Raw genomic sequence first — 56474 nt, forward strand, 5'->3', positions numbered from 1 at the left:
GCCCTGACAGCCGGGACCATCCTGGCCGGCATCGTTGGTGCCGTGCTCTCCGTGCCGCTGGCCGCCGTCGCCTGGGCCATCATCCAGGTATGGACGGCGGAGGACCCGAATCTCGAGGACATGAACCCGAACCTGCCGCCCGCAGGCAGCAAACCCATCTAACCCGTGGAGTTTTCGTCCGGATATCCGGACTTCCGGGGCCGGGAGCCCTGCATATCCGGACAGGAACTCCAAGGGGATGGGGACGCAGGACTCAGCCGAGGGGATGCACGACGACGGTTCGGCACCCAGGTGCCGGACCGTCGTCGTGCGTTGCCGCCTTACCCGCGGGCAGGCATCCCGCCTGCTAGGACCGCAGGCCGGCGAAGACGTTCTTGGGGCGCTGCATCTCGCCGTGCTTCGCGCCCAAAATGACCACCAGTCCGGCAAACGCGGGGATGATCCACTGGAGCACCTTCAGCTGCTGCTGGGCAGCCTTCAGCTCGTCAGAGGCATCCGGCCGGGGCTCCGTGGCACCTTCGGAGCCCTCACCCGCGAGCTTTTCCACCTTCTTGCCAAGGATGCCGGAATACAGGGTCACAGCGGCGCCCGCCACCGTCACCGCCGTCTTGATCACGGTGTCCCGGGCCACGCCCTCCTGCTTGGCGATGCGCTCCTTGTTCTCCCAGGCGATGGCCAGGTCCGCCACCAGGTGCGAGGCGAAGGCCGCCGTCTGGAACGGCGCCCACTTCATCCAGCCGGCGCTGGAGAGCCGGGTGCGCTCGGACGGATCCTTTGCCGCAGCCGCTGCACCGTTGAGGCCGATGGCGCCCATGAGCGACCCGCCAAACCAGGCCGCTGCCGTCAGATCGTGAACTGACCGGGCAATGAGATTTCCTGCCATGATGTGGATTCCTAACGTCGAAATGGTTCCGGGATGCCGCTCGTGCGGACTTCGCTTGCCGCGTCCCGCCAGGGTCTTGGCCCGCCCATGGTAAGCACACTTACTAATGTTACGAAAGCCCGTCTTTCCAGAGCGGAACGCGTAATATCGTCGCCATGGGAAACACAGGGACATTGTTCGGCTGGGCATTTGGGGACCCGGCCCGTGAAGACGAGAACGCATACGTAAAAGGCCTGCAGAACGAGGCACTGGGCAACGCCCGGGAGACGGCCAAGGCCAAGGGTGTGTCCGTGGTGCCGGACTCGCAGGTGTTCACGGTCCTGAGTGCGGACGACTCCCTGGTGGAACTGGACAACGCCCCCGGGAAGCTCGTGGTCCGCTGCACCGTCCACGTCGAGGGGCCGGGCGCCGAAAAGCTGCGGGCCGAAGGACCTATGAACGGCTGAGCCATGTCTGACGGGGAATCCACCATCAGCCAGGCCGCGGACGCCGTCGAGGAGGCCTCAAACCACAAAGTCCTGGACGTCCTGGCGCGCACGGGCTTCGCCGTGATGGCCCTGCTGCATGTGATCATCGGCGCCATTGCCATCGCCGTGGCCTTCGGCCAGCCTGGCGAGGCGGAACCTACCGGCGCCATCGAGCAGCTCGCCGCCAACGCCTGGGGCCCGGCCGTCATGTGGGCATGCGTGCTGGCCTGCTTCGGCCTGGGGCTGTGGCAGGCCAGCGAGGCAACCCTGCGGGCCCGCCGGCTTCCCCGCAAGGAACGGGTGTCCAAGCTCATTTCGTCCGGCTTCCTTGCCATCGCGTACAGCAGCGTGGGGTTCAGCTTCGCCGGGTTCGCGGTGGGCTTGCGCGGTGATTCCAGTGACAGCACCCGGGACTTCAGCGCTTCGCTGATGGCTACGCCGCTGGGGCTATGGACGCTGGTGGCCCTCGGCCTGACGATTGTCGGGATCGGCATCTACTTTGTGGTGAAAGGCGTGCGCCGGGGGTTCAAGGAAGAGCTGTACTACTTCGACGGCAGGCGGCGCGGCAGGTTGATCGACGGCCTGGGCATCGGCGGCCACATCGCCAAAGGCGTAGCCCTGGTCCTCACCGGACTGCTCTTCGTCATCGCCGCCGCCAAGCACGATCCGGACGAATCCACCGGCCTGGACGGCAGCCTCAAGGCCCTCCAGGACCATCCGTTCGGGCCCTACCTGCTGGTGGCCATCGGCGCCGGATTCATTGCCTATGGGATTTTCGCCCTTGTCCGCTCGCGGTTCGGACGCATGTAGTTCCGCCTTTTCGGGGTAGGAAGGAAGCATGACGGACCACCTGTTGAAGGACCAGCCAGCCACCGGCGGCGCGTTAAGCACGACGGCGGGCGGCGCGTTCGCCGGCCTGTTCCGCCTCCTCAAACTTGCCCGGCCGGACCGGCCAATCCATCCGGACGGGGTGGGCCTGGCCGGATTCCTGGTCCGGCCCGGAAGCCCGGGCAGCCCCGGCGAGTCGAGCGGGCTGGACTGGCTGGACGCGCCCGGCACGGACACCGTCGAGGCACGGTTTTCCCGTTCGGCCGGCCTGCCACAGGGACTTCCGGACATCCTGGGGCTAGCGCTGCGTGTGACCTCCTCGGGCGGTGCTGACGGCGACAATACTCCCGGCGGCCGCCCTGGCGGCGGAGCTACCGGCCCTGCCGACGTCCTCTTCGCGTCCACCGGCTGGCGGCTGCCCGGCAGGTTCCTGCTCCAGCCCAAGCTCGACGCAGCAAGCGCCACCCTGACCACCCTCATGCCGTACCGCGGCCTGAAAGGGCCGGTGCTGCTGGGCCTGCGGACGAAGCAGCTGCCGGACGGGTCCCTGGCGTCCGGGGAATGGGTGCTTGGCCTGTACTGGGCCAAGCCAACGGGGCCGTGGCGGCGGTGCGGCGAGCTGCGACTGCGGGCCGCCCCGGAACCGCGGGACACTCCCCTGCGCTTCGACCCCCTGGCCAACCGGCCGCCCGGAGCACAAACATACGCCTGGACGCGCCGCCTCCGGGAACGCTCCTACCTGGCGGCACAGCGGCCGGCTCCTGCCGCCGTCGTGCCCTCTCCCACCGCGGTCCCCGCTGCGGCGGGAACTCCTGCCCGCTCCGCCACCACAGAAAGGAACACCATGTCCACCGTGTCCCAGCTGTTCAACTCCCCCGCCGCCGATATCTGGAAAGTCATTGCCGACGGCTGGCTGTACTCCGGCTGGGTGGTAGGTGCCTCCCGGATCAGGGCTGTGGATGACACCTGGCCGCAGGCCGGCTCACGCCTGCACCACTCGGTGGGCGCGTGGCCGCTGGTGATCAACGACAGCACCCAGGTGACCGGCGTCGAACCCGGAAAATCCTTGGAACTGGTGGCCCGCGGCTGGCCCATGGGCGAAGCGAAGGTGGCCATAACGCTTGAGGACCGGGGCGATCAGTGCCTCGTGACCATCGCCGAGGACGCCATCCGCGGACCCGGGAAGCGGGTGCCCAAGGCGCTGCGTGACCCCGCGATTTCCGTCCGCAACCGCGAAACCCTCAAGCGGCTGGAACTCATGGCGGCCGGCGGGGCAGGAAGGTAGCACGGCCGGGTTAAAGCAAAAGGGCCACGTGCCCGTCCACCCCTGTTGGGATCGTACGGGCGCGTGGCCCCGCTGTTGAGTGGAGGAAGCCTTAGACCTGCGCGGCCACGCCGTCGCGGGAAATGTCCACCATGTCCTCGCGCGGCACCACCTTGATGCGCTCACGCTTGACCTCGACACCGTGCGAGCCGCCGGCTTCGGTGGCGGCTGCACCGAGGGCGAGTTCGTGGGCGTCCAGCGCCAGCCAGCCTTCCCAGCTGGTGAACTTCACGCCGCGGGCGTCGAGGAGTTCGACGACGGCCTCTTCCTGGGGCGTCTGCGCCACGGGAAGGTTTTCGCGGTCTTCCAGCAGGTAGGTCACGGTCTCCAGGGCGTCGCCCTTAGTGTGGCCGATCAGGCCGACAGGGCCGCGCTTGATCCAGCCGGTGGCGTAGATGCCCGGCACGTGGGCGCCGGATGCGTCCAGGACACGGCCGCCGTCATTCGGGATGACGCCCTTCTTGTGGTCGAACTCGATCTCCGGCAGGGCCGAGCCGAAGTAGCCGATGGCGCGGTACACGGCCTGGACCGGGTAGTCCACGAACTCGCCGGTACCGCGGGCGTTGCCCGTACCGTCCAGCTCGGTGCGCTCGAACCGCATGCCGGCAACCTTGCCCGGCGTCTCGGCGTCGTCATAGATCTCCACCGGGCTGTGCAGGAAGTGCAGGTGCAGGCGGCGGGAAGCCTTGAGCTCGGAGAGGTCCTCGGGCTGCTCGGCGATCCAGTTGGTGAGCGTGCCCACCATGGTCTTGGTCTGGTTGTTGCTCTGGATCTGGCGGTCCGATTCCTCGTCGAACTCGAAGTCCTCCGGGTACAGGATGATGTCCACGTCCTTGGAGTGGGACAGCTCGCGCAGCTCCAGCGGGGTGAACTTGACCTGCGCGGGACCGCGGCGGCCGAAGACGTGGACGTCTGTGACGGGCGAGGCCTTCAGGCCGGCATAGACGTTGTCCGGGATCTCGGAGACCAGCAGGTCGTCGGCGTGCTTGGACAGGACGCGGGCCACGTCCAGGGCCACGTTGCCGTTGCCGATCACGGCGATTTCCTTGGCGTCCAGCGGCCATTCGCGCGGGACGTCCGGGTGGCCGTCGTACCAGGACACGAAGTCCGCGCCGCCGAAGGAGCCTTCCAGCTCGATGCCGGGAATGTTCAGGTCCGCGTCCTTGATGGCGCCGGTGGCGAAGATGACGGCGTCGTAGTGGGTGCGGAGGTCCTCGATGGTGAGGTCGGTGCCGTAGTCCACGTTGCCGAAGAAGCGGATGTCGCCGCGGTCCAGGACCTTGTGCAGGGCGTTGACGATGCCCTTGATACGGGGGTGGTCCGGGGCCACGCCGTAGCGGATCAGGCCGTAGGGTGCCGGGTAGCGGTCAAAGAGGTCGATGCTCACGGTCAGCTCGCCGTTCTTGACGGCTTCGCTCTTGGTGAGGATGTCCGCGGCGTAGACGCCGGCCGGGCCGGAGCCCACGACGGCGACGCGCAGCGGGCGTTCGGCAGAACCTACGGTGGTGCTTGATGACACGGCTGTGTTCCTTTTCTTCGTTCCCTCCCAACCAGGTAGCACAAAGTGTCGTTATGAGGGGTCAAAACGACACTTGGCGCTACCTGGTTGGGTGGGGGCTAGGTTGTGAGGACTCGGGGCTTGCTGGTGCGGGGGCTGTTCGGGGTGGTGGTGCTGTAGTCAGCGGTTTTGAAGTGCGACGGCGCGAAGGGGCTCACGCGCACCACGTCACCGATGACAATCACTGCGGGATTTGCGACGCCGGCAGCTTCCGCCTGGTCGGCAATGGAACCGAGCGTGCCAATCGTCACGCGCTGGTCCGGCAAATAGCCGTTTTCAACGATACCAACTGGAGTGTTTTCAGGCAGGCCGGCTTTGCCCAGGGCGGACGCCGACTCGCGCAACTGTCCCACACCCATAAGCAGGACGATCGTATGGTCGGGGCGGGCCGGGACCTCGGAGAGTTCCTCGTGGCCGGTGACCACGCTGAAGCCCTTGGCCAAACCGCGGTGCGTCACCGGAATGCCGGCGGCGGCGGGAACGGAGATCGCCGACGTGACGCCGGAAACCACTTCCACCTCGACGCCGTGCTGGCGGCAGTACTCGGCTTCCTCGCCGCCGCGGCCCAGGACGTAGGGGTCGCCGCCCTTGAGCCGGACCACGCGGTGGCCGTTTTGAGCTTCCTCTACCAGGATGCGGTTGATCTCCGCCTGCGGCACCGGGTGGTGGCCGGGGGTCTTGCCGACTTCGATGACGCGGACGTCCGGAGCCAGCTCGCTGAGGAGTTCGCGGGGGCCCAGGCGGTCTGCAACCACTACGTCGGCCTGGCCCAGGAGGCGGCGGCCACGGACGGTGATCAGGCCGGTATCGCCAGGGCCGCCGCCGACGAGGGCCACGGAACCGCGGTGGGCGCGGCGGCGGCGCAACGGGAGGTCGCCCGTTTCGAGGGCGGTAGCAACGGCGTCGCGCACTGCCATGGCGCGGCGCGGGTCTCCGCCGGCGTTCACGGCGATCTTGACGTCGTCCACCTCGGCAACTGCGGGGGTCCAGGCTGCGGAGGCTTCATGGTCGGAGGCGTTGACGCACCAGATGCGCTGCGCCTCGGCGTCCTTTGAGACTTGGGCGTCCACGGTTGAGTCGCCGGTGGCGGTCTGGACGAACCAGGCGCCGTCGACGTCGGACGGACGGTAGGGGCGCGGCTCCCAGGTGAGGAGGCCGGCGTCGGCCAGTTCCTTGAGCGCGGCGGAGGCAACGGGAGCCACGACGGTGACCCGTGCACCAGCGTCCAGCAGCCCCTTGGCGCGGCGGGCCGCAACGGGGCCGCCGCCCACCACCAGCACGGGGCGGCCAAGCAGCCGCAGCGCCGTGGGGTAGATATCCTGAATTGCCATGAATCAACGGTAGGGCCGCGTCACAATCGCCCACAAAGGCCGAGCAACACCAGTTCACGCAAGGTAACGCTGCGTCACAAAGGCGGGAAGCCGCCGTCGTCCGCCGTCGTGGGGCACATTGCCGGGCTTCCAGGCCGGACCGGCCTCAGTCCCCGGCGCGTCCGTGTCAAAGTGCCCTGGTTCGGCTGCTGATGCTGGCGAGGAACCGGGCGCGGTTCCGGATGAGCCGCTGCAGGTACGGGCGCAGGACCAGCATCTCTGCGGCGCGGCCAAGGCGCCCGAACGGCGCGCTGAACTCCACCCTGTCCGTCATGATGCTGCCTCCGGGGGCGGGCTCGAACTCATGCACGTGGCGGAAGGACCTGAACGGGCCGCGGACTTGCTCATCCGTGAAACTGCGGGGGAAGTCGAGGGCAGTGACGCGGCTGGTCATGGTCAAGGGCAGGGCGAAGTGGCGCGCCCGCCAGGTGACCTCCTGGCCCTCGCCGATCAGCCCGCTCGTCACACCGGCCACCGCCCGCTCCCGCGAGCCTTTCTGGGAATCCACATGGACGTCGATGCTCCGCGCCAGGTCGAAGAGCCGCTCCGGCGGGAGGGTGCTTTGGGTGCGGCACACGAAGCTGGCGGTCATGGGGCCAGTCTTTCACTCAGTCCCGGCTTCCGGGGCCTGGGTTCCCCGGTGCTGGCGTAACTGCGTAACTTTTGAGCCTGGCACAGGACCTTGCCAGCGGAATCACGCGGCGTGCGTGGCGCCGGGCGGGTATAAGTTACGCCTTTGGGTCGCCGAGGAACAGCAAAACCCGACGGCGGGAGGTCGCCGTCGGGCTTAGCAAGAGTTGTGTGGGCTACCGGGTGCTGCCTGCCAGGAGTCCGCGGCTGCGGAGCAGGCGCTTCTCGATGGGCCCGAACACCAGCAGTTCAATCAGGATGCCGACGGCGAGGATCAGGAGGATTGCGGACATCACCACGGTCATGTCGGACAGGATGCGGCCCTGGTCCAGCAGCGAGCCCAGGCCGAATCCGATGGTGCCTCCCACGGCGATGATTTCTGCCGCCATGAGTGAACGCCAGGAGAAGGCCCAGCCCTGCTTCAGGCCGCCGAGGTATCCGGGAAGGGCGGCGGGAAGGATGATCTGCAGCGCCATCTCCAGGCGGGAGGCGCCCAAAACAGTCCCAACCCGCCGGTACTGCGGCGGAATCTGGTCCACGCCGGAGATCAGCCCGTTGATGATGGAGGGGATGGCGCCCATGAACACCACGAAGTACACGGTGGCGTCGGTGAGGCCGAACCAGATGATGGCTGCGGGAACCCATGCGACGGACGGCAGGACCTGCAGGCCGGAAATCAGCGGGCCGAACGCGCGGCGGAGCGGGGCCACCTGGGCCAGCAGCAGGCCCACCGGTGTGGCGATGGCCACGGAAATCAGGAAGCCCACCAGCCCCCGCTGCAGCGAGGTCCACACCGCTTCCTGGAGCTTGCCTTCGTTCCAGAGGACGCCCACCTGCGCGGCGACGTCCAGAGGGCCCGGCACAAGGTCGCGCCGTTTCAGGCCGAGCGAGACGTAGAACTGCCAGGCCAGCACCAGCACCACCAGGGCGGCGATGGGCAGCAGGATCCGGCTCCAGTCGATCCGGTGCTTGCGTGCGGCGTCGGACTGCAGCGAGTCCAGCCCCGACTCGAGTTCGCGCAGGTCCTCGGTGCCGGTGGAGGTCCTCGTCAGGGCGGCGTGGATGTGGCGCGGCTCGGCCGATTCGGCGGACGCTTCGGCAAGAGGCGTGGGGTTATTTGGCATGGCGGCGAATCTCCTCACGCAGCCGGGCGGTGATGACGCCGGTCAGCTGGCCGGCGAGCCCGGCGTCGGTTCGGTGTTCCTCGGTGACGGCCCATTCCTGGACCACCCGGCCGGGCCGCGAGGACAGCAGCAGCACGCGCTGGCCCAGCCGGACGGCCTCGCGGACGTTGTGGGTCACGAAGACGATGGTGCGCCCGGTTTCCTTCCAGATCCGCTCCAGTTCGTCGTGCAGCAGGTCGCGGGTGATGGCGTCGAGGGCGGCGAAGGGCTCATCCATGAGCAGCAGCTGCCGGTCCTGGGCGAGCGACCTCGCCAGGGAAACGCGCTGCCGCATGCCGCCGGAGAGCTCGTGGGGGCGCTTGTCCCCCGCTGAACCCAGGTGCACCAGTTCCAGGAGTTCCTGGGCCTTGGCCTTGCGCTCGGCCTTGCCCACGCCGCGGAGTTTCAGGGCCAGCTCGATGTTTTCCCGGGCGGTCAGCCAGGGGAACAGGGCGGCGTCCTGGAACATGAAGGCGGCGCCGTCGCTGGGCACTTCCAGGGCGCCCGACGACGGCGGCTCCAGTCCCGCGATGATGTTCAGCAGGGTGGATTTGCCGCAGCCGGACGCACCGAGGAGGGCAACGAACTCGCCCTTCCCGATGGTGGCGTTGACGTCGTCCAGTACCGGGGCGCCGTCGCCAAAGCGCTTGCCCAGGTGTTCCAGTACGACTGGCATGGTGCGTCCTTAGGTTGGTGGGTGGGATCAGTCCTGGCCGAGGCCGGCTGCTGAAATCTTGCTTGCTGAGACCCCGTTGAGCGGACGCAGGTCGAAGAGCCCGTTGATGTCGGCCTGCTTGGTGGTGCCGGCCTCGACGCCGTCCTGCAGCAGCCGCGGGTAGCTTCCGGCCAGCGGGTCAAGCGTGTAGGTGATGTTGGCCAGGGACCGGGCCAGGACGTCCTCGGCCAGGGCTGCGCCCGCGGATTCCTGGAGGGCCGAGTTGATGACGGACGCCTTTTCCGCTGCCGGGGCCTCGTTCAGCCAGGCCACCGACTTCGCGTGGCCGGCCAGGAGTGCTTTGACGGTGTCCGGGTGGTCCGCGGCGAACTTCTGGTTCACGATCAGCACCGTGGTGGGGAACTCGCCCGGCTTCCCGGTGCCCGCCCCGTCCCACAGGTCCTTCTCGTCCACCAGCACCTTGGCTCCGGCCTGGAGCACCAGGCGTGACGCCCACGGCTCAGGCAACCACGCGCCGTCCAGCTTTCCGTCCTGGAAGAGCTTGAGTGTCTGCGCGTTTTCCGTGGGGTTGATGGCGACGTCGCCGCTGCCGTCCACGTTCGTCTTGTAGCCCTGGTCAGCAAGCCAGGCGCGGAGGGCCACGTCCTGGGTGCCGCCCAACTGCGGGGAGGCGAGGGTCTTGCCCTTGAGATCGGTGGAGGAGTTGATCTCCGGCTTGACCACCAGCTGGGCGCCGCCCGCGGCGGCGCCGGCGATGATCCTGACGGACTCGCCCCGGCTCTTGACGAAGGAGTTGATGGCCGGGTTGGGACCGATGTAGGCGGCGTCGATGGCTCCGGCGTTCAACGCCTCGATGGCCGCCGGCCCGGCATTGAAGGTTTCGGTGCTGAGCGAGGTGCTGCCCAGGGCCTCGGCCAGGAACCCCTGCTTAATGCCCACCAGCGCCGGGGCGTGGGTGACATTGCCGAAGTAACCCAGCTTCAGTTCAGCGGCGGGGCTCGGTTCAGCGGCCTGGGCCTCTGTGTTCCGCGAAACGGTGGACGCCACCACCGCCCCGACGGCGATCAGCAGGACCAGTCCGATGGCCAGGGCAGCCTCGACGGCACGCTTGCGCTGGGGTGCCGCGCTTTCGCCTGCCACGATGCGGGTCATCCCGGGCTTGGAACTAGTCATTGTTTCACCATAGGGAGTGGCCCAAACCCGTTCAATGAAGCCTAAACGGGGGGTCACGCAGGTTCATCTAGCGTCATATTCGAAACGCGCGCATGCTGCTGTTAAGCGTCAGCCCGTCTTGGGCCGCTCAGTTGCCCTTGACGTTGATGAGCTGCCGCAGTTTGTGCCGGACGGACACCAGGTCCGCCGCGTCCTGCATGACGACGTCGATCGGTTTGTAGGCTGCCGGAATCTCGTCGATGAAGGCCTCCGAGGCCCGGAACTCAATCCCGCGCATGGCCTTCTTCAGCTCCTCCAGGGAGAAGGCCTTGCGCGCGGCGTTGCGGGAGTACTCGCGGCCGGCACCGTGCGGCGAGGAGTTCAGCGACTCGGGGTTGCCGCGGCCTGCCACAACGTACGACGCCGTCCCCATGGACCCCGGAATGAGTCCAGGATCGCCGGGCTCGGCTTTGATGGCGCCCTTGCGGGACACCCACACCGACTTGCCGTAGTGCGTCTCCCGCTGGGTGAAGTTGTGGTGGCAGTTGATCCGCTCCAGCTCGCGCACGCGTCCGCCCACCCAGTGGCCGAACTGGGTGGCAACGCGGTCCATCATCTCCTCGCGGTTCAGGAGGGCGAAGTGCTGGCCCCAGCGCAGCTCCGCAATGTACCTCTCGAACTGGGGCGTGCCCTCTTCAAGGTAGGCGAGGTCCGGATCAGGGAGGTGGATCCTGCTTTTCGTCACCACGCGCTGGGCGACGCCGATGTGGTGCTGGGCGATCTTGTTGCCGACGCCGCGCGAGCCGGAGTGCAGGAAGAGCCAGACTGCGTCGGATTCGTCGGCGCAGACCTCGATGAAGTGGTTGCCAGAGCCCAGGGAACCCAGCTGCAGCTCCCATTTTTCGACGTACTGGCCGGGGTTGAAGCCGGCCTTCGCGGCCTGCCTCTTCAGCTCGGCGATCCGGGGTTCCGCTGTGGGAACGACGTTCCTGTTGTTGTGGCCGGCGGAGAGCGGGATGGCACGCTCGATGTCCTCACGCAGCTTCTTCCGGTCCTTCGGGAGATCCTTGAGGGCGTACTGGGTCCGGACGGCGATCATGCCGCACCCGATGTCCACCCCCACCGCCGCCGGGATGATGGCATGCAGCGTGGGGATGACCGAGCCCACCGTTGCGCCCTTGCCCAGGTGGGCGTCGGGCATCAGGGCGAGATGCGGATAGATGAAGGGGAGCTGCGAGGTCATCACGGCCTGCTCCCGGGTCTTCTTATCCAGGATGGACGCCCAGTTCAGGAGCTTCGGGCTGATGGCTTCCATGCTTCCCCTCCCGCTGCCGGATCCGGACTAACGTGGATTCAAGGCTACTCCCGCAATCAGACGAACCCGCCGCTGCAAGGAGACGCAACCATGGTGAATGTGCAGACCCAGATCCACATCAACAGGCCGCGGGCCGAGGTGGCGGAGTACGCCGCCAATCCGGACAACGCACCGCAATGGTATGTGAACATCCACAGTTCGCAGCGACTGACCAGCGGCCCGGTAGCCGCCGGGTCCAGGGTGGCTTTCACCGCGAAGTTCCTGGGCCGGGAGCTGAGCTACACCTATGAGTTCGTGGAGTACGTCCCGGGCGAGAAGCTGGTGATGAGGACAGCCCAGGGCCCCTTCCCCATGCAGACCACCTACACGTGGACGGACGACGACGGCGGCACGCGCATGAGCCTCGGCAACACCGGGAGCCCCTCAGGTTTCTCGCGGCTGGCAGGGATCTTTATGGCGCCGATGATCCGGCGGGAAACCCGGAAGGACCTGCGGAAGCTCAAGTCGATCCTCGAGGGCGGGCATTAACGCAGCCGTTAACCACGAAATCGCCGGAACGCTGCGGGAACGCCGTATCTCTACGGCGGCCTCACGCTGTTCCGGCGATTCCGGCGAAAACTAGATGCTGTAGCGCTCGTCCTCGTGGTCGCCCGGGTGGTCCTTGACCAGGCCCGCAGCCAGTGTGTTGCCGTCCAGCGGGTCGATCACCAGGAACGCGCCGGTCCGGCGGTGGTGCAGGTAGTTCTCCAGCGGCAGCGGCGCAGCGAGCCGGAGCTGTGCGTTGCCGATGTCGTTCAGTTCCAGGGTGGACGCCGGCTCCAGCTTGAAGGAGGCAAGGTCCAGCTTGCCGGACACGTTGCGGACCAGTGCCTGGACCGTGCGGGTGCCATGCTTGACCAGCACCTTCTGGCCCTCGCGCAGCGGCTTCGGGGACAGCCAGCACAGCGCCGCGTAGAGGTCGGCCGAGGCTTCGCGGACGGTCCCGGCGGCGGCAATGGTGTCACCGCGGGCGACGTCGAATTCCTCAGCCAGGCGGATGGCCACGGACTGCGGGGCTGCGGCTTCCTCCAGCGAGGCGCCGGCGAAGTCGATGCCCACCACGGTGGTGGTGCGCGGGTCCTGGCCGGGGGTCAGGACGGAGACCTTGTCCCCCACCTTGACCGAGCCCTCGGTGATCTGGCCGGCGTACGCGCGGTAGTCACGGTAGGCCTCCACGTCCAGGCCGGCAGCCACGGCGTCCGGAGCCAGTGCGCCCTGCGGCCGGATAACCAGCTGCACCGGGAAGCGGAAGCTCTCCAGGTGGCTTTCCAGTTCGTCGGCTGCAGGGAGGGTTTCGAGGACCTCGAGGAGCGCAGGTCCGGTGTACCAAGGGGTGCGCTCGGAGCGCTCCACCACGTTGTCGCCGTCGAGCGCGGAAACGGGAACCACCAGCAGATCCGTAATCCCATCAGAACCGAGGCCCAATTCGCGGCCCACCTGCTGCACGTCGGCTTCGATCTCGCGGAACACGGACTCGCTGAAATCAACGAGGTCGATCTTGTTCACGGCCACGATCACGTGCGCCACGCGGAGCAGCTGCAGCACGGACAGGTGGCGGCGGGTCTGCTCCAGCACGCCCTTCCGGGCGTCAATGAGGACGACGACGGCGTCCGCAGTGGACGCGCCGGTCACCGTGTTCTTGGTGTACTGGACGTGCCCGGGGCAGTCGGCCAGGATGAAGCTGCGGCGGTCGGTGGCGAAGTAACGGTAGGCCACGTCGATGGTGATGCCCTGCTCGCGCTCGGCACGCAGGCCGTCGGTCAGCAGGGCGAGGTCGATCCCGCCCTTCTCCCCGCCAAAGCCGCGGTCGGCCGAAGTCCGCGCAACGGCGTCGAGCGTGTCAGCCAGGATGGCCTTGGAATCGTGAAGGAGGCGGCCCACCAAAGTGGACTTGCCGTCGTCGACCGATCCTGCGGTGGCGAACCGGAACAAAGTGGTGGGCAGGGCTGTTTCCAGGTCCGCCGGGAGAACTGCTTCGGTGGTCATTAGAAATACCCGTCCTTCTTGCGGTCTTCCATGGCGGCCTCGGAGATGCGGTCATCCGCACGGGTGGCGCCACGCTCGGTCAGGGTGGAGGCGGCAACTTCAACCACGACGTCGGACACGGTGTATGCGTCCGACTCCACGGCGCCGGTGCAGGACATGTCCCCCACGGTGCGGTAGCGGACGGTCTTGGTGATGACGTCCTCGTGCGGCAGGGGCTGGGAGACTTCACCGACTGCGCGCCACATGCCGTCGCGGGCGAAGACCTCGCGCTCGTGGGCGTAGTACAGGCCGGGCAGCTCGATGTTCTCGCGTTCGATGTAGCGCCAGATGTCCAGCTCGGTCCAGTTGCTGATGGGGAACGCGCGGACGTGCTGGCCCACGGTGTGGCGGCCGTTGTAGAGGTTCCACAGCTCGGGGCGCTGGTTGCGCGGGTCCCACTGGCCGAACTCGTCGCGCAGGCTCAGGATGCGCTCCTTGGCGCGGGCCTTGTCCTCGTCGCGGCGTCCGCCGCCGAAGACGGCGTCGAACTTGTTCTGCTGGATGGCGTCCAGCAGCGGGACGGTCTGGAGCGGGTTGCGGGTGCCGTCGGCGCGCTCGGCGAGCTCACCGCGGTCGATGAACTCCTGCACGGAGCCCACCACAAGCTTCAGGCCCAGGCGCTCCACGGTGCGGTCGCGGAAGTCGATGACCTCGGGGAAGTTGTGGCCGGTGTCCACGTGGAGCACGGGGAACGGAACCTTGCCCGGCCAGAACGCCTTGGTGGCCAGGTGCAGCATCACCACGGAGTCCTTGCCGCCGGAGAACAGCAGCGCAGGCTTCTCAAACTCGGCAACAACCTCGCGGATGATGTGGATGGCCTCGGACTCGAGGGTGTCCAGGCTGGAGAGTCGGGTTGAGACGGCGGACTCAGTCACCTGGGTCTCCTCGGTTAGTGAAGTGCTCATACGTGTAGTCCGCATTCTGTCTTGTCGGTGCCTGCCCAGCGGCCGGCTCGGGGGTCGTCGCCGGGCGCTACCTTGCGGGTGCAGGGCTGGCAGCCGATGGAGGGGTAACCCTGGGAAAGCAGCGGGTTGACGGGCAGGAGGTTGTCGTCGGAGTACTGGACCAGCTGGTCGAACGTCCACGCGGCCATAGGGTTGACCTTGACCAGGCCGTTCTTCTCGTCCCAGCCCACCAGCGGGGTGTTGGTGCGGGTGGGCGCTTCGTCGCGGCGGACGCCGGTGAACCAGAGTTCGTAGCCGGCAAGGGTGCGCTGCAGCGGGGCCACCTTGCGGAGGGCGCAGCACTGGGCTGCGTCGCGGGCAAAGAGGTCCTTGCCCAGCAGCCGGTCCTGCTGCTCCACCGTGTTCTCCGGGAGCACGTCCACCACGTTCACGCGGAGGTTCGCGGCCACCTCGTCACGCGTGGCGTAGGTTTCCGGGAAGTGGTAGCCGGTCTCCAGGAACAAGACGTCGACGCCGGGCATCTGGTCAGCCACCAGCGCCGGCAGGACGGCGTCGGCCATGGAGCAGGCGACGGCGACGGCGGGGAGCTCGAAGTTGCGCTCCACCCAGGCGATCACGTCGCGGGCCGGGGCGTCCCAGCCGAGCTCGGCAGCGCCGGCCTCGGCCAGCGCCTTCAGTTCTTCCTTGGAGCGGAGTTTGGGGGCTGCAGGTTCAGCAACAGCGGTTGCCGCCGTGGCCTCCACCTGTGCAGCGGCTTCCGCCGGCGCAACTACCGGGTCCACTCCGAGTGCATGCTTGCTCATTACTGCAGTGCCTCCTCGTCTGCTGCGTGGGCCCATTCGGCGAAGGTCTGGCCTTCGGCACGCTGGGCCACGAAGGTGCGGACGACGCGCTCAACGTAGTCGGGCAGGTCATCGACGTAGACCTTGAGGCCGCGGACGGTGCGTCCCAGCCCTGCTTCCTCGCGTTCGTTGGAAGCCAGCCCGCCGCCCAGGTGGACCTGGAAGCCCGGGGAGGGGTCGCCGTCGGGCGTTGGAAGCATCATGCCCTTCAGGCCGATGTCCGCCGTCTGGATGCGGGCGCAGGAGTTGGGGCAGCCGTTGATGTGCAGGGACAGCGCGTGCGGCAGTTCGCCGGACTCCGCCAGGTCCGCCAGGCGGCGTTCCAGTTCGGCCACGGCGGTGGCGGCCGTGTGCTTGGTCTCCACGATGGCCAGCTTGCAGTACTCGATGCCGGTGCAGGCGATGGTGCCGCGGCGGAACACGGACGGACGGGCGGACAGGCCCAGCGCGTCCAGTTCGGCCACGAGCGGCTCAACCTGGTCCTTCTCGACGTCCAGCACAACGAGCTTCTGGTGCGGCGTGGTGCGCAGCCGGTAGGAGCCGCGGGCCTCGAGGGTGTCCGCGAGCTTCACCAGCGCGGCGCCGGACAGTCGGCCGGCCAGCGGCGTGGCGCCGATGAAGAACTTCCCGTCCTTCTGCTCGTGCACGCCGATGTGGTCACCGGGGGTGGTGGGCTTGGGCGCGGCAGGACCGTCGGCCAGCTTGTAGCCGAGGTATTCGTCCTCGAGGATCTGGCGGAACTTCTCCGGACCCCAGTCGGCCATCAGGAACTTCAGGCGGGCCTTGGTGCGCATGCGCCGGTAGCCGTAATCGCGGAAGATGCTGGTGACGCCGAGCCACACGTCCGCGGCCTGTTCCGGCTTCACGAAGGCGCCCAGGCGCTTGCCGAGCATCGGGTTGGTGGACAGCGCACCGCCGGCCCAGAGGTCGTAGCCAATGCCGAGTTCGGGGTGGCGGACACCGACCAGCGCAAAGTCGTTGATCTCGTGGACCACGTCCTGGCTGGGGTGCCCGGTGATGGCGGTCTTGTATTTGCGCGGCAGGTTGGACAGCAGCGGGTTGCCGATGAACCGCTCCCCCAGCTCCTCGATCAGCGGGGTGGGGTCGATGATCTCGTCCTTGGCGATGCCTGCCACGGGCGAACCCAGGATCACGCGGGGAACGTCGCCGCAGGCCTCGGTGGTGGACAGGCCAACACCTTCCAGGCGGGTCCAGATCTCCGGGATGTCCTCCACGCGGATCCAGTGGAGCTGGATGTTCTGGCGGTCGGTGAGGTCGGCGGAGTCGCGGGCGAAGTCAACGGAGATCTGGCCGATGACGCGCAGCTGCTCCGTGGTGAGCGCACCGCCGTCGATGCGGACGCGCAGCATGAAGTACTTGTCTTCGAGCTCGTGCGGCTCAAGGGTTGCGGTCTTGCCGCCGTCGATCCCGGGCTTGCGCTGGGTGTAGAGGCCCCACCAGCGGAACCGGCCGTGGAGGTCCTGGCCGGGGATGGCGTCGAAGCCTTCCTTGGAGTAGATGGTCTCGATACGCTCGCGCACGTTGAGGCCGTCGTCTTCCTGTTTCCAGGTTTCGTTGGCGTTAAGGGGCGTTTTGCCGTCCACTTTCCACTGCCCGTGCGGCTTCGCGGCGGGGCGGGACGTGCGGGCCGGGCGCTTGGAGGCAGCGGAGTCCGCGGACGCTCCGGCTAGAGCTGTATCAGTCATGCATCGACTGTAGGTCCCGCCCGAAGAGCGTCACAAAGGCCCGGAAACGCTAAGTCACCTAGGGAAATATTTCGTCACGAAACGCCGGACGGCCTTGAAGAAGCCACCCTCCTGTGTTTCGGGCTCCGGTCCTGCGGGGGCTGCGGCGGCGGGCGCTGCGCGTTCAACCTCAGGCGCTTTGGCAGGCGTTTCCTTCATTTTTGCGACGGCGGCGTCGTACCGTTCCAGCGCGATCTCGGCGAGCACGGGGGACGGCAGCAGGGGTTCGGTGACAACGTCGGCGCCGGCCTTGGCGAGCTGGTCGTGGAAGTGGCCCGGCGCCAGGAGGTAGGAGGCAATCACCACGCGCCCGCCGACGTCGACAGCCCCGGCGGACTCCCCCGCGCCGGCACCGCCTTCCAGTTCCTCGCGAAGCATTGCGACGGCGTCGGGCACTGAAGGCTTGGCCGAGGCCCCGTAGGCGGCCACCATCCGGTTGGACCGGAGCTGCTGCAACTGGCCCAGGAGCTCCTCGACGCTCTTGGCCGCGTTGGGATTGGACGAGCCCGCGGCGGCCAGGACGATCACATCATTGTCCGTGACGCCGGCTTCCCGCAGCCGCTGGTCCAGCAGCTCTGCCAGGCGCGGATCCGGCCCCAGCGGGGCGGCCGCGGCACTTCCCGGCCGGCTCTTCACAGCCCTCGCGATGTCCACCTTCACGTGGTAGCCCACGCTGAGCAGCAGCGGAACCACGACGGCGGATTCCCCCTCGGGCAGGCCCGCCACCACGTCCACCAGGTCCGGCTGCTGGACGTCCACATAGGCTTCCCGGACATCGAGGCCCGGGCGCAGCGCGGCAATGGCATCCCGGAGGGCGTTGACCTCCGCGGCACCTTGTGTGTTGGACGTCCCATGGGCGCAGGCGATCATGATGGGGCTGTTCATAGGGGCTAGCGTAACGTTGGAGCCGCTCTGTCCGCCCTCTTTAAACCGCCGGGACGCTCCATGACATTCCCTTTTGACATCGCCCTGGTATGGCTGGACCTGGCCGGCGTCTTCTTCTTCGCCGTGTCCGGGTCGTTGCTGGCGGCCCGGAAGCAGTTCGACATTGTGGGCTCGCTCCTGCTTGCCTCGCTGGTGTCCCTCGGCGGGGGCGTGATCAGGGACATCATCCTCGCCGTCATCCCGGCCGCGTTCACCAACCCCGCCTACCTGGTCCCGCCGGTGCTGGCCACGGTCCTGGTGTACTTCCTGTTCCCGGCTTTCCAGCGCTTCACGTCGCTGCTGGTCCTGTTCGACGCCGGCGGGCTGGCCCTCTTCTGCATCACCGGCACGCTGAAGGCGCTCAGCTTTGGCGTGAACCCCCTGGCCGCAGTCCTGCTGGGCGTCACCACTGCGGTGGGCGGCGGGCTGCTCCGGGACATCACGGCCAACGAGGTGCCGCAGCTGTTCAACCCTGCCGACCTGTACGCCGTACCCGCATTCTGTGGAGCCGCGCTGACCGGCGTGCTCTGGGTGACCGGGACCTTCAATGCGCTCACCGCCTGCGCCGTTGCCGCGGTCGTGTTTGCCTTCCGGGTGTTGGGCTGGCGGCGGTCCTGGCGCATCCCGCTGGCCGTCCACGGCTGGCACCGGACCGGGGCTGGCAGCGGCGAACCGCAGGGCCGCGATTAGCTAGGATATGAAGCATGACTGACATGTTCCTCGAGAAGTTCCGTGCGCTTGTTCCGAAGTATCTCGAGGATGAATGGCAGGAAGAGGACGGGCTGTCCCCCGAAGAGCTGGACAAGGCCCTGGCCGACCACCAGTTCCAGATTCCCCTGGTCCTCCGCGAGTTCTACCTGGCCCTTGGTGGCTGCGAGGACCTGATGGAGGCCTACCACTACTTCTGGGATCCGGACGAGCTCGAAGTCGACGACGAGGGCTTCCTGATGTTCCTCGAGGACGAGGAAGAGGAGTACACCTGGGGCTTCCGCGTAGGCGATCTCAGTGTCCCGGACCCCATCGTGTACCGGCGCAACAACGCCCGCGGCCAGTGGAAGTCCGAGGAAGGCACCTTCTCGGAGTTCGTGTTCGACATGTTCGAATGGGCCTTCGAGGACGACGAAGACTAGGGTTCCCCTGTTCATCTCGTTCCTTCTGCCCGGAATGCGTAGTTTTTAGGGCTGGATCCGCCTCGGGCCCTTGGATTCCCGAGGTCAGGCAGCTTTGACTCAGCCATAAGCTACGCAAATAGGCCAAAGTTGCCGACGGAATTGCCACGAAACTGACCGCTTTGCCATAGCTTCAGCACTGCCTGGACTTCAGCCACCATTGCTTCCGGCGAGTGAACGACGTCGTCATAGTAGTAACGCAGGACGAGATAGCCATCGACGATGCTCCGGTTGTTGCGCCGCTGGTCCCGCTTCACGGAACGCGGTTCAAAATGAGTGGACCCGTCGCGCTCGACCACAAGGCATTCCTCCACGAGGAAGTCCACTTCGCCCACTCCGGGAATGAAGACGTGCCTCCGCACCCGAAGCCCGGCTTTCGCGAAATGAGCGTTGGCCAGGACTTCAAGCACCGAGTCTGCTCTGGGAATCACCAAATCCAGTACCGACCGCGCTTTGCCGTTCCGGCGACCCTGGCATTTTGCGAACAGGAAGTCCAGGGAGATACTTCCGCTGCCCACGGCCGACTGCACCATGACCAGAGCATCGGGCCCAGGAAGGCAGTGAAGGGCGTGAAGCAGGACATCGGCCAGCCCAACAACGGGCAGCCACGCATGCTTTGGATGCCTGGGCCGGCCATGGTCCTTTACCCCTGCCGTCTTACTCGGGTGACTGCGGCAGACATGAACGGTTGTAACACTGTTGAGCGTCCAGAGCCCGTACACCGGCGCCGCGGAGAGGCAGGTCAGTCTGCCGCCAGCAGCCAGGGCCGTGGCCATGGCGTCCTGGCGAGGCAGCCCGTAGACGCCCCGCCGAACTTTGACAAGTACGCCCAACCCAACAACCTGGCTGACCATCGTGCGAGAGAAACCCGCCCTCTTCAGCTGCAGTGCACGGGCAGCTCCTCCGTGCCGAATCATGTAGTCATTGATGTCCACCAGAACAGCGTGTTGCCGCCTGGAACGCTCCGCGAGCCGCACTTACGACTATGTGGACAACATGTCAGCGGGTTTGATCCCCGGCCTGCACCGGAATGCGTGATTTTTGACCACCGCCGCCTGCGCCTGCCCCGCAGTCATCCGGGCCATCCGGAGCCCAACACTCATAAGTGGCGCATTCCGGTCAGCCCCCGTCTTAGCCGGCGAAAAGTCTGTGACAGAAGAGGTAACAAGCTACTTGCGCTCTATGACAAAGCTGTCATAGACTATTCACGGATCCGCTAAACGCCTCCGGCGGGTCTGATGCGAACGGAGAGACAGCCTCGGTTCAAAGCAACGTATGACTCGTATCGTTGCCGAGAACCGGGGCTGTCCCGTTTAACGCCAACCCATCGATTGCTCCACACCGGTCGTTATGGCGGGCCAAAAGGGCAGGTGCGGAGCAATCGACGCAAAGAAGAAGCCCGGCACCGTGGGGCCGGGCTTCCGTGCAAGATCCAGGGCTAGCTGGCGCGGTCCACCACGGCCAGCGCGAAGTTGGACAGGGAGTCCTTGACTACGCCCTCGGGCAGGGGGGCGAGCGCGGCGATGGCTTCATCAGCCCACCGGCGGGCAACCACCCACGACTCTGCCGTGACGGGGTGTTCGCGCAGTCCGGCAACGGCCTCGGCAAGCGCCTCATCGGAGGTCAGGTCGCCGTCAATGAGCTGGAGAAGTCCGACGGCGGACTGGTCACCGTCCGCGGCAGCCTTGCGCAGGAGCAGGACCGGCAGGGTGGGCACGCCTTCGCGCAGATCAGTGCCCGGGGATTTGCCGGACTTCACCTTGATGCCGGTGACATCAATAACATCGTCCGCAAGCTGGAAAGCAACTCCCACCTTTTCTCCGTACTCCACCAGGACGGGCTCGAAGGCGGGATCGGCTTCGGCGAAGATGGCGCCCAGCTGCCCGGACGCCGCCACCAGCGAACCGGTCTTGTCAGCAATGACGGAAAGGTAGTGCTCAATCGGATCTTCGTCAGGGCGCGGGCCCACGGTCTCATGCAGTTGGCCCAGGCACAGCCGTTCGAACGTGCGCGCCTGAATGCCAAGGGCACGGGAGCCAAGCTCGGACACCAGGATCGAGGCCCGGGCGAAGATCAGGTCCCCGGTGAGGACGGCCACCGAGTTGCCCCACACCTCGTGCGCCGTGGGCGCTCCGCGGCGGAATGGGGCGGAGTCCATGACGTCGTCATGGTACAGGGTGGCCAGGTGCGTCAGTTCAACCACGACGGCGGCCTGCACCACCGCGGGCAGCGAAGCATCGCCAAGGTGGGCGCACAGCAGGGTCAACAGGGGCCGGATCCGCTTGCCGCCGGCTTCCACCAGGTGCCGCGACGTCGCATCAGCCAGGGGGTCCGAGTTGGCGATCGCTTCGCGGAGCTTTTTCTCCACCCGGGCCAGGTTGGTGGTGATGGCCGGGCCCAGCTCGGGGTCCCCGGCGATGGCGGCGAAGCCCGCAGGCAGCTGCAAACCCGTCGCGATGGCGGTGGTGTTAAGGCTGGGTTCGGAGCCCGGCAGGCCGTGTCCGGCGTGCGTCCAGCTGTGGTCTGCGGCGTTGGTCACGGGTTAACCCTAACTTTTTGTAGCGGATACCGCTGATTGGAGTCTGCCGGGGCGGGCGATGTATTGGTTGTTGCCGGAACCAGCGATTCCAGGACGCGGATCACCCGGTCCTCAAAACCGCGCGCGGACGGGTCCGTGAGGTTGGCAAGGAGCCGCACCACGAACCGCATCAGCACCGGGATTGGCATGCCTGTCCGCAGCGCGAGCTTCATGACAGCCGGCTTGCCGATCAGCGCGGCAAAGGCCCGGCCGAGCGTGAAGTGCGAGCCCCACTGGTCCCGCACATAGTCCGCGTACCGCGCAAGGTGCGCGTCGGCGTCGTACGTTCCGCCCGAAGAAGCCGAGCGCGAGGAGGCGTCGACCAAGAACTCGGCGGCGAAGCGCGCGGACTCCATGGCGTAGGAGATGCCCTCGCCGTTGAATGGGGAGACCATGCCGCCGGCGTCGCCCAGGAGGAGCAGGCCGGGCGAGTAGTGCGGGGTGCGGTTGAAGCCCATGGGCAGGGCGGCGCCCCGGATTTCGCCCACCTGGTTCTCCGGTGTGAAGCCCCAGTCAGCGGGCATTCCGGCGGTCCATTCGCGCAGGACCTGCTTGTAGTCCAGCTTGCCGAATTCCTTCGAGGAGTTCAGGATGCCAAGGCCCACGTTCGAGGTGCGGTCCCCCACGCCGAACACCCAGCCGTAGCCGGGCAGGAGCTTGCCGTCGCGGCCGGGAAGCTCCAGCCAGCCTTCCATCCAGTCGTCGTCCGTGCGCGGCGAGCTGAAGTAGGTGCGGACGGCGACGCCGAGTGGGCGGTCGTCACGCTTTTGGATCCCCAGGGAAACGGCGGTGCGCGTGGAGTTGCCGTCGGCGGCGAGGACGACGTCGGCACTGAACTCAAGCGTCTCGCCCGTCCTGCGTCCGGACTCGTCCAGGAGCGCTGCGCGGACGCCGGTGACGCGGCCGTCGGCGTTCCGCAGCGCTTCGGTGACGCTGTGCCGCTCAAGGATGGCGGCGCCGGCGGCCTGGGCGTGCCGGGCCAGTTCCTCGTCAAAGCCAAGCCGGGTGCGGATCAGGCCGTACTGCGGGAAGTCGGACACCTCGGGCCAGGGCAGTTCGACGGTGCGCCCGCCGGCGATCAGGCGAAGCCCCTTGTTCCGGCGCCAGCCGTCGTTCTCAGGGTGCGGCAGGCCCAGCTTCTGGATTTCACGGACGGCGCGGGGGGTCAGGCCGTCGCCGCAGACCTTCTCGCGCGGGAAGCTCGTTTTCTCCAGGACGGTGACGTCGATCCCCGCCTTGGCAAGGTAGTACGCGGCGGTGGAGCCGGCTGGCCCCGCCCCGACAATCAGTACCTTCACAGGTCAGCGCGTGATGTTGCGGCGCAGCTTGGCCACAGGGCCCTTGTGCGCAGCAATGGCGGCAGCGCCGCCGTTGGACGGAGCCGGGTGGGCAGGTTTGAACGCCCGGTGGACGGCCACAATGCCGCCGGTCAGGTTGCGGTAGGTGACGTTTTCCCAGCCGGTATCCTGCAGCCAGGCGGCCAGGTGGTCCTGGTCCGGCCAGGCGCGGATGGACTCGGCGAGGTAGACGTAGGCGTCCGGGTTGGAGGCGACCTTGACGGCGATGGCGGGCAGTGCGCGCATGAGGTATTCGGTGTACATGGTGCGCCAGAGCGGAACCACGGGCTGGGAGAACTCGGCGATGACCAGGCGCCCGCCGGGCTTGGTGACGCGGAGCATCTCCTGCAGCGCCTTCTTGGGCTCGTTGACGTTGCGCAGGCCGAACGAGATGGTGCTGGCATCAAACGTGTTGTCCGCGAACGGCAGGTTGGTGGCGTCCCCGGCGATAAAGTCGATGTCCGGGCGGCGGCGCTTGCCCACCTTGAGCATGCCAAGGGAGAAGTCACAGGCCACCACGTCTATGCCCGCATCGGCATACGGCTCGCTGGATGTGCCCGTGCCGGCGGCCAGGTCAAGGACGCGCTGGCCCTTGGATACTTCCATGGCTTCCACCACGATCTTCCGCCACCGGCGGGTCTGCCCCATGGACAGGACATCGTTGACGACGTCGTATTTCGGTGCGACGTCGTCAAACATCGTGGCTACTTCGTCCGGACGCTTATCCAAGGATGCTCGGTTCACCCTGACATTGTCTCAAATGTTCAGGAGGGTCCGGACCAAGGGGCTGCGCGGCTCAGGATTGGGCGAGGAATGCCCTGGTGTCCGCGGCCACCAGCTCCGGGCATTCCCACAGGACCACGTGGCCGGTTCCGGCGTACGTCTTCAGGACTGAACCGGGAATACGGGCTGCGAGGGTTTCCTGCTGGCTGCGGGGCAGGAGGCCGTCCTGCTCTCCCCACAGGATCAGCGCGGGCGCGCGGATGGTTCCGGTTTCCGTGGGAGGCGCAGCCTGGCAGAGCCCGGCCAGCATGGACTTCCACACGTGCGCGGGCAACTTCAACCCGTCCGCCACCCGGTCATCCAGGTACCACTGTGGCACTGCCCGGCCCAGGGGAAACCACAGCAGCGACTGCCGCACCCAGTCCTCGTCGAGCGGGTCGGTGACGGCCTCCACTTCGTCAGCGAACGCGGGCCGCCCCTGAAGGGTCAAAGGCGAACCCGCCAAAACCAGGGCGTCAACACGTTCAGGCTGCATCACCGCCAACTGCTGGGCCACATAACCCCCGCTGGAGGAACCCAGGACGGCGGCCGACTTAAGTCCCAGGGCATCGAGGATGGCCGCCACGTCCCGGGCCTGGTCCTCGAGCGAGTATCCGGTGGCAGGCTTGTCTGCCTCCCCATGGCCGCGCAGGTCCGGCACGAAGATCCGGAATCCCTCCAATAGCGGGGCCAGCCGGTCGAAGCTCCTGCGCGATTCGCCCCAGGCATGGAGCAGCAGCAGCGGCTGCGCCGAGGCGGCCCCCTGGACCAGGCACGGCACGTGGACGCCGGTGCTGAGGAACAGCCGGCGGACATCGGAGCCCATGGCAGGAGGCTACTCCCACCGGGCCCCAGCCGGTACCTCTTCCCGGGCTCCCGGGCCACTGCACACTCGGGAGTAGTGTTGTCTCATCATGACGAGCACGTTCCGCACCTTGACAGTCCCCCTGGATGGAAAAGAATTCCCTGGGGGGCTTCCTGTGTTTCTGGTCCGGGACGATGTCCTCTGCTGGACCCGCCGCGAGGCCGGACTGGCGGGATTCGGCGAAATCGCGCGTTTTACGGCAACCGGTCCCGAGCGGTTCCTTGAGGCCGACATCTGGTGGCGGCACCTGGTCCTCGAGGCCGACGTCACTGATTCCGTGGAGCTCCCCGGGACAGGACCGGTGGCCTTCGGTTCCTTTGCCTTCTCCAAGACCTCCGCGCACGAATCGCGGCTGATCGTGCCGGAGATCGTGGTGGGCGTGCGTGACGGGAAGGTTTGGCTCACCCACCTCACGTTCGACGACGGCCCCCTCACCGAGGCCGGCGCCCTCGCCGCCCTGGACCGCTGGCTTGCCGGTGGTTCCGCAGCTGCCGCGGCCGCATCTGCTGCAGCAGGCACGACGGCGGCAGCGGGCCCTGCCGGGGACGGCACCCCAGGCGGAGGTTCCGCGAAAGCGGGCGGCGCCGTCGTACGTCCCCTTCCGCTCGCTGCGGCGGCAACGCTGCACACAGGCTCCTTGAGCGAGGAAGCCTGGATGGCCGCCGTGGAAGCGGGGGTGGCCGAGATCCGGACCGGGGCGCTGGAAAAACTGGTGCTCGCCAGGGACGTGGTGGCCACTATTCCCTCCGGCGTACATGCCTCCGCGGTACTGCGGGAGCTCGCCGCGCGGTACCGCGAATGCTGGACGTACGGGGTGGACGGGCTGGTGGGGGCGACTCCCGAGATGCTGATCCAGGTTGAGGGCCGCACCGCCCAGGCCCGCGTGCTGGCGGGAACACTGGACCGCCGCGATGCGCACGGCGAGGACGGCCTCCCGATGGACTACGCCACCCGGGTACTGGCAGGGTCCGAAAAGCAGCGGCACGAACACGATATCGCCATCCAGTCGCTGACCTCGCAGCTGGCACCCTTCTCCGAAGCCATGAACGCGCACGACGAGCCGTTCATCCTGGAACTGCCCAACGTGTGGCACCTGGCGTCCGACGTAAAGGCCGAGCTGGCCGAGATCGAGGGCCATGTGCCCACCTGCCTTGCGCTGATTAACGCCCTGCACCCCACCGCCGCCGTCTGCGGAACCCCCACGCAGGTGGCCGGGGCGCTCATCCGCAAGCTGGAGCACCTGGACCGCGGACCGTACGCCGGACCGGTGGGCTGGCTTGACGCTGCGGGGAACGGTGAGTGGGGCATCGCTCTGCGCGGCGCCGTCATCGAGTCCCCCACCACCGTGCGGTTGTATGCCGGCTGCGGAATAGTGGACGGCTCGCAGCCTGAGGCCGAGCTCGCCGAGACGTGGGCGAAGTTCCGGCCGATGCTGGAGTCCCTTGGCATCAGCAGCTGACTCCCCCTGTCCGGGATAGGAGACATGCGCACCTCCGACGCGCTTGATTTCCATTGTGATTTAGTTATCCAATAGTGAAACTAAGTTTCCTGTGATGCACATCTCATAATCGGCGCTACACTATGAACCGATTTAGTACCGCATACTCCCCGCAACAAAAGGTAAGAAACATGCAGCTCAAGTCCCTGGCCACGGCCAAAATGACCGCCAAGGCAGCAGCAGTCTTCGCCGTCGGCGCCCTCACCCTCACGGCCTGCGGCGGCGGAAGCTCCACCCCGGCAGCGTCCGAAGGCGGCATCCAGCTCATCAACGCCGGCAAGCTCACGGTCTGCTCGGACATCCCCTACGAGCCGTTCGAATTCGAGAAGGACGGCCAGACCGTCGGCTTCGACATCGACATTGCCAAGGAGGTCGCCAAGGACCTCGGCGCCGAACTGAGCATCGTGGACAGCTCCTTCGAGGCCATCGAAACCGGCACCGCGCTGACCCAGTGCGACCTGGGAATCTCCTCGATCTCCATCACCGACACCCGCAAGTCCGTCATGGACTTCTCCACCCCATACCTGGATGACGACCTGGCCCTGGTTGCCAGCGAGGACTCCGGCATCAAGGGCCTGGACGACGCCAAGGGCAAGAAGGTGGGTGTCCAGCAGGCAACCACCGGCGCCGACTACGCCCAGGAAAAGGGCATCGACGCGCAGCAGTTCGAGGACACCGGCCTCCTGGTGCAGGCCCTCGAAGCCGGCACCATCGACGCAGCCCTGGGCAACCAGTCCGTCCTGGGCTACGCCATCAAGGACCAGCCCAAGTTCAAGAGCGTTGAGGACTTCGCCACCGGCGAGCAGCTGGGCATCTCCATCAAGAAGGGCAACACCGCCATGGCGGAGAAGGTCAACGGCACCCTCAAGCGCCTGGCCGACGACGGTTCCCTGGCAAAGTTCAAGACCACCTGGTTCGGCGAAACCGCCAAGTAGCCACGGCGCTGTAGTCGCCGTGCAGGTCCAGGGCCCCGCCCCTGGTTCCCTCACGGCCCCGAGAGCTACGCCGCCTTGAGAACTCCGCAGTTGGGGCCCCGGACGGGCTGTACGCAGTCCGTCCGGGGCCTCTGCCACGCACAACGAATGTGAGCACCCCATGGCAATGACCGCACGTCAACGAGCCAGAGTAAGCCTGTATGTCCAGGCAGGAATCTTTGTTGTGGCCATCGCCGCACTGATCCTGGCCACCGACTGGAAGACCATCGGCAACAGCGTCTTCAACTTCGCCAAGATCGGGCCGATGTTCCCGGGCATCTTTGTGACTGGCCTGGTCAACACCCTGATCTACACGTTCCTCGGCTTCATCGTGGGCCTTTCCGGCGGCCTGCTGCTGGCCCTGATGAAGCTCTCAAGCTTCCCGCTGTACCGCTGGATCGCCACCGGTTACATCGAGTTCTTCCGCGGCATCCCGGCGCTGCTGGTCTTCATCGCCTTCGGCTACGGTGTGCCGCTGGCGTTCGGTGTCTCGTGGAACATCACCGTGATCGTCATGGTCTCCCTGGGCATGGTGGCCTCGGCCTACATCGCAGAAACCCTCCGCGCCGGCCTGCAGGCAGTGCCGAAGGGCCAGCTGGAAGCCGCCCGGTCGCTGGGCATGCCGCAGTGGCGGGCCATGGTCACCATCGTCATCCCGCAGGCCTTCAAGATCGTCCTGCCGCCGCTGACCAACGAGGTCATCCTGCTGACCAAGGACTCCTCCCTGATCTATGTCCTGGGCCTCACCGCTTCCCAGTACGAGCTCACCAAGTTCGGCCGCGACGGCATCTCGAGCCTCGGTGCAGGCCTGACGCCGCTGCTGGTGGCCGGCGCCTTCTACCTGGTGATCACCATCCCCCTGAGCTTCCTGGCCCGGAAGTTCGAAAGCCGCACCGCGCGGAACAATCGATAGGCAGGGAAGACCATGAACGACGTCGTAAATTCCTCCGCCGGCACCGGCACCATCCACGCCGCCGGCGTCTCCATCAAGGACCTGCGCAAGTCCTACGGCTCCAACGAGGTCCTCAAGGGCATCAGCCTGGACGTGGCGCCGGGCGAAGTGGTGTGCCTGATCGGCCCCTCCGGCTCCGGCAAGTCCACCCTGCTCCGCTGCGTGAACCTGCTGGAACAGCCCAACCAGGGCAGCGTCCACGTGGGCGGCTTCGAGGCCACGGACCCGGACGTGGACATCGACAAAATGCGCCGCAAGGTAGGCATGGTGTTCCAGCAGTTCAACCTGTTCCCGCACCTGGACGCCAAGCGCAACTGCTCCATCGCCCAGACCAAGGTCCTCAAGCGCTCCCAGGCCGAGGCGGACAAGGTGTCCCTGCACAACCTGGAGCGCGTAGGCCTGGGACACCTCGCGGACCGTTTCCCCGACCAGCTCTCCGGCGGGCAGCAGCAGCGCGTGGCCATCGCCCGTGCCCTCAGCATGGACCCGGAGCTGATGCTCTTCGACGAGCCCACCTCCGCGCTGGACCCCGAAACCGTAGGCGATGTCCTCTCCGTCATGCGGAACCTCGCCAAGGAGGGCATGACCATGCTGGTGGTGACCCACGAAATGGGCTTCGCCCGCGAGGTGGCGGACCGTGTGGTGTTCATGGACGGCGGCGTTGTGGTGGAGGAGGGCGCGGCCGAGCAGGTCATTGGTGCTCCCACCCAGCCACGCACCAAGGAGTTCCTGCGCCGCGTCCTCGATCCGACGCACATCGGCCTCGAGGAGTAGCGAGTCCCGGAGGCGCCACGCGCGCTTCCCCGCGCGGCGCCGACGCCCGAATGCCCTGGCGCTACCGGAATTCCGGTAGCGCCAGGGCATTTGCGCATCCAAGGGCCTTTACTTCTGTCCATGCCGGAGCCGACAATGGACCCCACCACAGCCTCCACTGGCTCAGCAGAGCGCTGCCGTCCGGCTGCCGTTTCCTCCGGCCGCCCTATCCAGGAGTGCTGACGTGAACGATCCGACAGCTTCATTCCAGGCCACGTCGGCAGTATCTGCCCGCGCTGCGCAGCTGGCGTCGATCCCCTCCTTCCAGCGGGTGGATGCCTACATCACCCAGGCTGACGTCCGCCGGCAAGGGCAGGCGGACATCTGTGACTTCACGTTCGGCAACCCCCACCAGATGCCGCCGGACCGCTACGTCGATACGCTGCGGGATGCGCTGACACCCCGGAATGACCAGTGGTTTGCGTACAAGACCAACGGTGCCGGCGCCCGGGAAGCGGCAGCGGAATCCCTCCAGCGGCTGCTGGATGTGCCGTTCCGGGCGGAGGACATCTACCTGACCACGGGCGGTTTCGCCGCCATCGCCCTGGCCCTCAAGACCGTGGCGGATCCCGGTGACGAGGTTGTCTACAGCCTTCCGCCGTGGTTCCTGTACGAGCCCCTGATCCTTGAAGCCGGGCTCGTGCCGGTCAAGGTCAAGGCCAACATGGCAACGTTCGATCTGGACCTGGACGCGATCGGAGCTGCCATCACGGAGCGCACCAGGGTTGTGATCGTCAATTCGCCCAACAACCCGACGGGCCGGATCTACTCCGCCGAGCTCCTGCTTCGGCTGGCCGAACTGCTGGAGGCTGCCTCCGCGAGAATAGGACGCCGGATCTACCTCGTTTCGGACGAGGCGTACAACCGGATTGTGTTCGATGGCCTGCGCTTCCACAGCCCGGTGGAGTTCTACGCGCACACGCTCCTGGCATACTCCTACGGCAAGACCCACCTCTCCCCCGGCCAGCGCGTTGGCTACCTTGCACTGCCGCCCACCCTGCCGGACCGAGCTGCGATGCGCCCGGCCATCACCGGGCTGCAGGTGGCCATGGGCTGGGTGTACCCGAATGCCCTGCTGCAGCATGCGCTGCCCGAACTGGAGCAGTTTTCCATCAACGTCGGGCAGTTGCAGCGACGCCGGGACCGCCTGGTTGATGCCCTGGGCGGCATGGGTTACCGCCTCCAGCCGCCGGAGGGCACGTTCTACCTGTATGTCACGTCCCCCGTCCCGGATGACGAAGCGTTCACCGAGTCGCTGGCCCGGCGGGACGTCTTCGTGTTCCCGGGCGTGCTGTTCGAAACGCCGGGGTTCTTCCGGATCTCCCTGACGGCCAACGAGGACATGATTGAACGCAGCCTCCCGGCCTTTCAAGCCGCAATCAAGGAAAGCAGCGCGTGACCCGGGAAGGAGCGCTGCCGTGAGGCGACGCCCACCGGCGGAGCGTTCACTGTCAGTTCAGGCCGACGTCCAGGTGAGCGGTCCTACGGGGCCAGTACTCCCCCGACGGCGGCGGCCACAGCTTCCTTGATCCGCCCATGCAGGGCGCGCAGGTTGTGCCGGTCCGTGCGGACCTCCACGATGGTGCGGCCTTCGATCGGCCTGGCAAGCGCCTCGGCGAGCCCCGCCGTCGTACTGACCGCTGAATGCCCGACGCCGTACGCTGCGGCGAGTGCCGAAAGGTCCACTATGTGGGGGGTGCCGAAGAGGCGTTCGACGGCGTCACCGTACGTACCGGCCTCGCGCACCGCCCCGTGCTCCAGCAGGTCGAAGATGGCGCCGCCCGAGTCGTTGAGGACCACGATCCGGAGCTGCGGCTGCTCCTCCCCGGAACCGAGGAACAGCCCGCCGGCATCGTGCAGGAAAGTGACGTCGCCCAGCAGGACGGTGGTTTCCTGCCGGCCGCCGATCGCCAGGCCCGTGGCCGTGGAGATGGTGCCGTCGATGCCCGCAAGCCCGCGGTTGGCGTACACGGTGGCGACCGGCTCGGGGGCAGGCAGCCCGGCCAGGTCCACGTCCCGGATTCCGTTGGAGGAGCCCAGGAGCAGCTGGCCGCCGCTGTGCTTCCACACCAGCGAGGCCACGGATGGGCCGGTGGCTGCGGGGTCAGCGGAAAGTATTCCGTCCAGGGCATGTTGGGCGGCCGAGCCCGCCAGCAGCCAGGTATCCAGCCAATCCGGCGCCCCGCGGCCAGCGAATTCCGCGAGGTCTGCAAGGTTTTCCAGCGGCAGTTCGGTGCGGCGGCCCGGCTCGAACCAGGCCACGGGAACGGGCTGGTACAGGGCGGACGGAACATCTGTGCGGGCCAGCAGGGCCGCCACAGGACGGGAGAGTGTGGGCCGGCCAAACAGCACCACGCGCTCGACCGGCATGGCGGAACCCAGCCCGAAGTGCTCCAGCATCAGCCGGTACGGCCCCACGGCGTTCGGACCGAAACGCGCATTGGATGACGGCTCTGCCAGCAGTGGCAGGCCGTGGGCGCGGGCGAACGCTTCGGCGACCGGCCCGGCGTCGTGCCCTGCCAGGACCACCGTCCGCCGCTCGGGCAGCCCGGCTGAAGCGGGCGGCAGGTTCATGATGAGCGGCTCGGTGCCGATCCGGTAGCGCTGCCGGACGGCAGTCGCCGGGAGCTCCTCTCCCGGTGACGGGACCAGCGGATCGCGGAAAGCCAGATTGAGCTGGACGGGGCCGGGCGGGAGGTCCGGGAACGCGCCCGTGGCGGCCGAAAGCCCTGTCCGGATGGCGCGCGCAGGGTCCGCCCCGGCAGGGACGTCGGCCGCGAAGCGCACCTGCTCGCCGAAGAGGTCCGGCTGGACGGTGGTCTGGTTGGCGCCGGTGCCGCGGAGCTCGTCCGGGCGGTCGGCGGACAGGACCACCAGCGGGACGGCGGCGTGGTTCGCCTCCATCACCGCCGGCAGCAGGTTTCCGACGGCGGTCCCGGACGTGGTCAGTACGGCCGCCGGCGAGCCTGTGGACAGTGCCAGGCCCAGCGCCGTGAACCCGGCCGAACGCTCGTCGATCCGCACCAGCAGTTCCACGCGGCCTTCAGCCGAGGCTTCGGCCAGAGCGTATGCCATGGGGGCGGAACGGGAACCGGGCGAAACCACCACGTGCTGCACGCCGCCGTCGACCAAAACCCCGACGGCGATCCTCGCCGCGGCCAAGGCGCTGAGGGAAGGGGCGGCGTCGGAAGCCTCTGAAGGGGAAGGAGCAGTGTGGGAGGCGTCGGGGGCAGGCTCGTTCAACGAAGTCACCAAACCAGTCTGCCACCCCCAAACGCTCTCCCACTTAACGTGCCTTAAACCCAAACGCTCTCTCACCTACCGTGCCTTAAACCCAAACGCTCTCTCACCTACCGTGCTTTAAACCCAAACGCTCTCTCACCTACCGGCCGGTGAAGGACCAAGGTGAGAGAGCGTTGACCCGAAACCCGCAGGAAGTGAGAGAGGGTCGCAGGCTGGGGTGGAAGGTCAGGCGTCGGTGCGGAACACCTGGATCACGGACGGGCGCGGTGCGCGCACCTGGCCGGGAGCCGGGGCGGTGCCTGGCGCGACGTAGTCCGGGAAGAAGGAGAGCTGGTTCTCAAACGTACCGTCCTCGCCCGGGTGCTGCACGGCAACGAACACGGTGCGCTCCTCATCGTGGATGATGGGGCCGCAGGTCTCGGCGTCGCGCGGAACAGCCAGGAACTGCTCCACCTTGCCGCGCTCCGCGCCTTCCAGGGTGACCTTGAAGAGCCCGTCCGCACGGCCGATGCCGGAGGGGGCGCCGTCGGTGGAGATCCAGAGGTTGCCCACGGAGTCGAACGCGAGGTTGTCCGGGCAGGAAATGGGCGAGACCTGGTCCACCGGGAAGCCGGAGAAGTAGGTGACATCGCCCTGCTTGGGATCGCCGCAGACCATGAGCAGGTTCCAGGTGAAGGTAGTGGAAGTCTGGTCGCCGGTCTCGGTGATTTCCACGATGTGGCCGTCACGGTTCTGGTTGCGGGGGTTGACCTCGGTGGCGCCTTCGTTCGTCCCGGTGCCGCGGTTGGAGTTGTTGGTGCACGCCACGTAAACCTTGCCCGTGTGGAGGCTGGGCTGTACGTCCTCGGCGCGGTCCATCTTGGTGGGGCCAACCTTGTCGGCCGCGAGGCGGGTGTACACCAGGACCTCTTCGACGGTCATATCCTTCACGGCGGACTTGCCGTCCACCACCAGGGGCAGCCATTCGCCGATACCGTCGAACGCTCCGTCGGCGGGAACGGCCCCGGTGCCGGTGATCTCAGCAGCCGGTGAGTTGCCAGTGAACTTGGCGACGTACAGGTTGCCGGCGGAGAGGAGGGTCATGTTGTGCTTACGGTCGCCCTCGACGTACTTGTCCTTGGAAACGAACTTGTACAGGTAGTCGAACCGCTCGTCGTCGCCGGAGTAAGCCACCACGTGGCCGGACCCGGCGATGATGACATTGGCGCCCTCGTGCTTGAAGCGGCCCAGGGAAGAGTGCTTCTTCGGGGTGGAAGTGGGGTCGAAGGGGTCCACTTCCACGATCCAGCCGAAGCGGTTGGCCTCGTTCTCGTAGCCGGGCTTACGGGTGTCCCAGCGGTCCTCGTCCAGTTCCCACTTGCGGGCGGTTGGCTTGCTGGTAATGCCGTAGCGCTTGTCTCCGGCGGAAGTGCCATTGCCGACGAAGTAGCCCTGGAAGTTCTCCTCACCGGAGAGGATGGTGCCCCACGGGGTGGTTCCGCCGGAGCAGTTGCCCAGCGTGCCCTTGATGAAGCGGCCGTCCTTGTCCTCAACGGTCTTGACCAGCGCAGATCCTGCAGCGGGGCCGGTCAGTTCATAGACCGTGCTGTTCAGGTAGCGGCGGTTCAGGCCTGCGCCCTTGACGTAGGTCCACGGCTGGTTCTTGTTGTGGCGCTCCAGCTCCACCACGGTCAGCCCGTGTGCGGCTGCTCCCACTTTGCGCTGCTGCTCAGCCGGCATGGTTGGCGGGAACATGATGGCGTCGTTGGTGTACTCGTGGTTGGAGAACAAAACGGCGCGGCGGCCCTTGCTGCCCGGAATCTCCAGGATGTCCGTGTAGTCGTTGTTGTAGCCGAACTGCTTTTCCTGGGCTGCAACCGTCTGGTTGTTCAGGTCCAGCTCCGGCGCGTCGTTGAAGATGGGGTCGCCCCAGCGGATGACCGGCTTCCAGGTGAAGCCTTCCGGAACCGTGACGGCATCCACCATGGCGTCAATCGACGGGATGGCTGTGAACTGCAGCTTGGACTTGCCGAAACCCTCCTTGGCGGCCTTGGACAGACCGGCTGCGCTTGCGGAATCAGGGGAGGTTACCGCGCTGCCGAGGACGACGGCGAGGGCACCGGCGGCGCCAAAGCCCAGGGCGGCTCGGCGGGAGATGGTGGCGGAGGCGATGTCGCGGAAGTAGCTGTTGGAGCTGGTGTTGCAGACGTCGCCGGCGCAGGCATTGTCGCACTTCAGGGCGCAGGTGACGGCGCTGCGCTTGCCCTTGGTGTGGCCGAGCATCGGCAGCAGGGTGAACTTGCGGGCAGTCGTTTCAGACATGGGTGCCTTCCAAAAAATCGATGCGGTGCCCCCACCCTTTCAGCCGGTTCCTACGCGCAGCCGTCAGCGAGGTGAACCGCAGGTAAACCCGCCGGTAACCCCCGATGACCTGCGCAGATATGCAAGGGCGTTCGTTCGGAAGGCACGTTAAGTGAGCGAGGGTGGCCCGAAAAGCGACGTTAAGTGAGAGAGGGTGGCTGGGGGGTGAGGAGGGCGTGGACGCGGCGGAGCCGGGCCAGCCACCAGTCCCGCCGTTCCGCGGAAGCCGCGTACCGCTCCAGCAGCCCGGCGTCGGCGGCGGCGTCACGCAGGCGGATGGCGCCGTCGTCGGCCACCAGGGGATCCGTGGTGATGTCCGATTCGAACAGGGACACCGTCCCCAGACCGCACGCATAGGGCAGGTCCGGCAGCGCGGCCGCCAGGGCGAGGCCCGCGCGGATGCCCACCGAGGTGTCCAGCGCGGAACTGACGACGGCGGGCAGTCCCGCCTGCGCCACGATGTCCAGGGCGCGCCGCACTCCCCCGAGCGGCGCCACCTTGACCACGATGAGGTCCGCCGCGCCGGCGCGGGCAACCCGCAGGGGGTCGGATTCCTTGCGGACGCTCTCGTCCGCGGCGATCAGCACCGGGGTGCCCGCCTCGCGGAGGGCGCGCCGCACCTCGGCCAGGCCGTCAATGGTGGGCACCGGCTGCTCGGCGTATTCAAGCCCGACGCCGGCGAGCCGGGTGAGTGCCTCGATGGCCGTGGGAACGTCCCAGCCGCCGTTGGCGTCCACCCGGACGGCGGCCTCCGGGAGGGCGGAACGGACAGCAGCGAGGCGGGCGGCGTCGTCGTCCAGCGTTTGTCCCTGTTCCGCCACCTTGACCTTCACTGCGTCCACCCGGCCGAAGCGCGCCAACACTTCCGGCACGCGGTCCGCGGGAACGGCGGGCACCGTGGCATTGACGGGGACCACGGACCGCAGCGGAGCAGGGAAGCCGTGCCAGGCGGCCTCCACGGCGGAAGAGAGCCAGCGGGAAGCCTCCGCGTCGCCGTACTCGGGGAACGGGCAGAACTCGCCCCAGCCGGCGGGGCCGTGCAGCAGCAGCGACTCGCGCTCCATGATGCCGCGGAACTTCACCCGCATGGGCAGGCTCACCACGTGCGCGCCGGCCAGGAGTTCCTCAATCGGGGGCACAGTGGGCTGCGGCGTGGGCATGGACCCACTGTACGTGGGCGCTCTGTACAGGCGGGCGCTAGATCCACTTGTTGTGGCGGAACGTCCAGTAGAGCCCCAAGCCCATGGCAATCATCAGGCCGAGGGCAAACGGGTAGCCGAACACCCAGTCGAGCTCGGGCATGGAACGGAAGTTCATGCCGTAGATGGTGCCCACCAGCGTGGGGGCAAACAGGATGGCAGCCCAGGACGAGATCCGCTTGACCTGCTCGCTCTGCGCAATGCTGGATTCGGTGAGGCGCCGCATCTCGTCGTTCTGCCGCTGGGCCACGAGCGCGGCGTTCACGGCCAGTGCGTTCTGCAGCAGCGCCCGGAAGGACGCCACGCGTTCATTGAGCCGAAGCACATGGTCCAGCACGTCCCGGAAGTGGTCCTGGAGTTCCGGATCGGGCTCCCGCTCCGGCGTCCCGGCCATCAGGACCTGCAGGATCCCCACCAGCGGGCTGATGGCGCGCTGGAACGTGATGACCTGGCGGGAAAGCTCGTAGATGCGCCGGGAAACTTCCGGGTCCGCCCCGAAAAGGTCGTCCTCGATCTCGTCGATGTCGTTTTCGAGCCCCGCCGCCACGGGCTCGTACTCGTCCACCACCTGGTCCAGGATGCCGTAGAGCACAGCATCGGGGCCGAGCGCCAGGAACTCCGGCATGCCTTCCATCCGCCGGCGCACCTTGGCCAGGTCCGGGGCCTCGGCATGCCGGACCGTCACCACGTAGTCGGCGCCGACAAAGACGTGGATCTCGCCGAAGTCCACCTTTTCCACGTCGTCCAGGTAGCGGGCCGGCCGCAGCACCAGGAAGACGCACTCGCCGTAGTGCTCCAGTTTGGCCCGCTGGTGTCCGGCCAGGGCGTCCTCGACGGCGAGCGCGTTGAGGTCGAACTCCTCGGCCACGGACTGCAGTTCCTCGGCGTCCGGCCGGTAGAGGCCGATCCATGCCATTCCCTCGCGCTGCCGGAGCACAAAATAGGTCTCGTCCAGGCTGCCGGGATCCTCTGTCCGGAGCCCGTCGACGTATACGGCGTTGTCGATGATGGTCACGGCCGGCCTCCTGTCTGTGCGTGCGTCCCTGGGTGGGTGCGTCCCTGTGTGTGTGCGTCCCGCCGTCAGGCCGTTCCGGTTTCAGGCCGTTCCGGTTTCGCGGCGCCGCATCGCTGCCGCGGCCAGAGCGGCGGTGGCCACGGCGATGGCGAGCATCCACCACGCGCCGCTCCAGTCCGTCGTCGGACCGCTGGGAACGGGGGTGTGGGAGAACGGCGAGAGGTCGCGGATGGCCTGGTCCAACCCCAGCATGCCGCCGAAGATGCCCAGCACCACTCCGGCGCCCAGGAGTCCCCAGCCCAGGGCGACGGCGGCCGACGGCCAGAGGACGAACACGAGCGCGGGCAGGGCGAGGTAAATCAACGCCGCGGGAAGCTGGGCCACAGCGGTCTCCCAAATGGCCCCCGCTTCCATCGAGGAATCACCGGCCGCCGCCAGCGATGCCCAGGCCCCGAACGCCGTCAGGAACATCACCAGCACCACCGACGCCGTGCCCAGCAGGAGGTAGCTGCCCAGCCACCGCATCCGGCTGACCGGGGCGGACAGCAGGAGTTCAGCCGTGCCGGCGGCCTCTTCCTGCCGCATCCGGATGATGGCCTGCAGCGCGCAGGCGGCGGCCAGGATTCCGGCGATCGAGAACATGGCCGAAACCATCAGCTGGGTCAGGGACACACCCTGCGCCTGGATCATGGCCCGCAGTGCGGAGGTGACGCTGCTGTTGATGGTGTCCGCGGCGGCGATGGCGCTGCCGAGGGAGCCGGCGAGCAGCCCCATCGTCAGCCCGCCGATGCTCCAGCCGACGATGGACCCTGCCTGCAGCCGCAGCGCCAGCGCGGCAGGGCTCCTCAGGCCAGGGCGCGCTGCCGTCCGGCCGGGCAGCGCGCCCCACACGCTCGCGCCGCTGTCGCGCCGGTCCAGGATGAGCCAGGCGGCACCCCCGCAGGCGACGGCGAGCGCCACCGGCAGGAGCAGCGGCCACCACCGGTCACCTGTGTACGCGTACGTCTGCTGGCCCCAGCCGATCGGGGAAACCCAGCTGGCGGGACCGGCTGCCACCACCGTTCCATCGGCGCTGGGCGTGCCGGTGGCGTCACCGATGCCCCGCAGGATGTAGGCCAGGACCACCAGCGCCGCCGAGATCCCGTTGGCACCACGGGAGGTCCCCATCAGCTGGGCCACCAGGAAGGCAACACCCAGGAAGGCCAGCCCCACGCCGCCCACCGCAGCCCCGGCCAGCAGCGAACCCGGCGCGTCGAGCCCCTGCACCGTGAAGCCGGCGAATACAGCCAACGCCACGAGTACGTTGGCCGCGGTGCCGTGGAGGAGGGTGGCCAGGGCCGGGACCAGTCGTCCGGCGGGAGTGGATGCCACCAGCTCGGCGGCGCCGGTTTCCTCGTCCGCCCGCGAGTGCCGCACGGCCAGGAAGGTGCTCATCAGGCCCGCCAGCAGGGCAAGGAAGGCGTAGATCTGGAAGAACGTGAAGGCGCCCAGACTCGCCCCGCGCGCCAGGCCGCGGAGCATGAGGATGGCGGGCGTGGCAACGGCTATCTGGAGGATCTCCGCGCGGCTGGCTTCCTCCCCGTACGTCTGGTTGATGGCGGCGGCGGCGAACAGTGCAAGGGCACCGATGCCCAGCACCCAGACGGCGAGCTGCCAGCGGTCGCGCAGCAGCCGCTGGCGCCACAGGACGCCGAGCGCGCCCACTTAGCCTCGCCCCCTCGCGCCCAGCAGGTGCCGCCGGTGCGCGTGCCCGCCGCCGGCAGCCTCGCCGTCGTCCGCCCCTGCACCACGTCCGGAAGCGGTGCCCGCGGAGGTGTCGCCGTAGTGGCGCAGGAACAGCTCTTCCAGGGACGGCGGCGTGATGGTCAGGCCCTGCACGCCCAGGGCTCCCAGGGCCGGAAGCACCTCCGCGATCCGGTCCGAATCCGTGCCAAACCTGACCCTGCCGCCGTCGGCCGTCAGGTCATGGACGGCGCCCAACTGCGCCAAGGAAGCGGTGTCCACCCCGTCCGCCGCGAAGGAAACCTCGGTGCGCGTGAGGTGGCGCAGCGAGTCCAGCGTGCCGCCGTCCACGATTCGTCCCGCGCGGATGATGCTGACGCGGTGGCAGAGGACTTCCACCTCGGAGAGGATGTGGCTGGACAGGAGCACCGTTGCACCGCGTCCGACGGCGGCCAGCGCCTCACGCCGGAAGACCGCCTCCATGAGCGGGTCAAGGCCGCTCGTGGGCTCGTCGAAGAGGTACAGCTCGGCGTCCGTGGCCAGGGCTGCGATCAGCGCCACCTTTTGCCGGTTGCCCTTGGAGTAGGCGCGGCCCTTCTTGCCGGGGTCGAAATCGAAGGCTTCGCACAGGTTGTCCTTGCGCTGCCGGTAGGCGTGGGCGTCGGAGGTGCCGCCGCGGAGGCGTGAGAGGAGGTCGATGGTTTCGCCGCCGGACAGGTTGGGCCAAAGGCGCACGTCGCCGGGGACGTAGGCGAGGCGCCGGTGCAGCTGCACCGACTGGGTCCACGGGTTGAGGCCCAGGACGGTGGCCGTGCCGGAAGTGGCCTTGGCCAGGCCCAGCAGGATGCGGAGGGTGGTTGACTTGCCCGCGCCGTTGGGGCCAAGGAACCCGTGGATTTCGCCGCGCCGGACCTCCAGATTGAGTCCGTCGAGGGCCCGCACCCGGCCAAAGTGCTTGTGCAGGTCAACAGTCTGGATGATGGTTTCCATATCCCGGACACTACTCAGATTCGGTGGTTTGTGAAGGGACGAAAGTCGGCGAAAGTCCGGGCAGTTTAGGGGCCGGGCTGCCCGTCTGCACCCCCGCCCCTCCCCCCAACTAGGTAGCGCTAAGTGTCGTTCTGGAGCCTTATAACGACACTTAGCGCTACCTAGTTGGGAGGGAAACTCGCACTTCTAGCCATGTAACATTTGTTACACTTCAATATGTGACTTCTCTTGAACAGGTGCCCTGGCTGGTGATGCTCGTGCAGGTGCCCTCGGAGCCTTCGCGGCACCGGGTGGCGGTGTGGCGTGAGCTCCGGCGCTTCGGCGCGGTCCCCGTCGGGCAGGGCGCCTGGACCGCGCCGGACGTTCCCGCCTGCCGCGAGGGCGCCGGGAAGGCCAAGGAGCTGGCCCGCGCCGGAAGCGGCGAAGTACTCCTGCTCACCACCGCTCCGGCCGACGACGCCGCCAGGCTGCGTGAACTGTTCACCGCTGCACGTGCGGACGAGTGGGCCGAATTCATGGCCGACTGCGGCAAGTTCACCGACGAAATCGCCAAGGAAACCGCCAAGCGGAAGTTCACCCTGGCCGAACTCGAGGAAGAGGAGCAGAGCCTGGACCGGCTGCGCCGCTGGTTCCGCGCCCTCCGGACCAAGGACGTTTTCGGCAGCCCGGCGTCGACAGGTGCCGAGCAGAAGCTCGCCGGCTGCGCAGCCGCGCTGGATGGTTTTGCCGCCCTCGTCTACAGCGAGGTGCACTCGTGACTGCCCGCACCGCATCCCGCGCCACCGCCGTCTCCGCTCCCCTGTACGCCGCCGGGTTCGTTACCGCATTTGGCGCCCACAGCATCGCGGCGGGCCTGGGCGCGCAGAGCGGGAACATTGGCCTGTCACTGCTTAACCTGGGCATCCTGCTCGCCCTGTACGACGTCTCCGAGGTGTTCCTCAAACCGGTCTTCGGCGCCCTCAGCGACCGCGTCGGCGCTAAACCCGTCGTCGTCGGCGGGCTGCTCGCTTTTGCCGCACTGTCCCTGATCGGGCTCTGGGCGGCGGACCCGCTGATGTTGGCCCTGGCGCGGCTCGGCCAGGGCGCGGCGGCATCCGCGTTCTCGCCGGCGTCGTCCGCCATGGTGGCCCGGCTGGCGCGCGGCGGCAAAGCCGGCATGTACTTCGGCAGGTACGGCTCGTGGAAAAGCCTGGGCTACATTATTGGGCCGCTGCTGGGCGCGGGCCTGATCCTGACCGGCGGCTTCGCCCTGCTTTTTGGCACCCTCTCGGTGCTCGCGGCGGCCACGGCCGTATGGGTTGCGCTGGCGGTGCCGCACCTTGAGCCACTCCCCCGCCAGCGCTACACGGTGGTGGACCTCGCCCGCCAGGTGGGCGAGCGGCGCTTCCTCGTCCCCACGCTGGTCCTGGCGGCATCGACGGCGGCGCTCGGGGCCGCCGTCGGATTCCTCCCCGCACTGGCCACCAGGCACGGCCTGGACGCCTTCGCCGGCACGGCCGCCGTGAGCCTCCTGGCCCTGGGCTCGGTGCTGGCCCAGCCGCGGGCCGGCAGGCTGAGGGACCGGAACCGCGTCACGGACAACCAGGGCACGACGGCGGGACTCCTCCTTATTGCCGCAGGCGTGGGGTTGCTGGCGCTCGCCCCCGGGCCGGTCACCATATTCGTCGCGGCGGCCGCCATCGGCACCGGCATAGGCGTGGCAACACCCCTCGGTTTCGCCCACCTTGCAGACACCACCCCGCCCGAGCGCATGGGCCGCACCATGGGCTCCGCCGAACTCGGGCGCGAACTTGGGGATGCCGGCGGGCCGCTGCTGGTAGGTGGCGTGGCCACCCTGACCGCCCTGCCGTTAGGCCTCGGAGCCCTGGCGTTGCTGATAGCGGCGGCCAGCATTCCCCGCCTCGCCCCGGTCAACCCACACCCGCCCAACTAGGTAGCGCCAAGTGTCGTTATGAACCCTGGAAACGACACTTAGCGCTACCCAGTTGGGTGAACCGGGCTCCCAGCTTTCTGTGACACCCTTAAACCGATGACTTTCCAACGGCAGGCACCCAGCAGGACAGCAGCCCGACCCGCACCGGGGTCGGGCTTCCTGTTCGTGCTTGCCACCCTGGCCTGCGTGGCCGGACTGATCGCCACCTACTACTACTTCGTGCAGACCACCACCGGCCAGTTCATCGACGAGTCGGCGCTGGTGGAGGCCGTGGACATCCACGGGCCGGCGGGCAAGGCGACCACAAAGTTCCTGGATCTGCTGCCCACCATCTCACTGGTGATGGCCGCCGTCGTGGTTTTGTTTGTCACGGTGATCCGGAAGCACTGGACGGAGGCCGGGATTGCGGTGGCCGCGTGCGTCGGGGCAAACATAGCCACCCAGGTGCTGAAGGACCTGCTCCCGGCCCGCCCGGACAAAGGTGTGGTGACGCTGGAGCTGAACTCGCTGCCGTCCGGGCACACCACGCTGGCGGCGTCGGCTGCGGCCGCGGTCTTCCTGATGGCCTCCCCCCGGTGGCGTCCGATGGCGGGTTTTGTGGGCGGCTCCTTCGCCATCGCGTCCGGCGTCTCCACCCTGATCAACCAGTGGCACCGGCCGGCCGACGTGGTTGCCGCGTTCCTCCTGGTGGGCGCCTTCATGATTCCCGCGGGCTGGCTCATCATCCGGCGCGGGTCCTGGAATGAGTGGGAGGGGTTCGGCGGGCACATCGGTTCGGCGCGGATCTGGCTGACGCTGCCGGTTGTGATCGGGCTGGTGTCCGCGGCGGTGGCGGTGTATTCGCTGGCCCGGATCGCTCCGGGTCCGTGGCAGGAGGCCAGCACCACGAACTATTTCTGGGCGGGGATCGCGCTGATCGTGATCGCCGGGTACCTCGCCACCGTCGCCACCACCTCACTGTTCGCATTCGCCGCACGACGGCGGGACTCACCCAGGCGCTGACGGTCACCTTGGCCCCCGCCCGCCCAACTAGGTAGCGCCAAGTGTCGTTTTGGAGCCTCAAAACGACACTTAGCGCTACCTAGTTGGGAGGGGAGCGGGAGGGCCGCCGCCAGCCTCCTGTCCGGGCCCCCCACCCACCCGGCTTGGCTGCCACCCGGCGTGGCCTGGTCCATGGCGCGGACCTTGCTGAAGGTTGATCGTTTCTTGAGGCATTACCGCCCCGTATTTTGATACAGCCCGTGAATACTTGCTGGTGCTTGGCCGGGGCTTTGACCGAACTGATGTTCGCTGACCCCGCCCACCAGTCTCCTGGCGGCGTTTTGAAGTGGGCGCCGCCAGGTATCCTGCGTCCCGGCGCCGCCCATCCCCCCACGGCGGCGCCGGGACTTCCAAAAGGAGCACCGGGTGTGGTGCAGCCCAACCGCGGTCAGGGATACTGTCGGTATGAACCGTGAGGCGCGGTCATGAGGGTTTTGATGGTCGACGACGAGGTCGTGCTGGCCGAAACGGTCCGCCGCGGGCTGCGCAACGAGGGATTCGTTGTGGACCTGGCCCACGACGGCGTCAGCGGCATGCGGGCCGCGGTGGAGAACCCCTATGACGTGATCCTCCTGGACCTGATGCTGCCCCTGAAGAACGGCTACGACGTGCTCAAGGGAATCCGGGAGCACCGGATCTGGACGCCGGTCCTGATGCTGACGGCAAAAGACGGAGAATACGACCAGACCGACGCCTTCGACCTTGGCGCCGACGACTACCTCACCAAGCCCTTCAGCTTCCTGGTGCTGGTGGCCCGGATCCGGGCCCTGGCGCGCCGCGGTGCACCGGAGCGTCCGGTGGTCCTGGCCCTCGGAAGCCTGCATCTGGATTCTGTGAGCCGCAGCGTCCGCCGCGGGGACACCCCCATCGGGCTCACCGCCAAGGAATACGCTCTGCTGTACTACCTGATGCGCAGGCACGAGCAGGTGGTTTCCAAGTCCGAAATCCTGGACAACGTCTGGGGCTCCGACTTCGAGGGAGGGGGCAACGTGGTCGAGGTGTACATGGGTTACCTGAGGCGGAAAATCGACACGCCTTTCGGGCTCCACACCCTGACCACCGTCCGGGGCATGGGGTACATGCTCACCCCCGACCGCCCTGGCGCACCGGCTTCCCCGGCACCGGCGGCGGAGTAAGCGGCTGCACCCGAGCCTTCCCGGCGGACTCTGCAGGGCCCGACTCTCCCGGCGCTGCCGGTGGTGCCGGTGGCGCCGGTGCGGACGCTGCCGCGGCAGACTCTGCCGGGGCGGCCTGGGCGGGGAATGCCAGCTCAAACCGGCAGCCGCCGCCCGGGGCTTCCGTGCACCGGATCCGGCCGCCGTGGGCGCTGACGATCGCGGACGTGATGGCCAGCCCCAGGCCGCTGCCGCCGCTGTCGCGCGACCTGCTTTCGTCAAGCCGGACAAACCGTTCAAAAATCCGCTCCCGGTCGGCGGCAGGCACGGGCGGCCCGTCATCGTCGATGGTGAGCAGAACGTCGTCGAGCGAGTTGCGCACCCGGATGCTGATCCGCGTGCGGGCGTACCGCTCCGCGTTGTCCAGGACGTTCCGGATGGCCCGGCCAAGGCTCCGGACGTCGCCGGTAATCCGCGCCGGTTCAAGCTCCGCCTGGATCTCGTGCCTGCTGGTGCAGCGGAGGCGGCCGACCTCGTCATTGAGGACATCGTCCAGGTCCACGTCGGCGGCGTCCAGGCGCAGGCCCTGGTCGTCGGCCTTGGCCAGGGTCAGCAGGTCCTGGACCAGGTAGCGCATCCGAGCCGTTTCCCCGGCCACAACCTCCTTTGACTCCTCCCACGTGACCCCGGACGGATCGGCGGCCGCGATCTCCACCGCTGCGCTGAGCGTTGCCAGGGGGCTGCGCAGTTCGTGGCTTGCATCGGAGACGAATCGCCGCTGTTCCTGGTCCGAGGCCTCCAGCCGGTCCAGCATCATGTTCATCGTCTGCGCCAGGGCCTGGATCTCGTCCGATGTCTGGGGCACCCCCACCCGGCCGTCCAGGCTCTTGGCGTTAATGCCCGCAACCTGGTCCCGGATCTGCTCAACCTGGCGCAGGGACCGTCCCACGAGCATCCAGACCCCGACGCCGACCCCTGCCAGGAGGAGCGGCGCGGCGCCCAGGACGAACCATGCCACGGTGGCCACCGTCTCGGACTGCACTGAAACGGTGGCGGCAACGGCGACGGTGTAGACCTTATCGTCCTCGCCGACGCCCGTGGCCGCAACGAGCAGCTCGTCGTCGAACAGGCTCTGCTGCACCGAGACGCGCTCGAACAGCGTCTGCTTGGCTGCCGGCCGCAGCGCCGTGATGGGCTCCGTGGCTGCGGCCGGTACGGACGCGGCCAAGACGGCCCCCTTGGGGTCCAGGATCTGGATGTACTGGCCGGGCCGCGCCGCGGACCTGACGTAATTGGCGGCTTCCTCAAGGTCCTGTTCCGCGATGTGGGCAACCACGTCCTCGGCCTGGAGCCTGGTGAGCCGCTCGGTGGATGACACCAGGGCCCTCTGGAGCAGCAGCAGGAGGGTCAGCCCGCCAACCAGCAGGGCAGCCGCCACAAAGGCGACCGCAGTGGCCGTTGCCCGCTTGCGCACACCCCAGCGGCGGGTGCGCGTCTTCCCGAAGGGGGTGCGCATTTTCCCGAAGCGCGGGCGCCGCTTTTCGGCCTCCATGAACCAAGGATGCGTCCCGTTGCCGCCTGTGACAAACCCTCCTGCCAACTGTTTTTGATTCTTTTGTCCATGCTGTGCCCCGGCTGAGGCAAACTGAGCCCTGGCTGAGATTTGCGGGCCGGAATTTGTGGGCGGAGAAGCGTTGGGAGCACACTGGTTTCACTATCAGGATCTGCTGGGGGCCATACAACAGGAGACCGTCATGGGCAGGAAAATTCTTTTGATCACAGGCGTTGCTGCCGCGGCAGCCGCCATCAGCGGAGCGTCCATTGCCACGGCCAGCACCACCCCGGGCGATGACCAGCCGTTGAACGGAACCGCCCTTCAGCAGGCCAGCGATGCCGCCATTGCCCGCACAGGTCCCGGCACCGTCATCAGTGCCGAGTCTGAGAACGACCCCAACACCCCTTATGAAGTGAACGTCCAGTTGAACAACGGCACGCGCGTGGAAGTGGAGCTGGACAGCTCGTTCCAGGTGGTGTCGGAGGGGCAGGACGACGGCGAATCAGGGCCGCCGCTGAGCGCTGCGGACCGCGACAGGGCAGGGCAGGCCGCGCTGGCGAACGTGGGCAAGGGCCGGATAGGGGACGTGGAACGGGAGAATGAGGGCGGCGCCGCCTACGAGGCGGAAGTCATTCTTGACGACGGTTCGGAAGTCGACGTTGAACTGGGGGCAGACTTCCAGGTCCTGCGCACGGGCGCGCCGGAACGCGACTGATCCGCGGGCCAAGCCAAGCGGGCCGGGAGCCGTCCGATGAGGATGCTACCCAAGTTTCACATCCTCGCACTGGCAACGGACAGCGGGGTCCTGGCCGTGGGGCTGCTGGCCGGGCCTGAGGCCACAGGCACTACCTTCATCCTGGTGTCGATAGGACTCGGCGCGTATGCAAGGTTCGGGCACGGCACACCCGCAGTCAGGCAGAACCAACCGGCCGCCCCGGCTCGTACAGGTCAATGATCGGCAGGTGCCCGTCCGTGCGGATGGCATCGCCGCCACCGTTGCGGTGGTGGTAGCCGCTGGAGTAGTTGAGGATGACGTGCACAGACTGCACGGCCTCGGCTGCCTGCAGCGTGGCAATGATGAAGTCGCGTTCCTCGTCCGTGCGGTCGGCGATCTTGTGCGTGATCTGGAACGTGAACAGGGACAGTCCCACGCTTCTGTCGTATGTGCCGGCCCCCACCCAATCCACGGACAGGCCCCCCGGCAGCATCCACCCGGGCGGGCACTTCCAGAACCGGACATGGTGGCGCTTGCGCGGGTTCCCGTCGATCTCGCGCTGGAACGCCAGGTCCTGTTTATTGCCGAACACGTACAGGGAACTGACCGGGGCGGCGGGATAGCTGCGGCCCAGGACGGTGGACGCCAGGGTGTGCCAGGCGGTCGCCGGGGTGATGGGATCCGCTTCCACCCAGCCGGCGGAGAGCATGGCCCGCCGCAGCTCTTCCTCCGTCCCCACCACGGCGAGGTTGACGGGATCGCCCAGCACGCCGTCGCCCGTCCTTGCCCGCCCGATGAAGTAGTCCGGGATGTACAGGCTGCTCAGGATCTTGTGGATGCGCGGCAGCAGGGCGTAGGCCAGGATCAGCCACACGGGCAGGAACACCCACGCCTGCTCGGGGCCGCGGGAGAGCCTGGAGAGCAGGAAATAGTACACAGCCCAGCCGACGGCGACAGTCACCACCAGGTACAGCAGCCGCTGCAGCACCGCCAGGACAGTGGCCCACCTGCTCTGCCGCCGCTCCACGGCGCTGCTTGAGCGTGAGTGGTCCGGCTCGTCCGGGGCAGGCCGCGAATCCGCCCGCGAGTCCCCCACGCGCGATTCACCCATAGCCGAGTCCCCCATATCCGCGTCCCCCACCTCCGGATCGTCCAACCCAGGCGTCACGGCTCGTCGGGGTTCAGCTGCTCAACGATGATCCGCGCCGTCTCAGGATCACCCAGAATCCGGAAGTGCCCGGCGGTGGGCAGCTCGATATTGGTGGCGCCGGGAAGGACGCTGCCCTCGGGAATGTGGGGATCGAACGGGCCGTAGATGGAGGTGATCCGGCTGTTGATCGCCTCCTCGCGGGCCAGCTCGAGGGTCAGCGGATGACGGGGCGAAAAGATGCGCAGGCTCGGCAGCAGCATGTACCTGGCATAGCGGGACCCGGAGAACGGCGTGCATACAGTGACCATCCGGTCGATCCGCTGCTCGGGGTCCAGCATCAGCATGGCGTACTTCCCGATCAGCCCGCCCTTGCTGTGCGCCACGATCGCGGCGTCCCGCAGGCCCGCTTCCTCCAGGTGTTGCGCCACCATCCGGGCGGCCACCGGCACATCCAGCTGGTTCCGCTGCAGCACCGTGACCACGTGCACGGGATGGCCAGCGTCGTGGATGGCCTGGATCAGCGGCATCATGAACTGCCAGTTTTCGTACACTCCGGGAATGATCAGCACCGGCCGCCGGTGGCCCTGGTGGAAGGACCCGGGCTGGACGCGCGACAACATGCCGCGGACCTGCCATCCCGCGGCGTAAAGGTAGTCCTGCAGCCACCAGGCACCTTTTTGCAGCACACTGATCCGGGTGGGCGTGCCCCGTTCACTCATCTGTCGAGGATATCCCCTACCCCCGGGTCAGTAGTTGCGGCGGTGCTTCAGGCGTGGAATTACGACGGCGAACACGACCGCCGCCGCGAACCCCAGTACGCCCGTAGCTGAGATCCCCGCGCCCAGGGTGGCAAGGGCGGTCACCGCGGAGAGCAGCACGGGCCCGGCGGTGGACCCGGCGTCGGCCATGAACCGCCACAGGCCCAGGAACTGCCCGCGGCCGCGGTCCGGCGAGAAGTCGGCACCCAACGTCATCACCAGTCCCGAACTGATTCCGTTGCCGAACCCGATCAGCAGCGCCGCCAGCAGCAACCCCGCAAAGGACCCTGTCAGCGGAATCAGCAGCAGGGCCGTCCCCATCAGCAGCGTGGAAGGAACCGCCACGAACTGCCGGCCCTTCCGATCCATCAGCTTGCCCGCGGGATAGAACACCAGCATGTCGATCGCCCCGGAGAGCCCGTAAACCAGGGAGGCTGAGGTGGCGTCCATGCCCAGGTTGTCCGCCCAGAGCGGGATAACCACCTGGCGGGAAGAGCGGAGGGCGCTGAGCAGCAGGATCCCCACACCCAGCGAAAGGAACACGCCCGCGTGGGACACCGCGACGCTCCGGAGGGTGGGCTCCGGACCCTCGTGGCCGCCGTCGGGCGCCGGCGGAACGGCCAGGTCCGGGATGGTGAGGGACAGCAACGCGGCTCCCGCCATGGCCACCACGCCCACCCAGTAGGCACCGCTGATCCCGGCGAACTGCATCACCGCCGCGCCCAGGAACGGGCCGATGAACACGCCGATGCGGTTCACGCCCCCCAGCGTGGAGAGCGCCCGTGCCCGGAACTCCACGGGCACGGCCTCGGTGAGGTACTTCTGCCGGGCCAGCCCGAACACGGCCCCGGACATCCCGACGACGGCCATCGCCGCCGCGAGCAGCCACAGCCCGTCAGGTATCACGGAGGTCAGCCCCGCCGCCGCGAGCGCCAGTCCGGCGGCGACGGCGGCACCCACGATGGACCAGCGCTCACCAAATTTAAGGGTCACCAAGGATGCGGGCAGGTTGAAGAACCAGGACCCCAGCCCGATCAGCGTGACAATCAGGGCAGCGACGGCCACCGAAGCGCCAAGATCCCGGGCGGTGAGGGCCACCACCGGCAGGATGGCTCCCGTGCCGATCCCGTAGAGCAGCGTGGGCCCGAAAGCAGCCACTGCCATGCCGCGCAGGCTGAAGGGCTGGGGGTCGTCCGGGGAAGTCATCAGATTTATCCTATGGCCGCCCCCGCCCCCCCCCCCCCCCCCCCCCCGGCGCCGGCCAGCTACTGGCGCGCCCGCTGCCCGAAGCCTGCCAGGGACCTGAACAGCGCCACGACTTCCACCACGGCACCGATGATCGAGCCCACGATGCCCAGCACCAGCAATATCCGCACCACCACGGGCCAGCCGGACCAGCTGTCCCCGAAGTCGAAGGGGAAAACCTCCAGCAGCCGGAGCACGGCAGCGAGCCCGATGCCCAGGACCACCAGGTTCCCCAAAGCCATGACGCCCCTGTTGCGGATCACCACGAAGACGAGGTTCGCGATGATGCCCGCGGTCAGGGAGGCGTTGATCAAGCCGAGCACGCGGTCCATGTCCGCCGTCAGGAAGGGCACCACCTTCCAGCCCGGCCAGACATTGATCCCCCACAGCATCACGGCGTTAACCAGGACAGAGCCAAGATTGCCGCCGCGGGTGGGTACCGTCTTATCCGCCATACAGACTCCCAAAGCGTGTGGACGGGCGGAATGACTGGACCCGCCGCCTGCCAACATCGTGCCCGCGGGCCGTCCAGGCCGGAAGTGCCGAAAGGCCCGCAAATGAAGCAAATTCGGGGGTCACAAACGCCCCGCGGAGGAGTAGCGTTCGCTTTATGGGGCGCTTTTCCACGCCCACACAAACGGGGAGGTCATTCGATGGGTGAAGTGTGGATCCGCACGCTCGGCAACGGGCTGGTCCGGGCAGACAGAGTCACCGAAATTTCATCCACCAGGGGGTCCTTGCATGAGGACCAAGGGTATTCACTAAAAGTCATTGTGGACGGCAAGGGCCATGTGCTGATTGACGACGCCGACCTGCAGGGCACGCTGGCCGAGCGGCTGGAGTACGCCCGGCACGTGGAGGACGCCCTGCTCCTCGCCATGGACGAGGCACGGGACAGCGACGCCGCCGTCGTCATCTCCTATGAGCCCGAGCGCGAGCGCTGGTCCTCCGCGCCGGTCACGGTGTTAGCCGGGAGGCTTGCCGAGCCGGTGGGCTGAGCGTGTTGCCGTCCGCCGCGCACGACGGCGGGCGGCGGCTGGGGTGCCGCCCGCCGCGGTTCCGCCGGGGGTGCCGCAGCCCCTGGCGCCTGCGCCGGCACAGCTCCCGCCACCGGCACGGATCCCGTGCGCGCCGGCAGGCCGGTAATGCTCGTGCGCGTAAAGCACAGCGCCCAAAGCGCAACCACCAGCACCACCACGGCCACCCAGGGCAGGTCCGGCCACGCCAGCATAAACGGCACGGCCACGGCCACCGCGGTGACGATCAGGAGGTACCACGCGACGTACCACCACGGGCTGGCCGGCAGGTTCCGGGTGGGATCGCTGGATTGCCGGAAGGACGGCTTGCGCATCCGTTGCAGCCGGTCATGCAGCACTCCCCACACCGGCCCGTTCAGGAGACCCACCAGCACGCCGGCGAACACGGCGGTTGTCACGGCCAGCACGCCCAGGTCCTGCCAGTGGGCCCAGTGGTACGTCGGGCCGGAGCACAGCCAGGCGGACCACCACGGGTCCCGGCCTGCCCCGGGCGGGCCGCACTGGACCAGGTTCCGCGTCCCGTCCAGGGAACCCAGCCACGCCAGCGCAGCCGGCGCGCTCAGCGCCGAGGTGATGACGGCGAGAAGCCGCGTCACGCCCAGGCTCTTCACCATGACGCGGTGCGGGCGGAGCCGCCTGTCGCCGTCGAGCATCCTGAACGCCAGCCCGGCAGGATCCGCAGGCGGCGGGTCCAGGACCAGCCGCGCCAGCGGGTCCAGCACCTCAACGCGGTTCCTGGAATAGACAATGTGGTCGTAGATCAGGGCGGAGCGGTTGTACACGGGATGTTCCTCGGGGCCCGGGCCGCCGTCGCCCTCCGTGTCCCGGGCGTAGATCTTCCCAAAGACGGGAAGCGGCCCGTTGGCGTGCGTGGAGATGGGCCCGGCGGGCACAAAGTCGAACTTCCCCCACACATTGATCCACCGGGGCCGCTGGGGGTTGGCCAACCAGTCCGTCACGGGGTCCTCCCCCGTCCCGCCGCCCCACTGCGCGTAACCCAGCAGGTCCAGCCCACTGCCAACGCTGACGAAGTTCGTGACGCGGGCCTGGTTCTGAAACAGGACCTGCCCGGCGATCGCGGCGCCCTGGCTGTGCGCCACCACGGTCACCTCCGTGCCCGAGCCCTGGTCCCAGCGCTGGAGCGTGTCCACCACCCGCTGCCGCATGGCCGCCGCCTGCAGGGGCTTGCGCTTCCACACCTGGGGATCGCCCAGGAAGTCCGCGAACAGGGACACGAGCTTCCCCACCCACCGGCCCGGCCCCGGAATCCAGGCCAGGACGATGATGAGCAGCAGCACCACCAGCACGGCGAGCAGGATGAAGAACCCGGCGAACGCGGCCAGCGAGGTGAGGACCAGCTGCCGCAGCCAGGCGCCGAGCCATGCCGGGCTGGCACGGCGCCGCCCGGGATGGAGGTTCCACTTGATCAGCTGCACGGACCGCATATACACGCGCAGGGCCGTGCGCAGCGCCCACGAGTAGGTGGACGCGGCCGACGCCGGCTCGAAGTCCCTGCCCCAGGACGCCTCCGTCATGAGCACTGTCAGGTAGTCCGGCTCGTTGTCTGCAACGCCGCGGAGGACCTTGACCAGCACCTCCGGCGCGTCACCCACGGCGTTTGCCTTGGTGATTACCAGGTGCGGATGCGTGGTTTGCGGCACCAGGTCCAGGGAGAGATCGTGCAGGCTCAGCATCAGCGGTTGGGCCCACTCCTGCAGGGTGCCGCCTTTGAGGGCCCGGCCCATGCCGTGGACGAACACCACCACGTGGTCCGGCCGCCCCGGCTGTCCTGGCATGTCCGCGGCTCCCGTGGCGTCCGCGGCTTTCCCGCCCTCGGCGATGTCATCGCTGCCAGGGCTTGCGCGCTTGTCCATGGCTAATGATCCACCCGCGCCAATCGGAGGGGGAAGGGTAGGTTCTCCCCTCGCCCGTCCTGCGGGCCAGGCTCAGCCCGGAAGTCCGACGGCGGCGCTCACCTGTGGGCGGCACTCACCTGTTGCCGGGCTCACCCATTGCCGGCGCTCACCCGTTGCCCTGGCCCTTGCCTTTGCCCTTCTCGGCTTCCTTCTTGGCGTCCTCCTGCTGCTTCTCGGCCTCTTTTTGGGCGTCGTCTTCCTGGTCGTTGTCGGCCGTGGGTTCAGCGGAGGGGGCAGGCTGCGGCTCCGCCGCCCGCTGCGCCGCCTCGAGTTCGGCCCTGATTTTGCTGATCGCAGCCTCGGCCCGGGCCTTCCGCTCCGCAGACATCAGGCCCTTCTCCCCAGCGGCCGCCACGTCCTGGCTGAGCTGCTGAAGCTCTGCGAGCGCCGCAGGGAAGTCCTGCTGCGCGGTGAGCTGTTTGGCCGAGGCCACGCGGGCCTGCAGGCCTGCAGCCGTTCCTGCATCCAGTTCCGGCGCGCCGCCGCAGGAGGTGAAGAGCATCAGCGCCAGGCCAGCGGCCCCGATCCGGGCTGCATGTTGTATGCGGTTCATGGCGTCACGCTTTCTTCCAGTTCCTTGAAGTGCTCGCCCAGCGGCCCCGTGATCACCGGCTGCTGGCCTCCATCCACCGGCGCTGGCGCGGGCCGCTGGATGGAGGCCAGCAGGACTGCCGCGAGGACCACTGCAAGAACCACAACGGCGCCGAGGATCCAGGGCCGCCGGCCTCCCGGCGTGCCGAATCTCCTCCAGGGGCGCTGTACCTTCGGCGGCCGCTGCGTTGTGGACGGCCGCTGGGTTGTGGACGGCTTGCGGGCCGGCGCCTCAGGGATCCCTGCCCCCGGAGCCTGCAGCCATGACGTCGCGTTGGTGACGTCGCTGCCGGAAAGGGCAGGAACCCTCGGCCCCTGGGCACTTGCAGTACCGGCGGCCCCGGAATCCCCTGCCTGTTCGGGTACACTTCCGGGCCTTTCGGGGTTCCCTCCGGGCTTTTCGGGGGCAAGGACGCGGGTGGGCTGCGGCAGGGCTTCGGTGGCGGCCGTTGCCCCGCCGGCTTCGTGGAGCATTCCGCCCCAGTTTCCAGCCGTGCCGAGTTCTTCGGAGATGGCCGACGCCTCCGGCCGGTCCCGGGGGTCCCGTGCAGTCATGGCGGCGAGCAGCCGCGTCCAGCGCGGGCCCAGGACGCCAGGAATGTCGGGGTCCTGGGAGAGCCGGGCCACTGCGGCCTCGAGCGGCGGCCCGGGAAATGCCACCTTCCCGGTAAGAGCCTCCAGCAGCACCAGCCCCAGTGAATAGATGTCCGCCGGCGGCCCAACCTGCCCTCCGCTGGCCTGCTCCGGACTCAAGTAGGCCGCTGTCCCCGGAACCATGTTGGTGGCGGTGACCCGGGCGCCATCGAGCATGCGTGCGATGCCGAAGTCCGCCAGTTTGGGGCGCAAAGGGGAATCCGCCGTGTAGCGGGTGAGCAGGATGTTGGCGGGTTTGATGTCGCGGTGCACCACGCCCCGGTGGTGGATGTACTGCAGCGCCCCGGCGAGCTCGGCGCCCAGCCGGGCCACCTCGGCGCCGGGCAGCGGTCCGGACGCCAGGTGGTTGCGCAGGTCCGTTCCGCTGACCAGTTCCATCACCAGGAAGGGCACCTCCCGCCCGCCGCTCAGCAGGGTTCCGGTATCGAAGAGAGTCACCAGGCCGGGGTGGTTCAGCCCGGCCAGCATCCGGGCTTCCGCCTGCTGCCGGCGCAGTTCGTCCGGGTCGGTGACGTCGGCGCGGAACACCTTCAGCGCCACTTCCCTGCCCAGCACCACGTCCGTGCCCCGGTAGACGCTCCCCATGCCGCCGTCGCCAATTACCTTGCCAACCCTGTAGCGCTCGCCCAGGACCGTCCCGGCCATGCCCGTCTGCGTTTCTTCCGTCATGCCGCTCCCTGCCTTCAGTCCACCCATCACTCTAGCCAAGCCATCCTGCACGCAGGGGGAACAATCGCGCAGGGGGAACAATAGAGCCATGGCACGAGGTAATCTGCGCATCTTTCTTGGGGCTGCGCCCGGGGCGGGCAAGACGTTTGCGCTGCTGGAAGAAGGCCGCAGGCTGGCCGGGGAGGGCTTCGACGTTGTGGTGGGCGCGGTCTCCGCCAAAGGCCGCGCCGACAATGAGGAGATGCTGGCGGGCCTGGAACTATGCCCGGAACCGGGGAGCCGCGGGCTGGACAGCGGGCTCGACGGCGGGCTGGACAGCGGGCTGGACGTCCAGGCGCTCAAGGACAGGTCCCCGGACATCGTCCTGGTGGACGACTACGCCGCTGCTGTCGACGGCGTGCGCCGGTGGGAGCAGGTGGACGCCCTGCTCGAGGCAGGGATCAACGTCATCTCCACACTGGACATCAGGAACCTGGAATCGCTCTCCGACGCGGTCCGGGAGGTCACCGGGGCGCAGGAATCCGCCACCGTCCCGGACGCCGTGGTGCGCGGTGCGGACCAGATTGAACTGGTGGACGCCTCACCTGAGCTGCTGCGCCAGCGGCTGGCGGACGGGAAGATCTACGGCAGCCGGGAAGAGGCCGACGCCGCGCTGGCGGGCGTTTTCCGCATCGGCACGCTCGCCGCCCTGCGGGAGCTTGCACTGTTGTGGCTGGCTGAGCGCGTGGACGCGGACCTGTCCGATTACAAGGAGTTAAAGAGGGTCAGGGAGAGCTGGCCGGCCCGGGAAAAGATCGCCGTCGGGGTGGACGGGAAAAGCCGTGACCAGGCCCTGGTGCGCCGGGCCGCACGGATGATCGCCGCGGCTTCCGGCGGGGAGCTGCACGTGGTCCATGTCCGCACCGGCACGGAGGGATCTGCGGAGTCCGGCAAGGACCTGGAACTGCTGCGCAGGCTCACGGCGGAACTCGGCGGCGTGTTCCACGCCATAGGCGGACGGGACGTGGGGCAGGCCCTGGTGGACTTCGCCCGGAGCATCAACGCCACCCAGATCCTGGTGGGGGCCCCCTCCCGCCGGTCCCCCTTCCGTGGCCGGGGCGGTGTGGCAGCCGGCGTGCTGAGGGACGCAGGCACCATGGATGTGCACCTCATCAACCACCTTCCAGGCCCGTCCGGCGGCCAGAGGCGCACGCCGCCCCGGCTGGGGCGGCGCCGGGAGATCCCCGCCTTCGCCCTGGCGGTGGGGCTTCCCCCTGTCCTGCAGTTCGTCCTGGACCTGCTCCCCCACAACCAGCTGTCAACGGACATGCTGGTGCACCTGACCGGCATTGTGGGGGTGGCGCTGCTCGGGGGGCTCTGGCCGGCGGTGGCTGCGGCCATCGTGGCGGGGCTCATCGTTAATTACTTCAGTGTCCGGCCGGTGGGGTCCCTGTCGGTGATCGATCCGGAAAACGTCCTGGCGCTGCTGATCTTTGTCCTGGTGGCGGTGGCCGTCTCGCTGGTGGTGGACCGGTCGGCCAAGCTCAGCAAGGAAGCACATATTGCCGGCGCGGAAGCCGCCGTACTGGGTGAGCTGAGCCGCCGGGCCGTCGCCGAAGGGAACAGCATCCCCGCCTTCCTTGACCAGGTCCGGGAACATTTCCAGGTGAAGGGGACGGGGCTGTGGGCCAGGCGCGGGACCGGCAGGGCCGCGGCATGGGAGCTCCAGGAATTCTCCGGCGAACCGCGCCCCACCGAAGTATCGGAGGCGGACACGGTAGAACAGCTGGACGGCGGGAGGATGCTCACCCTGGCGGGCAGGGAACTCTCGCAGGACGAAAGGCGGCTGCTGGCCGCCTTCGGCGCGCACCTGCTGGCCATGGTGCAGCGCGAGGAACTCTCCGCGAGCCAGCGTGAAAACCTGCGCCTGGCGGAGGGAAACACCATGCGGACCTCCATCCTGCGGGCGGTGTCCCATGACCTGCGCACCCCCCTGGCCGGCATCAAGCTGGCCGCCAGCAGCCTGCGGGACAAGACCATCACCTTTGGGCCCGAAGAGCAGGAGGAACTCCTGGCCACCATCGAGTACGGCGCGGACAGGCTGGACCGGCTGGTCAGCAACCTCCTGGACATGTCGCGGATCACGGCCGACTCGGTGGCGCCGCTGATCCGCCCGGTCTACTGGGTGGATGTGGTGGGCGAGGCGCTGCGGGGAACGGACTCGGACCGGCTCCGGGTGCTGTTGCCGGACAACATGCCCCCGGTTGATGCGGACCCGGGGATGCTGGAGCGGGTCATCGCCAACCTGGTGGAGAACGCGCTCAAATACGCCCCGGAATCCGACGTGGTGATTGCCGGCGCGGTGGGAGGCGCGGGCAGTGCAAGAATTGGGGATGTTCCTGCCAGTGAGCTCACCGTGGTTGACCACGGCTCCGGCATTCCCGCCGATGAGGTCCTGGCCATGTTCCGGCCTTTCCAGCGCGCGGATGACACTACGCCGGGGACGGGGATCGGCCTGGGCCTGGCCGTCGCGAAAGGGTTCACCGAGGCCATGGGCGGGGTCCTTTTGGCTGAACCCACACCGGGCGGGGGCCTGACCATGGTGGTCCGGCTGCCGCTCTCCACCGGCGCCGCGCCGGAACCCGGCATAAGGGGTGCATCATGGCAGCAGTCCTGATCGTTGACGACGAGGTCCAGATCCTCCGCGCGCTCCAGATCAACCTGAATGCCAGGGGTTACTCCACCGTCACCGCGTTTACCGGGCAGAGCGCACTGGAACAGGCGGCGCAGCACCCCGTGGACATCATCATCCT

General features: G+C 67.8%; 52 protein-coding genes (2 of these 52 cut by a window edge). 20 read left to right on the plus strand and 32 right to left on the minus strand.

The window, feature by feature from the left end; genetic code table 11:
* On the plus strand, window positions 1-162 hold the final stretch of the coding sequence (locus KTR40_RS13940; RefSeq protein ID WP_228404094.1) for an AI-2E family transporter. 1098 nt of this gene lie to the left of the window's left edge; 162 of the gene's 1260 nt are visible here — the last part of the coding sequence; its start codon lies beyond the left edge, outside the window; the stop codon is at window positions 160-162.
* A gap of 184 nt (window positions 163-346) precedes the next feature.
* On the opposite strand, the gene KTR40_RS13945 is transcribed toward KTR40_RS13940, so the two are convergent.
* Window positions 347-883: a hypothetical protein gene (locus KTR40_RS13945; RefSeq protein ID WP_228404095.1), complete on the minus strand. Its 537-nt coding sequence runs from the start codon at window positions 881-883 to the stop codon at window positions 347-349.
* Between the two features lie 155 nt (window positions 884-1038).
* On the opposite strand from KTR40_RS13945, the gene KTR40_RS13950 reads away from it, so the two are divergent.
* Genes KTR40_RS13950 through KTR40_RS13960 form a run of 3 tightly spaced genes read left to right on the plus strand, consistent with a single transcriptional unit; the run spans window position 1039 to window position 3463 of the window.
* Window positions 1039-1329 (plus strand): hypothetical protein, encoded by a 291-nt coding sequence (locus KTR40_RS13950; protein ID WP_139030056.1) that lies wholly within the window; start codon window positions 1039-1041, stop codon window positions 1327-1329.
* Window positions 1330-1332: 3 nt separating this feature from the next.
* The gene (locus KTR40_RS13955; protein WP_139030058.1) at window positions 1333-2160 is read left to right on the plus strand and encodes a DUF1206 domain-containing protein; all 828 of its coding nucleotides are present in this window, start codon (window positions 1333-1335) and stop codon (window positions 2158-2160) included.
* 28 nt (window positions 2161-2188) lie between these two features.
* Entirely contained in the window at window positions 2189-3463 is a 1275-nt protein-coding gene (locus KTR40_RS13960; RefSeq protein ID WP_228404096.1) for an SRPBCC family protein, read from the plus strand.
* Window positions 3464-3554: 91 nt separating this feature from the next.
* On the opposite strand, the gene KTR40_RS13965 is transcribed toward KTR40_RS13960, so the two are convergent.
* The 7 genes from KTR40_RS13965 to KTR40_RS13995 all read right to left on the minus strand — a co-directional run bounded on the left by KTR40_RS13965 (window position 3555) and on the right by KTR40_RS13995 (window position 11366).
* Window positions 3555-5021, minus strand: a complete 1467-nt coding sequence (locus KTR40_RS13965) for an FAD-dependent oxidoreductase (RefSeq protein ID WP_228404097.1) — start codon at window positions 5019-5021, stop codon at window positions 3555-3557.
* 98 nt (window positions 5022-5119) lie between these two features.
* Window positions 5120-6391: a uroporphyrinogen-III C-methyltransferase gene (cobA, locus tag KTR40_RS13970; protein WP_228404098.1), complete on the minus strand. Its 1272-nt coding sequence runs from the start codon at window positions 6389-6391 to the stop codon at window positions 5120-5122.
* A gap of 166 nt (window positions 6392-6557) precedes the next feature.
* The gene (locus tag KTR40_RS13975) at window positions 6558-7022 is read right to left on the minus strand and encodes an SRPBCC family protein (RefSeq protein WP_228404099.1); all 465 of its coding nucleotides are present in this window, start codon (window positions 7020-7022) and stop codon (window positions 6558-6560) included.
* A gap of 214 nt (window positions 7023-7236) precedes the next feature.
* Window positions 7237-8184 (minus strand): ABC transporter permease, encoded by a 948-nt coding sequence (locus KTR40_RS13980; RefSeq protein WP_228404100.1) that lies wholly within the window; start codon window positions 8182-8184, stop codon window positions 7237-7239.
* Window positions 8174-8899 (minus strand): ABC transporter ATP-binding protein, encoded by a 726-nt coding sequence (locus tag KTR40_RS13985; protein WP_104998733.1) that lies wholly within the window; start codon window positions 8897-8899, stop codon window positions 8174-8176. The genes KTR40_RS13980 and KTR40_RS13985 overlap by 11 nt, the downstream gene beginning before the upstream one ends.
* A gap of 27 nt (window positions 8900-8926) precedes the next feature.
* Window positions 8927-10051 carry an ABC transporter substrate-binding protein gene (locus tag KTR40_RS13990; RefSeq protein ID WP_228406150.1) on the minus strand — a complete coding sequence of 375 codons (1125 nt, stop codon included), beginning with the start codon at window positions 10049-10051 and terminating at the stop codon, window positions 8927-8929.
* Between the two features lie 148 nt (window positions 10052-10199).
* On the minus strand, window positions 10200-11366 hold the full coding sequence (locus tag KTR40_RS13995; protein WP_228404101.1) for an RtcB family protein: 1167 nt from the start codon (window positions 11364-11366) through the stop codon (window positions 10200-10202).
* Between the two features lie 90 nt (window positions 11367-11456).
* Between KTR40_RS13995 and KTR40_RS14000 the strand changes: the two genes are divergently transcribed.
* Window positions 11457-11894 carry an SRPBCC family protein gene (locus KTR40_RS14000; RefSeq protein ID WP_228404102.1) on the plus strand — a complete coding sequence of 146 codons (438 nt, stop codon included), beginning with the start codon at window positions 11457-11459 and terminating at the stop codon, window positions 11892-11894.
* A 90-nt stretch (window positions 11895-11984) separates the two neighbouring features.
* Here the strand turns inward: KTR40_RS14000 and KTR40_RS14005 are convergent, their stop codons facing one another.
* The 5 genes from KTR40_RS14005 to KTR40_RS14025 are packed head-to-tail and all read right to left on the minus strand — an operon-like array spanning window position 11985 to window position 17807.
* Window positions 11985-13391 carry a sulfate adenylyltransferase subunit 1 gene (locus KTR40_RS14005; RefSeq protein ID WP_228404103.1) on the minus strand — a complete coding sequence of 469 codons (1407 nt, stop codon included), beginning with the start codon at window positions 13389-13391 and terminating at the stop codon, window positions 11985-11987.
* Window positions 13391-14335 carry a sulfate adenylyltransferase subunit CysD gene (gene cysD, locus KTR40_RS14010; protein WP_228404104.1) on the minus strand — a complete coding sequence of 315 codons (945 nt, stop codon included), beginning with the start codon at window positions 14333-14335 and terminating at the stop codon, window positions 13391-13393. The genes KTR40_RS14005 and cysD overlap by 1 nt, the downstream gene beginning before the upstream one ends.
* Window positions 14332-15138: a phosphoadenylyl-sulfate reductase gene (locus KTR40_RS14015; protein WP_228404105.1), complete on the minus strand. Its 807-nt coding sequence runs from the start codon at window positions 15136-15138 to the stop codon at window positions 14332-14334. The genes cysD and KTR40_RS14015 overlap by 4 nt, the downstream gene beginning before the upstream one ends.
* Window positions 15138-16883: a nitrite/sulfite reductase gene (locus tag KTR40_RS14020; RefSeq protein WP_139030070.1), complete on the minus strand. Its 1746-nt coding sequence runs from the start codon at window positions 16881-16883 to the stop codon at window positions 15138-15140. The genes KTR40_RS14015 and KTR40_RS14020 overlap by 1 nt, the downstream gene beginning before the upstream one ends.
* Before the next feature lie 54 nt (window positions 16884-16937).
* Window positions 16938-17807 (minus strand): sirohydrochlorin chelatase, encoded by an 870-nt coding sequence (locus tag KTR40_RS14025; RefSeq protein ID WP_228404106.1) that lies wholly within the window; start codon window positions 17805-17807, stop codon window positions 16938-16940.
* A gap of 60 nt (window positions 17808-17867) precedes the next feature.
* Between KTR40_RS14025 and KTR40_RS14030 the strand changes: the two genes are divergently transcribed.
* Window positions 17868-18536: a trimeric intracellular cation channel family protein gene (locus KTR40_RS14030; RefSeq protein ID WP_139030074.1), complete on the plus strand. Its 669-nt coding sequence runs from the start codon at window positions 17868-17870 to the stop codon at window positions 18534-18536.
* Between the two features lie 14 nt (window positions 18537-18550).
* Window positions 18551-18976, plus strand: a complete 426-nt coding sequence (locus KTR40_RS14035; protein WP_139030076.1) for a hypothetical protein — start codon at window positions 18551-18553, stop codon at window positions 18974-18976.
* 110 nt (window positions 18977-19086) lie between these two features.
* On the opposite strand, the gene KTR40_RS14040 is transcribed toward KTR40_RS14035, so the two are convergent.
* The 5 genes from KTR40_RS14040 to KTR40_RS14060 form a co-directional block, all read right to left on the minus strand.
* Window positions 19087-19950: an endonuclease domain-containing protein gene (locus tag KTR40_RS14040; RefSeq protein ID WP_139030078.1), complete on the minus strand. Its 864-nt coding sequence runs from the start codon at window positions 19948-19950 to the stop codon at window positions 19087-19089.
* A gap of 503 nt (window positions 19951-20453) precedes the next feature.
* Window positions 20454-21554 (minus strand): polyprenyl synthetase family protein, encoded by a 1101-nt coding sequence (locus tag KTR40_RS14045; RefSeq protein WP_139030080.1) that lies wholly within the window; start codon window positions 21552-21554, stop codon window positions 20454-20456.
* Window positions 21551-22891: a geranylgeranyl reductase family protein gene (locus tag KTR40_RS14050; RefSeq protein WP_228404107.1), complete on the minus strand. Its 1341-nt coding sequence runs from the start codon at window positions 22889-22891 to the stop codon at window positions 21551-21553. Before KTR40_RS14050 ends, KTR40_RS14045 begins: the two co-directional genes overlap by 4 nt.
* 3 nt (window positions 22892-22894) lie before the next feature.
* On the minus strand, window positions 22895-23674 hold the full coding sequence (locus KTR40_RS14055) for a demethylmenaquinone methyltransferase (RefSeq protein ID WP_228404108.1): 780 nt from the start codon (window positions 23672-23674) through the stop codon (window positions 22895-22897).
* A 52-nt stretch (window positions 23675-23726) separates the two neighbouring features.
* Window positions 23727-24518: an alpha/beta fold hydrolase gene (locus KTR40_RS14060; RefSeq protein ID WP_228404109.1), complete on the minus strand. Its 792-nt coding sequence runs from the start codon at window positions 24516-24518 to the stop codon at window positions 23727-23729.
* A gap of 88 nt (window positions 24519-24606) precedes the next feature.
* On the opposite strand from KTR40_RS14060, the gene KTR40_RS14065 reads away from it, so the two are divergent.
* From KTR40_RS14065 to KTR40_RS14085, 5 genes are all read left to right on the plus strand, one after another.
* Window positions 24607-26016: an isochorismate synthase MenF gene (locus KTR40_RS14065; RefSeq protein WP_228404110.1), complete on the plus strand. Its 1410-nt coding sequence runs from the start codon at window positions 24607-24609 to the stop codon at window positions 26014-26016.
* Window positions 26017-26186: 170 nt separating this feature from the next.
* The gene (locus KTR40_RS14070; RefSeq protein WP_139030087.1) at window positions 26187-26990 is read left to right on the plus strand and encodes an ABC transporter substrate-binding protein; all 804 of its coding nucleotides are present in this window, start codon (window positions 26187-26189) and stop codon (window positions 26988-26990) included.
* Between the two features lie 160 nt (window positions 26991-27150).
* Window positions 27151-27942 (plus strand): amino acid ABC transporter permease, encoded by a 792-nt coding sequence (locus KTR40_RS14075; protein ID WP_139030089.1) that lies wholly within the window; start codon window positions 27151-27153, stop codon window positions 27940-27942.
* A gap of 12 nt (window positions 27943-27954) precedes the next feature.
* Window positions 27955-28755, plus strand: a complete 801-nt coding sequence (locus tag KTR40_RS14080; protein WP_139030091.1) for an amino acid ABC transporter ATP-binding protein — start codon at window positions 27955-27957, stop codon at window positions 28753-28755.
* A gap of 223 nt (window positions 28756-28978) precedes the next feature.
* On the plus strand, window positions 28979-30193 hold the full coding sequence (locus tag KTR40_RS14085) for an aminotransferase class I/II-fold pyridoxal phosphate-dependent enzyme (protein WP_228404111.1): 1215 nt from the start codon (window positions 28979-28981) through the stop codon (window positions 30191-30193).
* Between the two features lie 83 nt (window positions 30194-30276).
* Here the strand turns inward: KTR40_RS14085 and menD are convergent, their stop codons facing one another.
* The 6 genes from menD to KTR40_RS14115 form a co-directional block, all read right to left on the minus strand.
* Window positions 30277-32046 (minus strand): 2-succinyl-5-enolpyruvyl-6-hydroxy-3-cyclohexene-1-carboxylic-acid synthase, encoded by a 1770-nt coding sequence (menD, locus tag KTR40_RS14090; protein ID WP_228404112.1) that lies wholly within the window; start codon window positions 32044-32046, stop codon window positions 30277-30279.
* 216 nt (window positions 32047-32262) lie between these two features.
* The gene (locus KTR40_RS14095) at window positions 32263-34338 is read right to left on the minus strand and encodes a PhoX family phosphatase (protein WP_228404113.1); all 2076 of its coding nucleotides are present in this window, start codon (window positions 34336-34338) and stop codon (window positions 32263-32265) included.
* A gap of 179 nt (window positions 34339-34517) precedes the next feature.
* Window positions 34518-35537 carry an o-succinylbenzoate synthase gene (locus KTR40_RS14100; RefSeq protein ID WP_228404114.1) on the minus strand — a complete coding sequence of 340 codons (1020 nt, stop codon included), beginning with the start codon at window positions 35535-35537 and terminating at the stop codon, window positions 34518-34520.
* Between the two features lie 37 nt (window positions 35538-35574).
* The gene (locus KTR40_RS14105; RefSeq protein ID WP_228404115.1) at window positions 35575-36591 is read right to left on the minus strand and encodes a magnesium and cobalt transport protein CorA; all 1017 of its coding nucleotides are present in this window, start codon (window positions 36589-36591) and stop codon (window positions 35575-35577) included.
* A gap of 81 nt (window positions 36592-36672) precedes the next feature.
* Window positions 36673-38295: an ABC transporter permease gene (locus tag KTR40_RS14110; RefSeq protein WP_228404116.1), complete on the minus strand. Its 1623-nt coding sequence runs from the start codon at window positions 38293-38295 to the stop codon at window positions 36673-36675.
* Window positions 38296-39303 carry an ABC transporter ATP-binding protein gene (locus KTR40_RS14115; protein ID WP_228404117.1) on the minus strand — a complete coding sequence of 336 codons (1008 nt, stop codon included), beginning with the start codon at window positions 39301-39303 and terminating at the stop codon, window positions 38296-38298.
* Between the two features lie 218 nt (window positions 39304-39521).
* Between KTR40_RS14115 and KTR40_RS14120 the strand changes: the two genes are divergently transcribed.
* The 4 genes from KTR40_RS14120 (at window position 39522) to KTR40_RS14135 (ending at window position 43413) form a co-directional block, all read left to right on the plus strand.
* Window positions 39522-40061 carry a Chromate resistance protein ChrB gene (locus KTR40_RS14120; RefSeq protein ID WP_228404118.1) on the plus strand — a complete coding sequence of 180 codons (540 nt, stop codon included), beginning with the start codon at window positions 39522-39524 and terminating at the stop codon, window positions 40059-40061.
* Complete coding sequence (locus KTR40_RS14125) at window positions 40058-41236, plus strand: MFS transporter (RefSeq protein WP_228404119.1); 1179 nt, start codon at window positions 40058-40060, stop codon at window positions 41234-41236. Before KTR40_RS14120 ends, KTR40_RS14125 begins: the two co-directional genes overlap by 4 nt.
* 96 nt (window positions 41237-41332) lie before the next feature.
* A complete protein-coding gene (locus KTR40_RS14130) occupies window positions 41333-42238 on the plus strand; it encodes a phosphatase PAP2 family protein (protein WP_228404120.1) in 906 nt (301 codons plus the stop codon).
* A 464-nt stretch (window positions 42239-42702) separates the two neighbouring features.
* Window positions 42703-43413: a response regulator transcription factor gene (locus KTR40_RS14135; RefSeq protein ID WP_139030101.1), complete on the plus strand. Its 711-nt coding sequence runs from the start codon at window positions 42703-42705 to the stop codon at window positions 43411-43413.
* On the opposite strand, the gene KTR40_RS14140 is transcribed toward KTR40_RS14135, so the two are convergent.
* The gene (locus KTR40_RS14140; protein ID WP_228404121.1) at window positions 43361-44944 is read right to left on the minus strand and encodes a cell wall metabolism sensor histidine kinase WalK; all 1584 of its coding nucleotides are present in this window, start codon (window positions 44942-44944) and stop codon (window positions 43361-43363) included. The two genes, KTR40_RS14135 and KTR40_RS14140, sit on opposite strands and share 53 nt — an antisense overlap.
* Before the next feature lie 202 nt (window positions 44945-45146).
* On the opposite strand from KTR40_RS14140, the gene KTR40_RS14145 reads away from it, so the two are divergent.
* Window positions 45147-45662, plus strand: coding sequence for a PepSY domain-containing protein (locus tag KTR40_RS14145; RefSeq protein WP_139030102.1), 516 nt, complete (start codon window positions 45147-45149; stop codon window positions 45660-45662).
* Between the two features lie 196 nt (window positions 45663-45858).
* Here KTR40_RS14145 and KTR40_RS14150 read toward each other — a convergent pair whose 3' ends face one another.
* From KTR40_RS14150 to KTR40_RS14165, 4 genes are read right to left on the minus strand one after another with little or no spacing between them, the layout of a single operon-like run.
* Window positions 45859-46773: an LssY C-terminal domain-containing protein gene (locus KTR40_RS14150; protein WP_228404122.1), complete on the minus strand. Its 915-nt coding sequence runs from the start codon at window positions 46771-46773 to the stop codon at window positions 45859-45861.
* Between the two features lie 53 nt (window positions 46774-46826).
* Window positions 46827-47531: a triacylglycerol lipase gene (locus KTR40_RS14155; RefSeq protein ID WP_139030103.1), complete on the minus strand. Its 705-nt coding sequence runs from the start codon at window positions 47529-47531 to the stop codon at window positions 46827-46829.
* A gap of 27 nt (window positions 47532-47558) precedes the next feature.
* Window positions 47559-48776 (minus strand): MFS transporter, encoded by a 1218-nt coding sequence (locus KTR40_RS14160; protein ID WP_228404123.1) that lies wholly within the window; start codon window positions 48774-48776, stop codon window positions 47559-47561.
* A 59-nt stretch (window positions 48777-48835) separates the two neighbouring features.
* Window positions 48836-49270, minus strand: coding sequence for a hypothetical protein (locus KTR40_RS14165; protein WP_139030105.1), 435 nt, complete (start codon window positions 49268-49270; stop codon window positions 48836-48838).
* 198 nt (window positions 49271-49468) lie between these two features.
* On the opposite strand from KTR40_RS14165, the gene KTR40_RS14170 reads away from it, so the two are divergent.
* The gene (locus KTR40_RS14170) at window positions 49469-49813 is read left to right on the plus strand and encodes a hypothetical protein (protein WP_228404124.1); all 345 of its coding nucleotides are present in this window, start codon (window positions 49469-49471) and stop codon (window positions 49811-49813) included.
* Here the strand turns inward: KTR40_RS14170 and KTR40_RS14175 are convergent.
* The 3 genes from KTR40_RS14175 to KTR40_RS14185 all read right to left on the minus strand — a co-directional run bounded on the left by KTR40_RS14175 (window position 49735) and on the right by KTR40_RS14185 (window position 53682).
* Entirely contained in the window at window positions 49735-51726 is a 1992-nt protein-coding gene (locus KTR40_RS14175) for a hypothetical protein (protein WP_228404125.1), read from the minus strand. The two genes, KTR40_RS14170 and KTR40_RS14175, sit on opposite strands and share 79 nt — an antisense overlap.
* Window positions 51727-51874: 148 nt before the next feature.
* Window positions 51875-52321 (minus strand): hypothetical protein, encoded by a 447-nt coding sequence (locus KTR40_RS14180; RefSeq protein ID WP_228404126.1) that lies wholly within the window; start codon window positions 52319-52321, stop codon window positions 51875-51877.
* Window positions 52318-53682 (minus strand): serine/threonine-protein kinase, encoded by a 1365-nt coding sequence (locus KTR40_RS14185; protein ID WP_228404127.1) that lies wholly within the window; start codon window positions 53680-53682, stop codon window positions 52318-52320. The genes KTR40_RS14180 and KTR40_RS14185 overlap by 4 nt, the downstream gene beginning before the upstream one ends.
* 88 nt (window positions 53683-53770) lie before the next feature.
* On the opposite strand from KTR40_RS14185, the gene KTR40_RS14190 reads away from it, so the two are divergent.
* Window positions 53771-56338, plus strand: a complete 2568-nt coding sequence (locus KTR40_RS14190; protein WP_228404128.1) for a DUF4118 domain-containing protein — start codon at window positions 53771-53773, stop codon at window positions 56336-56338.
* Window positions 56323-56474, plus strand: partial view of a response regulator gene (locus tag KTR40_RS14195; protein WP_139030111.1) — the start only. It continues 520 nt past the right edge of the window; 152 of the gene's 672 nt are visible here — the first part of the coding sequence; the start codon lies at window positions 56323-56325; its stop codon lies beyond the right edge, outside the window. Before KTR40_RS14190 ends, KTR40_RS14195 begins: the two co-directional genes overlap by 16 nt.

Source organism: Pseudarthrobacter sp. L1SW (genome assembly GCF_020809045.1).
Classification (GTDB): domain Bacteria; phylum Actinomycetota; class Actinomycetes; order Actinomycetales; family Micrococcaceae; genus Arthrobacter.

Coding starts and splice junctions, on each gene's coding strand:
- KTR40_RS13945 (WP_228404095.1), bottom strand. CDS start 883: ATGGCAGGAAATCTCATTGCCCGGTCAGTTCACGATCTGACGGCAGCG.
- KTR40_RS13950 (WP_139030056.1), top strand. CDS start 1,039: ATGGGAAACACAGGGACATTGTTCGGCTGGGCATTTGGGGACCCGGCC.
- KTR40_RS13955 (WP_139030058.1), top strand. CDS start 1,333: ATGTCTGACGGGGAATCCACCATCAGCCAGGCCGCGGACGCCGTCGAG.
- KTR40_RS13960 (WP_228404096.1), top strand. CDS start 2,189: ATGACGGACCACCTGTTGAAGGACCAGCCAGCCACCGGCGGCGCGTTA.
- cobA (WP_228404098.1), bottom strand. CDS start 6,391: ATGGCAATTCAGGATATCTACCCCACGGCGCTGCGGCTGCTTGGCCGC.
- KTR40_RS13975 (WP_228404099.1), bottom strand. CDS start 7,022: ATGACCGCCAGCTTCGTGTGCCGCACCCAAAGCACCCTCCCGCCGGAG.
- KTR40_RS13980 (WP_228404100.1), bottom strand. CDS start 8,184: ATGCCAAATAACCCCACGCCTCTTGCCGAAGCGTCCGCCGAATCGGCC.
- KTR40_RS13985 (WP_104998733.1), bottom strand. CDS start 8,899: ATGCCAGTCGTACTGGAACACCTGGGCAAGCGCTTTGGCGACGGCGCC.
- KTR40_RS13990 (WP_228406150.1), bottom strand. CDS start 10,051: ATGACCCGCATCGTGGCAGGCGAAAGCGCGGCACCCCAGCGCAAGCGT.
- KTR40_RS13995 (WP_228404101.1), bottom strand. CDS start 11,366: ATGGAAGCCATCAGCCCGAAGCTCCTGAACTGGGCGTCCATCCTGGAT.
- KTR40_RS14000 (WP_228404102.1), top strand. CDS start 11,457: ATGGTGAATGTGCAGACCCAGATCCACATCAACAGGCCGCGGGCCGAG.
- KTR40_RS14005 (WP_228404103.1), bottom strand. CDS start 13,391: ATGACCACCGAAGCAGTTCTCCCGGCGGACCTGGAAACAGCCCTGCCC.
- cysD (WP_228404104.1), bottom strand. CDS start 14,335: ATGAGCACTTCACTAACCGAGGAGACCCAGGTGACTGAGTCCGCCGTC.
- KTR40_RS14015 (WP_228404105.1), bottom strand. CDS start 15,138: ATGAGCAAGCATGCACTCGGAGTGGACCCGGTAGTTGCGCCGGCGGAA.
- KTR40_RS14020 (WP_139030070.1), bottom strand. CDS start 16,883: ATGACTGATACAGCTCTAGCCGGAGCGTCCGCGGACTCCGCTGCCTCC.
- KTR40_RS14025 (WP_228404106.1), bottom strand. CDS start 17,807: ATGAACAGCCCCATCATGATCGCCTGCGCCCATGGGACGTCCAACACA.
- KTR40_RS14030 (WP_139030074.1), top strand. CDS start 17,868: ATGACATTCCCTTTTGACATCGCCCTGGTATGGCTGGACCTGGCCGGC.
- KTR40_RS14035 (WP_139030076.1), top strand. CDS start 18,551: ATGACTGACATGTTCCTCGAGAAGTTCCGTGCGCTTGTTCCGAAGTAT.
- KTR40_RS14060 (WP_228404109.1), bottom strand. CDS start 24,518: ATGGGCTCCGATGTCCGCCGGCTGTTCCTCAGCACCGGCGTCCACGTG.
- KTR40_RS14065 (WP_228404110.1), top strand. CDS start 24,607: ATGACGAGCACGTTCCGCACCTTGACAGTCCCCCTGGATGGAAAAGAA.
- KTR40_RS14070 (WP_139030087.1), top strand. CDS start 26,187: ATGCAGCTCAAGTCCCTGGCCACGGCCAAAATGACCGCCAAGGCAGCA.
- KTR40_RS14075 (WP_139030089.1), top strand. CDS start 27,151: ATGGCAATGACCGCACGTCAACGAGCCAGAGTAAGCCTGTATGTCCAG.
- KTR40_RS14080 (WP_139030091.1), top strand. CDS start 27,955: ATGAACGACGTCGTAAATTCCTCCGCCGGCACCGGCACCATCCACGCC.
- KTR40_RS14095 (WP_228404113.1), bottom strand. CDS start 34,338: ATGTCTGAAACGACTGCCCGCAAGTTCACCCTGCTGCCGATGCTCGGC.
- KTR40_RS14100 (WP_228404114.1), bottom strand. CDS start 35,537: ATGCCCACGCCGCAGCCCACTGTGCCCCCGATTGAGGAACTCCTGGCC.
- KTR40_RS14115 (WP_228404117.1), bottom strand. CDS start 39,303: ATGGAAACCATCATCCAGACTGTTGACCTGCACAAGCACTTTGGCCGG.
- KTR40_RS14130 (WP_228404120.1), top strand. CDS start 41,333: ATGACTTTCCAACGGCAGGCACCCAGCAGGACAGCAGCCCGACCCGCA.
- KTR40_RS14135 (WP_139030101.1), top strand. CDS start 42,703: ATGAGGGTTTTGATGGTCGACGACGAGGTCGTGCTGGCCGAAACGGTC.
- KTR40_RS14140 (WP_228404121.1), bottom strand. CDS start 44,944: ATGGAGGCCGAAAAGCGGCGCCCGCGCTTCGGGAAAATGCGCACCCCC.
- KTR40_RS14145 (WP_139030102.1), top strand. CDS start 45,147: ATGGGCAGGAAAATTCTTTTGATCACAGGCGTTGCTGCCGCGGCAGCC.
- KTR40_RS14150 (WP_228404122.1), bottom strand. CDS start 46,773: ATGGGTGAATCGCGCGTGGGGGACTCGCGGGCGGATTCGCGGCCTGCC.
- KTR40_RS14155 (WP_139030103.1), bottom strand. CDS start 47,531: ATGAGTGAACGGGGCACGCCCACCCGGATCAGTGTGCTGCAAAAAGGT.
- KTR40_RS14160 (WP_228404123.1), bottom strand. CDS start 48,776: ATGACTTCCCCGGACGACCCCCAGCCCTTCAGCCTGCGCGGCATGGCA.
- KTR40_RS14165 (WP_139030105.1), bottom strand. CDS start 49,270: ATGGCGGATAAGACGGTACCCACCCGCGGCGGCAATCTTGGCTCTGTC.
- KTR40_RS14170 (WP_228404124.1), top strand. CDS start 49,469: ATGGGTGAAGTGTGGATCCGCACGCTCGGCAACGGGCTGGTCCGGGCA.
- KTR40_RS14175 (WP_228404125.1), bottom strand. CDS start 51,726: ATGGACAAGCGCGCAAGCCCTGGCAGCGATGACATCGCCGAGGGCGGG.
- KTR40_RS14180 (WP_228404126.1), bottom strand. CDS start 52,321: ATGAACCGCATACAACATGCAGCCCGGATCGGGGCCGCTGGCCTGGCG.
- KTR40_RS14185 (WP_228404127.1), bottom strand. CDS start 53,682: ATGACGGAAGAAACGCAGACGGGCATGGCCGGGACGGTCCTGGGCGAG.
- KTR40_RS14190 (WP_228404128.1), top strand. CDS start 53,771: ATGGCACGAGGTAATCTGCGCATCTTTCTTGGGGCTGCGCCCGGGGCG.